This window comes from Levilactobacillus parabrevis, from assembly GCF_044051715.1.
Classification (GTDB): Bacteria; Bacillota; Bacilli; order Lactobacillales; family Lactobacillaceae; genus Levilactobacillus; species Levilactobacillus parabrevis.
In genome coordinates this window covers 1,901,509-1,959,179 of the sequence record NZ_CP168688.1, presented here as the reverse complement: position 1 = coordinate 1,959,179, position 57,671 = coordinate 1,901,509, and the positions used below count along the sequence as shown (strand labels likewise).

Below are 57,671 nucleotides of genomic sequence, written 5' to 3'. Positions count from 1 at the left end.
CACTGTGGTTTATCGTTGATTCGTTAGAACGTTTACTGGTTGCCAGTCACCTACGAAGCTTCGGTGGCGTTTACTTCTGGTTGTCAATCATCTTTGACGTGTTGGCTCTGGTTGTGGGGATCATGTTATTCGTTCACCCCGTTGTAGCGGCCTTGTCACTGAACGGGCTGATCGCCATTTTCTTCGCCATCTTTGGGGTCAATGCCATCTGGATCTCCATCGCGCGTAGCCGTTAAACTATCACGCTTAAATTGAACGTAGAGCAGTCGTCTTGGCCAATTCAGGTTAAGACGGCTGCTTTTTTGGAGACTGCTGATAAAAGCCGAAAGTTTAACGCGACTGTTTTGTGGTTGGGACTGTTAATCACGCAAAGTTAACCGCAGTTTAGGCACTCTTTTTCGGAATTTAAGGGAATTGTTAGGGAAAGACACGCCCGGTGTGTTATACTGCTTAAAGACGTTTTTAAAAGAAGCTGGAGGAGAGCCATGACAAATGAAATCCATTTAGTCATCATAACTGGGATGAGTGGTGCCGGGAAGACCGTCGCCATGCAGAGCTTTGAAGATTTGGGGTATTTCTGTATTGATAATATGCCGCCTTCGTTACTCCCCAAGTTTTGGGATTTGGTCCGTGAATCTGGCAAGCTTTCGAAGATTGCCTTGGTTATCGATTTACGGTCCCGGGCATTTTACGATGAAATCGTCAATATGTTGAACGATGTGGCGGTCCACGGTACGATGAACGCGCAGGTCTTATTCCTGGACGCGTCCGATGAAGAGCTGGTTTCCCGTTACAAGGAGACCCGGCGTTCCCATCCACTGGCTAGAAATGGTCGGGTTATGGAGGGCATTCAGCGTGAACGGCGCCTGCTGTCACCAATTCGACAGGCGGCCCAGCTCGTCATTGACACGACGTCGCTGAGTCCACGTAAGTTACGGGAAGAAATCTTCCATAACTACGAGACTGAATCCGCACAGGTCTTTCACATCGAGGTCATGTCGTTTGGCTTTAAGTATGGGTTGCCCATCGATGCCGATATTGTCATGGACGTCCGGTTCCTACCCAATCCGTACTACATTCCGGCGTTACGGAATTTAACGGGGAAGGACCAGGAAGTTTACGATTACGTCATGGCGCAACCACAAACCGAGGAATTCTACGAACAATTTATCAAGCTCCTCACGACCATCGTGCCGGGCTATAAAAAGGAAGGTAAGGCTAACCTTACCATTGCGATAGGGTGTACGGGCGGTCAACATCGTTCCGTCGCCTTGGCAACGCGTATTGGTCGGGAGCTGGGAAACACGTATCCAGTTCACATGACCCATCGCGACATTGAGAAGCGAAAGGAGTCCGCTAACCGATCATGAGAGATCCATTGCGTACCCGCCGGCCCAAGATTGTGGTCATTGGCGGGGGGACTGGCTTGCCAGTCATCCTAAGCAATCTGCGCGACCGCGATGTTGATATTACCGCGGTGGTTACGGTTGCCGATGACGGCGGTTCTTCAGGCATCATTCGGCATTACGTGAACGTGGTGCCGCCTGGAGATATTCGAAACGTCATGGTGGCGCTTGCCGAGATTCCCAACATTTATAAGGAACTATTTCAATACCGATTTGAAACGACTGATGATTTCTTTGCCGGCCATGCCATTGGAAACCTAATCATTGCCGCCTTGTCGGAAATGCGGGGCGGTATTTTTGATGCTGTCCAAGAGCTTTCCCAACTGATGCGGGTCAACGGCCACATCTATCCGGCCGCAAACGAACCCTTGGAATTGCACGCGCAGTTCGCCGATGGCAGTACGCTGAGTGGGGAGTCTGAGATCACCGCGGCGCACAAGCTGATCAAACGGGTGTGGGTGGAAACCAGTGATCACCACGATCAACCGCAGGCGGTCCAACAGGTGATTGACGCCATTATGGATGCCGATCAGATTGTGTTGGGACCCGGGAGTCTGTTTACCAGTATCCTCCCCAACCTGATGATTGAAGGTGTGGGCAAAGCTGTGAAGGAAAGCTCAGCGGAGGTCGTCTACATCTGCAATATCATGACGCAGAAGGGTGAAACCGAAAACTTTACCGATGCCGATCACGTTCGTGTTTTGAATCAACACTTAAACGAAAACTTTATTGATACTGTGCTGGTCAACACCCGTAAGGTGCCTGACCAGTACATTGACTATCAGCGCTGGGATGAAATGTCTCAGCCGGTGCGTCATGATTTCCAGGGACTTCGTGATCAGGGGTGCCGGGTCATCTCAACGGACTTTCTTGAATTACGCGATAACGGGGCTTTTCACAACGGGCAAGAGGTCGTTCATGAACTCTTGAACCTGATTGGCCAGCCACGTTATCGGATGAAACGGAGGCTTTAACGAAATGTCGTATGCCAGTGAAGTGAAGAAAGAATTAACGACCCTTGAGGTCCACCGTGAGAACGCCAAAGCCGAGCTGGTTGCGTTGATCCGGATGAACGGTGCCTTGGGGTTAGCGAACCACCATTTCGTACTGAACGTTCAGACGGAAAATCCTGCCATCGCCCGGCGGATGTACCAGTTACTTAAGCGGTTCTATGATTTGGAAAGTGAATTGCTCGTGCGGCGCAAGATGAAGCTAAAGAAAAACAATCTGTACATTGTCCGGGTCAAGACGGGGGTAACGGAAGTCTTGTCCGACTTGGGTATCTTTGACGGTATGCAGCTATTGGAGTCGGTTCCGGCCGAAATTTTGGATTCCGACATGTCCGTGCGGTCGTACCTGCGTGGCGCCTTCTTGGCTGGGGGCTCGGTCAACAATCCCGAGACCAGTCGTTATCACTTGGAGATCTACTCTCTATATGAAGAGCATAACCAGATGATTGCCGAGATGATGAATCGCTATAACCTGAACGCGCGGACCATTGTGCGGCGGAGTGGTTACATCACCTATTTGAAGAGTGCTGAGGAAATCGCGGACTTCCTGTCTCTGATTGGGGCCACGACGTCCATGCTAAAATTCGAAGACATTCGAATCATGCGGGATATGCGGAACTCCGTCAACCGACTAGTTAACTGCGAAAATGCTAACTTGGACAAGGTAGCCAACGCCTCAACACGGCAGATCGATAACATCCAGTTCATCGAGTCCACGGTTGGTCTGAGTCAGTTGCCAGTAAAGCTGCGTGAAGTGGCTGAGACGCGGTTGGCACACAAAGAAGTTAGTCTGAAGGAACTGGGCGATCTGGTTCCTGGTGGGCCAATCTCTAAGTCCGGGATCAATCACCGCTTGCGAAAAATCAACGACTACGCTAAGCAGTTACGCGAAGAGGCTTCGGCCTAATCTGGTATTGTGAGTAGTCCAATTAAAAATTCAAATTAAAATGGAAGTAGCTGGGCATGGATGCCGGTTACTTCCATTTTTGTTGTATTGTGGGGGACAATGATTAACTGAAAACAAAAAAATCGCCCACCGACCGGAGTCGTTAGGCGATTATAAAACACGTTTACTTCTTTTGTTCGCTACTGTTCGCCATGATGTGGTCGATTAAACCATAATCAACGGCTTCTTGAGCGCTCAAGTAGTTGTCCCGTTCAGTATCCTTGTTGACCCGTTCAACGGGTTGACCGGAGTTGTCGGCCAAGATCTTGTTGATCAATTCACGCGTCTTCAAGATTTCACGAGCGGCAATCTCAATTTCAGTCTGTTGACCTTGAGCACCACCGGATGGTTGGTGAATCAAGACTTGGGCGTGAGGTAAGGCAAACCGCTTGCCCTTAGTCCCGGATGAAGCCAAGACACTAGCCATGGAAGCTGCCATCCCCAACGTGATCGTTTGCACGTCGGATTGGATGAAGTTCATGGTATCGTAAATGGCTAAGCCGGAAGAAACCACACCACCGGGTGAGTTGATGTAAAGTGAGATGTCCTTGGTGGAGTCTTGGGCGTCCAAGAAGAGCAATTGTGCAATGATGGCGTTTGCCATGTCATCTTCGATTGGGCCGGAAAGCATAATGATCCGGTCTTTTAAAAGTCGTGAATAGATATCATAGGCCCGTTCGCCACGGGATGATTGTTCAATAACTGTAGGTACTAAATTCATGACAAGATAGCCTCCCTTATTAATTTAACGTAGAAATGGCTAGCGTTTTGCTAACATGTTGTTAGTGTACCGCTATGGTCAAAGTAGGTCAAACAATATGACTTCGTTCTTTTAACCTTTGATTTGGCGTCTCTGGATTCACGCCCACAACCATTTGACTAGAACTATCATACCAGAATTTGACTAAACGTCACGTATTCTATCACTCAAAATGACCGGTTACGCCAAGAAAGTGACCACTTACGGTTAACCTATTTATTTTTAGGTAAGCCTATGGTTAACTTATAGAGACGAGAGGGGGTGGCGACTTGAAGATTCATGTGGAGGTTGATCCCGAATTATCCGATTCGGAGGTCACTATTCGGGTACCGGCGCGGACGGCTGCGGTTGATCAGCTAGTCGCGGCGATTCACGCGGCCGATACGACGCAACAGTTGACGTTCAGCTGGCACGGTGAGAACTATCGCGTTAACCTGACGGACATCCTGTTCTTTGAGGCGAGTGACCATCAGGTGGCGGTGCATACCGCAACGGCCATGTATACCACGGGCCAACGACTCTATGAATTGGCGGCGGATTTGCCACCGCAGTTTATGCGCGTTTCCAAGTCGGCCATTCTCAATCGCACGCAGGTTTTCTCACTGACCCGATCAGTTACGGGAAATCTGGTTAAATTTCAAAATTCACACAAGCAACTCTACGTCTCTCGCCGCTACTATCAGGCGTTGAAACGTGCATTAGAGGAAAAGGGGTAATGAATGATGCGTAAACGCGCAAATTGGTTCTGGGGTGTCTTTCTGGTACTTGGGGCAGTCGTTCTCGTGACGAGTCAGCTGGGTATCTTTAGCACGCACGTAGGCGTTTGGACACTGCTGCTCGGGGTGTTCCTGGTCGCCGCGTTCGTTGAGAGCTTGATGCATCTAGCCGTGTGGGGGATGGTATTCTCGTTGGCTTTTCTAGCAATTATTTTTGCTAAGCCGCTGGGGATCGTTGCCTTGGCTCCGTGGACAATTTTAATTGCGGCAGTCTTATTGTCGCTAGGGTTGTCACTGATCATTCGGCCCAAGCGCTGGTACCGCTACAATTGGAAGACGCAGGGAAATTGGTCGCACCACCATCACGGTGATTGGTCCCATCATTATGAAGAAGACGTGAAAACGCTGAACGATCCGGATATCACGGTCAATGTCAGCATGAGTAGTAGCATTCGTTACCTGCAGTCGGTCGATTTTCGACGGGCGGATGTTCAGGTCTCCATGGGGGATGCCAAACTATACTTTGATGACGTGACGCTGAGCGACCAGGGGGCGACGATTAACATCGATGCTCACCTGGGTGGAGTGCAATTGTATTTGCCAACTTCCTGGAACGTTAAGACGGATGTGGATGCAAACCTGGGAGCCATTGAGACGACGGGCGAACCCGCAGGAACAGATGACCCACTGGTCGTCATTACCGGACGTGTCTCGCTGGGTGGCCTGACAATCATCTATATTTAATTTAAGTGACGAACGAAGAGCTTGGAAATGGCCACCAAGCTCTTTTTTTGCGGCATCGCTTCTGAGAAGAGAACTTGGGTGAGCCAGCGGGCACTCTAGTCAGGGGCACCACTGACTGTACTGACTAGTGATGGGGCGACTTAATCCTGGGGTAACAAAAAGTCCCATCCACGAGGGATGGGACTTGCCGCTTTGGTAGTGATGCGCCCGGAGGGAATCGAACCCCCATTTCAAGAACCGGAATCTTACGTGCGATCCATTACACTACGGGCGCATAGTGGTTAACAACACCTTAACTACTATAACTGATTTTGGATAAAAATACAAGTTAGTTTATGGTGAGAGACGGAAATCACTTGGCCTGATGCGGTTCTCGCTCCGTCTAAGACAGTTGGCACGGTGGTTCAAGAAGACACACAGGTGATAGGTCACCTGAAGCGGCTAAAACTGAGAAAAATCTGGCAGTGGTGCAATTTCCCACAAGCTGTGAAATCATGCTATAATATCGGCATTAACTTTACGTGGAGGTCACTTAAAATGACGCGACATAAAACCTTTCGCCTCGTCGTGAATGCACTGTTGATGGCAATCGTTTTGGTACAAAATATCTTCCCATTTCTGGGGTATATTCCACTGGGACCTTTCAGCATGACGCTGATTGGACTGACGGTCATTGTGGCTGGAACCGCGTTGGGCCCTAAGGATGGTCTGCTGATCGGGGGCTTTTGGGGACTCATTACGTTTATTCGGGCCTTCACTTGGCCGTCGAGTCCAGTGGCACCGTTGGTCTTTACGAACCCGTTAGTATCGGTCGTTCCACGGTTGTTGATGGGCCTTGCCGCCGGACTCGTCTATCTCTGGGGTCGACAACGTCAATGGTCGATGCGCCGTTCAATGCGGGTGGCAGCGGCGGTGGCGGCCTTAACAAATACGATTTTAGTGCTCGGTATGGTCTTTTTCTTCTATCAAACACCGGCCGTTGCGACGGCCTTTGGTGCCAAGGGTAATCAGACGCTGGGGTATGTCCTGATGATTTCACTAGTGACCAACGCCGTTCCAGAATTGGTGCTGGATGTGCTGGTCGCACCGCTGATTGCCGTACCGTTACGACGCCGGTGGGATAAAATTAGCGCCCAAATATTGAAATAAGCCAGAGTGAGTGGAATCAAAAGTGGTTGGTGGCGCTAAGCGGAGCCGGCGACTTGTTGATACACACTTTGACCATCTAAACGTGAGAACAGTAGAGCTTGGGATCACATCCCAAGCTTTTTTGTGGCGAAAACTGAGCATAAAAAAAGCCCATCCACGAGGGATGAGCTTGCCGAATTGGTAGTGATGCGCCCGGAGGGAATCGAACCCCCATTTCAAGAACCGGAATCTTACGTGCGATCCATTACACTACGGGCGCATAACACGCATGCTTTTTTGAGCACCTAATTACTATACCCGAAGCTGAATATAAATTCAAGGGCTCGTGTAAATATTTTTATTTTCCGAGAAAATGGGTCGAAAATCTTCGGGAGGATTGCCTTGCAATCTCGTAGTTGAGAGGATATACTTACAAACGTAAGGTTAGCTCTGGTTGGCCTGAATTTTTTTGACCGGGGTGGGCGTTTATCTGCCACCGCTGGTCGGTAATCGTCCCACTAGGAGGTAAGTTGGATGCGTGAAGATTGGCAGTGGGTCGAAGCAATCGTCCCCCAAATGGTGACCAAGCTAACCAATCGGTTCCGTGTCCTGCAAGGTATTGCGAATACTCAACCGGTTGGTCGGCGAACCTTAGCGACTAGCTTGGCCTGCTCCGAGCGGACGATTCGGACGACGACAGATGCCCTCGCTGAACTGGGTTTCATTCAGATGTCAGTGAAGGGTATGCAGATCACGACTGCCGGGCAACAACTCTTACGAGGGTTAGAGCCCGTCATGGATGACTTATCTGGCTGGCGGGAGCGTGAAGTCCAGCTAGCTGAGAAGCTACACATTGCACACTGTACAATCGTTCCGGGAGATAGCACGGCGCCTACCGGGTCCCTGATGGGGATGGGGCAGGCTGCTGGTCAAGTCTTAACGGATCAGTTACCTCTAGGAAAGAGTACCGTTGCGGTGATGGGGGGACACACTATGGCCGCCGTCGCGTCAGCACTGACGCCAGCATTGTCGGTTAATCGGCAGCTGCTGTTTGTGCCGGCGCGTGGTGGGGTCGGTGAATCACCAGCCATTCAAGCCAACGCGGTCAGCGCCCAGATGGCGCAGCAGACTAATGGTGAGTTTCGCTCACTGTTTGTCCCTGAGCAACTGACAACCGCTACTTATAAGCCGTTGTTTGCGGAACCAGCCATTCACGAGGTTTTGCAGTTGATTGCTCAGAGTAACGTTGTGATTCACGGCATTGGCCAGGCATTCGTGATGGCCAAGCGTCGAAAGATTTCACCGCATGTGATTGCCGACTTAACGGCGGCCCATGCGGTAGGGGAAGCCTTTGGCCATTTCTTTGATGCTGAAGGTCACGTGGTAAGTAAATTTCCTCGCATCGGCGTCGATATCGCCGATTTAGCCGCTAAAGAATTAGTAATCGCTGTTGCCGGCGGTGCCGAAAAGGGTGCTGCTATTGCGGCCTACATGCATTTAGCGCCAGCTTCGACTTGGTTAATAACTGATGAAGGAGCTGCTGACTTTGTTTTAAAAAAGTGATACACTTAACACGTACTGCTTTTTAAAAAAATTATTCTTTATTTGCTTCCTGAAGGAGGAAATCACAGTATGACTGTAAAGATTGGTATTAATGGTTTCGGACGTATCGGCCGTTTGGCTTTCAAGCGGATTCACGAACTCCACTCAAGTGACATCGAAGTTGTTGCCATCAACGATTTGACGACACCTTCAATGTTAGCTTACTTGTTGAAGTATGACTCAACTCATGGTCGTTTCCCTGGCGAAGTTTCAGCTACGGACAAAGGTATCGTGGTTGACGGCAAGGAATACCCTGTATACGCTGAACCAAAGGCTCAAGACATTCCTTGGGTTAAGAACGACGGTGTTGACTTCGTCCTCGAATGTACCGGTTTCTACACTTCCGAAGAAAAGTCACAAGCTCACCTCGATGCTGGTGTTAAGCGGGTATTGATCTCCGCTCCAGCCGGTGCTGTTACGACTGTTGTTCCAGGTGTTAACTTGGACGTATTGAGCAAAGACGATGTTATCGTTTCTGCTGGTTCTTGCACGACCAACTGCTTGGCCCCAATGGCATACTTCTTAAACGAAGAATTTGGCATCAAGGCTGGGACTATGACGACTATCCATGCCTTCACTTCTACTCAAATGATCTTGGATGGCCCTCGTGGCAAGAAGATGCGTAACAACCGTACCGCAAGCATCAACACCATTCCTCACTCTACTGGTGCTGCTAAGGCTATCGGTTTAGTTATCCCTGACTTAAAGGGTAAGTTACAAGGCCATGCACAACGTGTTGGTGTTGTTGACGGCTCATTGACTGAATTAGTAGCTGTTCTGGACAAGAAGGTTACTGCTGACGAAATCAACGATGCTATCAAGAAGCACACTGAAGGTAACGACGCCTTTGGTTACAACGGTGACGAAATTGTTTCAACTGACATCATCGATGACCCTCATGGTTCCGTATTTGACCCAACTCAAACGGAAGTTACGACTGCCGGTGACACGCAATTAGTTAAGACTGTTGCTTGGTACGACAACGAATGGGGCTTCACTTGCAACATGGTTCGTACTTTATTGCACTTCGCTACGCTTTAATCAGCTAGCGGCGCAAGTCGTTTAAAATTTTAAATATTCAATGAGACGCGGCGGAGGAGGGAATTCTCCGACGCGTTTTTCATTGGGCCTAAAAAATCGCACAAGTCCTTTGAAATCTGAAGGTAAGTGCTGTATATTGTGAAAGTAATCTTTTATTTTGATAAGCAATCAAGGAGGGTTTTCTAAATTGGCTAAATTAACAGTTTCTGATTTAGACTTAGAGGGCAAAAAAGTCCTGATGCGGGTCGACTTTAACGTCCCAATCAAAGACGGTGTGATCGGTAACGATAACCGTATCGTTGCTGCATTACCAACTATCAAGTACGTCATCGAACACGGTGGCAAGGCGATTCTCTTATCCCACTTAGGTCGGATCAAGAAGGAAGAAGACAAGCCAGCACTGTCCATGCGTCCAGTCGCAGAACGGTTGTCAAACTTGTTGAACAAGCCAGTTACCTTTGTTCCAACGACTGAAGGCAAGCAGCTTGAAGACGCTATTGACGGCTTGAACAACGGCGATGTTTTAGTTATGGAAAACACCCGTTACGAAGACGTTAAGAATGGCGAAAATGTTAAGCGTGAATCCGGTAACGACCCTGAATTGGGCAAGTACTGGGCTTCATTGGGTGACGTCTTCGTTAACGATGCGTTCGGTACGGCTCACCGTTCCCACGCTTCCAACGTTGGTATCGCTTCTAACATGGCCCAAACTGCTGCTGGTTTCTTAATGGAAAAGGAAATCACCTTTATCGGTGGCGCCGTGGACAACCCTGAACACCCATTCGTTGCAATCTTGGGTGGTGCCAAGGTTTCCGACAAGATCGGTGTTATCGACAACTTGTTAGCTAAGGCTGACAAGATCCTTATCGGTGGTGGGATGACCTACACCTTCTACGCTGCAAAGGGTATGAAGATTGGGAACTCATTGGTTGAAAAGGACAAGATCGATTTAGCTAAGGAAATCTTAGACAAGGCCGGCGACAAGTTGGTTCTGCCTTCTGATTCCGTGGTTGCTGAAAAGTTCGATAATGATGCCGCTCACAAGACGGTTGATGGCGATATTCCTGATGGCTACATGGCCTTGGATATCGGACCTAAGTCCGTTGCTGAATTCGAAGATGTTTTGAAGTCAGCTAAGACGGTTGTTTGGAATGGCCCAATGGGTGTCTTCGAAATGAGTAATTATGCAGAAGGTACCTTGGAAATCGGTAAGTTCTTAGGAACTTTGACTGAAGCCAAGACCATTGTTGGTGGTGGGGACTCCACTGCTGCCGTTCAACAACTCGGTGTTGCTGACAAGTTATCCCACATTTCTACCGGTGGTGGTGCTTCTCTGGAATACCTTGAAGGTAAGACGTTACCAGGAATTGCCGCAATTTCTGATAAGTAAATTCATAAAGAGCTGTGGTGCCGGTCATCACGGCTTTTTATTGTGACGGTCGTCAATCACGAAGACGCTTCACTGGCTAATCAGTGGCGAATTCGGTAAGATGATGGGCGTAGTCAATTTATTTTTGGAGAGGGTGGATTAGGTTGCGGATACCCCTGATTGCAGGTAACTGGAAAATGAATAAGTCGGTCACTGAAGCGCGCCACTTTATTGAAGCGGTTCAGGGTAAATTACCGACAGCTGATACCGTGGAAACGGCGATTGCGGCACCGGCATTGTTCTTACAGACGATGCTAGATGCCAATCAGGACGATGTGCTGAAGATCGCTGCGGAAACGTGTTACTACGAAGACGAGGGGGCCTATACGGGTGAAACCAGTCCCAAGGCCCTTCATGAGATGGGGATTCCTTATACCATCGTGGGTCATTCCGAACGGCGGCGCTACTTTAACGAAACGGATGATGTCATCAACCGTAAAGTTCTCGCCGTGTTGCGCAACGGGATGACACCAATCGTGTGTTGTGACGAAACCATGGGTCGCCGGGAAACCGGGGAAAAGATCCACTGGGTCGTTAACCAAGTCTCCGCCGCCCTGAAAGGGGTCAGCGCTGAAGATGCTGCTAAGATCGTGATTGCTTATGAACCTAGTTGGGCGATTGGCAGTGGCAATTCGGCATCATCCGACCAGGCCGAAGATGGTTGTTACCTGATTCGCCAAACGTTAGCCGATATTTATTCCGATGAAGTCGCTAACGGGGTTCGCGTTTTATATGGCGGTAGTGTTAGACCTGATAACATTGCAGGTTTAATGACGCGAGGCAACGTAGATGGCGTGTTAGCCGGGGGTTCTAGCCTCGAAGAACAGTCATTTATCCAACTTGCAAACTACCAAAATTTGTAAAACGGTAAAATTGTGATTGAAAGTTCAAAGTTAAACTTATAGAATAAAGCATGGGATGGTTGTCTTGTTCCCGTGAAGCCAAACTTTCATAAGGAGAGAATACAAAAAATGTCTATTATTTCTGATATTTACGCACGCGAAGTCTTAGATTCTCGTGGTAACCCAACTGTTGAAGTTGAACTCTACACCGAAGCCGGTGCTATGGGCCGGGGGATCGTTCCTTCTGGTGCCTCAACTGGTGAACACGAAGCCGTTGAACTTCGTGATGGCGACAAGAGTCGTTTCATGGGTAAGGGTGTTACTAAGGCCGTTGACAACGTTAACAACCTTATTGCCAAGGAAATCGTTGGTTACGATGTAACTGACCAACGTGCTATCGACCAAGCCATGATCGACCTTGATGGTACGCCAAACAAGGGTAAGCTGGGTGCTAACGCTATCTTAGGTGTCTCCTTAGCTGCTGCACGGGCTGCCGCTGATGAATTAGGCCAACCATTATACAACTACCTTGGTGGTTTCAATGGTCACGTATTGCCTACGCCAATGATGAACGTTATCAACGGTGGGAAGCACGCCAACAACAAGGTTGACTTCCAAGAATTCATGATCATGCCTGTTGGTGCCAAGAGTGTTACTGAAGCAATCCGGATGGGTTCCGAAACGTTCCACAACTTGAAGAACCTGTTGAACCAAAAGGGTTACTCCACTGCCGTTGGTGACGAAGGTGGGTTTGCTCCTGACTTGAAGAACAACGAAGAACCATTCGAAATCTTAGTCGAAGCTATCAAGAACGCCGGCTACGTACCTGGTAAGGACGTTGCTATCGCCTTTGACTGTGCCTCATCAGAATTCTACAATGCCGACACCAAGAAGTACGAACTTAAGGGTGACGGTAAGGAATACACTGCTGAAGAATTCGTTACCTTACTTGAAGGTATCGTTGACAAGTACCCAGTTGTTTCCATCGAAGATCCTTTGGACGAAAACGAATGGGAAGACTGGCAAATGGCTACGAAGCGCTTAGGCAAGAAGGTCCAAATCGTTGGTGACGACTTATTCGTTACGAACACGGACTACTTGGCTAAGGGTATCAAGATGGGTGTTGGTAACTCTATCCTGATCAAGCTGAACCAAATCGGTACTTTGACTGAAACTGTTGAAGCCGTTGAAATGGCTAAGCAAGCTGGTTACACGGCCGTTATCTCTCACCGTTCTGGTGAAACTGAAGACACGACTATTGCTGACTTAGTTGTTGCTTTGAACGCCGGCCAAATCAAGACTGGTTCAATGAGCCGTGGCGAACGTATCGCTAAGTACAACCAATTAATGCGGATCGAAGACCAATTAGGTAAGACTTCCGAATACAAGGGGATTCACTCCTTCTACAACTTGGACGAAGACGCACGTTTGGCCATCGTTAACAAGTAATTCAAAAGTTTAATCTGAAAGTGGTATTTACTCATTTGTGGGTAAATACCACTTTTTTTGATTTCCCAAGTTTATTTCGTAATTTTTTACGTAGTTAAGGAGTATAAGGGGGAATTCAAATGATGAAGATGAACTGGCAACATGGTGTGATGGTGGGCTTATTCGTTGGCGGGCTGTTGGTCGGTAGCGGGCAGGTTGTGGGACTGGCAGATGAAGGTCAAAAGTTTGAAGTGACGCTTGAATATTACGTAACGGCCATTAACGATGGTGATCAAGTAGCCAGTAAATGGTTGTATGCGACTGAAAAGAAATGGGTCACGCCGAAAGAGGAGTTCGCTTATCACCCGGATCTCAAATTCTTGAACGCACCGGCCAAATCGGCGCCACTTACGGCACTTAACTATCCCTTGAAATGGACTTATAACAGTTCTGGCAAGCCGGTAAAGGTAACGGTTAAGTATACAGATCTTAACAATAAAGTTATTGGACAACCGCATACGTCTTCAGCCAAGTTTACGAAGGGCGGTAAAATGATTATTGAGGCACCGACTGGGTATCGCTTGGTTACCCCTGAGGATAAAAATCGTTTGGCCACTGGGGATGGAACCTGGAACATTAAGGTGGTGCCGCTAGAATCGACAGCTAAGCCAACGCCAGACGGCGCAACTAAGCCTGACGGCAATCCCAATGAAGGTAGGCCACAACCGTTACCGGATAAGAAACCAGCGCCCGAACCAGATACTACTGACAAGCCCAATTCTGGTCAGCCGGGGATGGGGGTTAAGCCAACGTTGCCAACGGGAACCAATCCAGGACTGCCAACACATTCTGGCCAACCAGAGTTGCCGACGTCACCTGTATTTCCGCTTAAGCCCTCGCAGCCGCACGGAACCTTACCCGTTACGCATCCAGAATTGGTCGTTCCAGTCGATGAGTATCCAGTTACCGTCCCCAAACCAAACGTCATTTATACGCCTGAAGGTCCTATCAATGCGACAAATCTAGACCACACCTCAGAACTCGCTGAGCATCCAGTCACGGCCGTTGATGGCAGTGCAGCAGTAACTGATGCGGCGGGTCCGTCCAAGCCGACTAAGCGGCCGGCAACGGCCTCTCAGCCGAAGCCACACCGGACCGCTACCCCCTTGCAGCATATCTCGTCGTCAGGCCGAAGATTACCGCAAACTGATGAACAAACCTCAAAGGGGAGTCTGATGGGAATGGTAGCGCTAGCAGGATTGAGCATTGTTCGCTTCCGACGATTTCTCCACTGATATCCGCTAAAACTGTGATAGACTAGTTCTTGGACTAAAACACAACGGAGGAATCAATCATGCAGGAGAAACGTCAAATACAACCCGATCTAACACGATTAAAGGCCATTTTCTTTGGGGCCATTGTCGGGCTATTTGCCGGTGCGGTCGTCAGCGTTTTTCGCTTATTGATCGAACACATGTTGATTCTGGTACAAGGAATTTATGGCTGGTTGGGTCAGCATCCGTGGTGGCTAATTCCCTGGGCCATCTTGCTGGTAGCCATCGCATTTCTAATCGGACATTGGGTCAAACAGACGCCGATGATCAAGGGTTCTGGGATTCCACAAGTTGAAGGGCAGTTAGCGGGGGAACTCGACTATGCTTGGTGGCCGGTGCTGTGGAAGAAGTTCGTCAGCGGGGTCCTGGGGATTGGCTCCGGGCTTTTTCTGGGGCGAGAAGGACCGTCGATTCAGCTTGGCGGGACCGTTGCTCAGGGACTGGCCTACCGCTTAGGATTTACCGGAACGCAGCGGCGGCTGGTGATTGCCGGCGGTGCCGCTGCCGGGCTGTCCGCGGCATTTAATGCGCCCATCGCGTCGACATTGTTTATTCTAGAAGAGGTCTATCACAGTTTTTCCACGTTGGTCTGGTTGACGGCACTGACCAGTGCTGTCGTTGCCAACTTTGTATCCAATGGTGTCTTTGGTTTGACGCCCGTTCTCCATATCAATTACCAGCAGGCGTTGCCGTTGAAATATTACTGGCTACTGCTGGTTTTGGGGATTGGTCTGGGTTTGCTAGGGTTCGGTTACCAATGGGTGACGCTTCGTGTTGGTAAGTGGTATGCGAAATTGACTTGGTTACCGCGGCACTTAGATGGTGTCGTCCCGTTTCTCTTGGTGATTCCAATCGGATTGATGTGGCCACTAGCTTTAGGTGGTGGTAATCAGATGATCGTGACCTTTGCCAAGCAAACGCCACTTCTGATTCCTTTGATTGGGTACTTCATTCTACGATTCTGCTTCTCCACGGTGAGTTATGGTGCGGGGTTACCGGGTGGTATCTTCTTACCGATTCTCACCTTAGGGGCATTGTTGGGAGCAATTGGCGCCCGGTCTTTCGTCCTGTTGGGATGGTTGCCTTCGATTTTTGTGGCAAACTTCATTATCTATGCCATGGCGGGATACTTTGCCGGAATTTCCAAGGCGCCTTTCACGGCGATCTTACTGATTACCGAAATGGTGGGGACGTTGCATCACTTGATGCCGTTAGCAGTAGTCGCCATTGTGGCGTACATTACCGTGGACGTCTTAGGTGGCGCGCCAATCTACGAAGCAATGCTCCGGCAGCTGGTTAAGCCTGCCGAGGCCAACGCTGATGGCGTGGCAGATCGTGTGGAGTATCCGATTGGCGAGAATTCTGGGTTTGACAGCCAACAGGTGCGTGATTTAACCTGGCCCGATGGCTCGCTATTAGTGGCGGTGCGCCGAGGAGAACGGGAAGTCATTCCAAACGGGGATACCATCCTTAAATCCGGAGACACCTTAATTATTTTCACGTACCGGCACAACCGGGCTTATGTCCGGCAACAGTTGGCAAAACTGAATAATTCTCCCCACCGACTGCTGGATTAAGTGAGCGCGGGACTGGTAAAACCGGCCCGACTATGATAAATTAGGAAGAGTATAGTTAGACCTATTAGACCTATTCGATAGGTAGGAGGCAAATTTGTGTATAATTTTTTAATGACTTGTATTTTGATTGTCAGTGTTTTGATCATTATTGCGGTAATGATGCAACCTGCTAAGACTAATGATGCTTTGTCCGCTTTATCCGGTGGTGCCGATGACTTATTCTCTAAGTCTAAGCCCCGTGGGTTTGAAGCGTTCATGCAAAAAGTTACGGTCGTCTTAGGAGCTCTTTTCTTTGGACTGGCATTGGGGTTAGTTTACCTTTCTTCACACTAGACATTAAGCCTCCTGTTTATTCGCTACAGGGGGCTTTTTTCCACCTAGCAGCAGGCAGAGAACCTGCCTAGGAATGCCCACAACGGCGTTCCTGAATCGTCGCAATCGACGATGTTCACGAAGACTATCTCAGCAATAGCGGAAAGTGGTGGTTTTACATGATTCGAAAACCAACCCCGCTCTTCTTTGAGCAGGGGCCTCACGCAGTTATTTTACTGCACGCCTATTCGGGTAGTTCTAACGATATGCGCTTGCTGGCTCGTCGGCTAGAAAGTGAAAATTACACCGTGCTTGCACCAATCTTCACCGGGCACGCGACTGGTGATCCCGCCGATATTTTACGCGAGGGGTCACCACAGAAATGGTGGCAGGACACGCGTGATGCAATTGCATCACTCCGGCGGCGTGGGTATCAGCAGATTGCCATCTTCGGTCTGTCGCTCGGCGGATTGTTTGCGACGCGTGCGTTGCAGGCAGACCCGCAACTTGTGGGGGGCGGAACGATTGCCTCTCCCGTTGTCTTTCGGGGGCAGACGCACGTTCCTGAGGCCTTCATCCAAATGGCCCGGGCCACGTATCAGCAACAACACCTGGATGCCCCAGAGATCGCCAACCGGATGGCTTGGATTCAGGAACACTTACCGGCGCAGTTGACGGCAATTCAGGCGTTTACAGACACCACGGCCACGCATTTAGACCAGGTTAAACAACCCGTCTTTATTGCGCAGGGCACGGCCGATCAAATGATTGATCCGCGTTCGGGGCAGTGGCTGGCGGAAGCGTATCCTAGCAAACAAATTGATTTTCATGAGTATGCCGGTGCGGACCACGTTTTGACGGTCAACACGGCGCATCACGCCCTTGAGGCAGATATATTGACGTATTTACACACAATCTTTTAAAAATAACGAGGAATCGATAGTGCAAGATAATTTAAAGAGTGATTTAACAGCGTTCTTCCGGGCACACTCGGACCAGAACTACACAGTAGAAGATATTTCAGATGCACTCCATTACCACGGTTCAGCTGCTTTCAAACTGATCGTGCAGGAGTTAGCGCAACTGGAACGGGACGGCTTAGTTCAAGTGACTGAACACGGCCATTTTCAGCTCGATCCAAGCCAGCGGACATTGACCGGGATTTTCCACGGCAATGACAAGGGCTTTGGGTTCGTGGCTTACGACGAGAATAAGATCGAACCAGACGCCTACATTGCGCCTAACAATACGTTACGCGCTTTGAATGGTGATACGGTTAAGATTGAAATCGTTCGAGCCGGCGATCCCCGTAGCGGTAAGGGTCCCGAAGGTAAAGTCACGGAAATTGTGGAACACCACTACGAACAAGTTGTCGGTGAGTTTATGAAGACCGACGATGATGCAGGCTACTTGGGCCAAGTTCGTTTGACGGACAAGAAGGTTATGAAGTACAAGTTCTACGTGACGGACGTGGGCTTGAACCCAACGCCCGGTGAAGTGGTTACGGCAGAAATTACCGAATACCCGAGCGATGCGCATCCAGATGCCATGGTTGGGATTGCCAAGCAAGTTATCGGTAGCGTGGACGATCCTGGTATCGACATCTTACAGATTGTCTACCAACACAACATCCCATCAGAATTCCCCGAAGAGGTCATGCAGGCCGCTGACGAGATTCCAGATCACGTGCTCCCTGAAGAAATGAAGGGCCGTGAAGACATTACGAACCAAGACTTAGTCACCATTGATGGTGAGTCTTCTAAAGACTTGGATGATGCCGTGACGGTCTGGAAGCTCGATAACGGGAACTACCACTTAGGGGTTCATATCGCCGATGTTTCCCATTACGTTAAAGAAGATTCCATTCTGGACAAGGAAGCCTACAAGCGGGGGACCAGTGTCTACCTGACTGACCGGGTTATTCCAATGTTGCCACGGCGTCTCTCCAACGGTATTTGCTCGCTTAACGAGGGCGAATTACGGTTGTGCATGAGCTGTGACATGGAAATCAACCCTGAAGGTCACGTGGTTAAGCACCGGATTCACCCATCTGTAATGCGTTCTAAGGCGCGGATGACCTATACGGCCGTTAACAACATCTTGGAATCACACGATGCCGTTACCATGGATCGTTACAAGGAACTCGTCCCAATGTTTGAAGACATGGGCGAACTTCACAAGATCTTGGTTAAGCAACGGAAGCGTCGTGGGGCCATTGACTTTGACGACCGCGAAGCAGAAATCATCGTGGATGACAAGGGTCACGCCATCGATGTTAAGTTGCGGACGCGTGGGATGGCTGAACGGATGATTGAATCCTTCATGTTGGCTGCCAACGAAACGGTTGCGGAACACTACTTCCGTGCCAAAGTACCATTCCTATACCGGGTTCACGAAACGCCAGATGGCGATCGGGTCCGGAACTTCTTCGAATTCTTGACGGCCTTTGGAATCAACGTTAAGGGTGATCCTAACCACTTACGTCCTAAGATGCTGCAAGGTATTCTGAAGCAAGTTGCTGGGAAGCCTGAAGAAGCCATGGTTTCGGTCATGATGTTACGGAGTCTGAAGCAGGCCCGTTACGCTGACCAATCCTTAGGTCACTTTGGGTTGGGTGCAGAGTTCTACACCCACTTTACGTCGCCAATCCGGCGTTACCCTGATACCATGGTTCATCGGATGATTCATTACTACGAAGACCACGGGATCAATGATGCCAGCAAGGAAAAGTTTGCACCGATTTTGGAAGAAATCGGGGTACACACTTCCGAAGCCGAACGGCGCTCAATTGACGCTGAACGCGATACGAATGACATGAAGATGGCTGAATACATGGCTGATCACGTCGGTGAAGAATTTGACGCCGTCGTAAGTTCCGTCATGAAGTTTGGGATGTTCGTCGAACTGCCAAACACCATTGAAGGTTTGATTCATATCAGTCGGATGCAGGATGACTACTACGAATACGTCGAAAAGTACCTGGCCTTAGTTGGTCGGAACACGCGGCGGACGTACAAGATTGGCCAAGAGATTCGGGTCAAAGTCATCCACGTTGATAAGGAACAAAGCGAAATTGACTTTGAGTTACTGAACCCAGAGTCCGCGCCGGTTAGTGACTTATTGCCAAAGAGAGAACACCGTTCACGCGGTGGTCGCAACGGCAATGGCAATTTCCATAACCGGAACAATAATCATAATAACAACGGAAACCAACACGGTGGTAACCACAACGGTAATCACCGTAATGGGAACCAACGATCAACCAACCAACACGGGAATAACGGGAGTAACCACCGGAGCAACGGTAATGGTGGGCAACACCGTAATAACTCGCAGGGTGATCGGCACTAAGCGAGGTGACAGCACTTGGCTAAACAAAAGTCTAAAAAGAATCCGGACGACTTGCTTGCCCAAAATCGGAAAGCCCGGCATGATTATTTTGTGACGGAAACCGTTGAAGCAGGACTTGTCCTTACCGGGACCGAAATCAAATCGATTCGGGAACGGCGTATCAATTTGCAGGATGGCTTTGCGCAGATTCGCAATAGTGAAGCGTGGTTGATGAACGTCCACATCAATGAATACGTGGCCGGTAACCGATTCAATCACGATCCATTGCGGAATCGTAAGTTGTTGTTGCATAAGAAGCAGATTCATCGCCTCGGGTTGGCTGCTCAGGATAAAGGGGTTACCCTGATTCCGCTTAAAGTCTACCTGAAACATGGGTTTGCGAAAGTTCTCATCGGGGTCGCCCATGGGAAACGGGAATTCGATAAACGAGAAACGATTAAGCGGCGTGAACAGGACCGGCAGATTGCCCGGGTCATGAAGCGTTACTAATAGTTGTGAGCCACCTGAACTTGAAAAAGTTTAGGTGGCTTTTTTGTGAATAATTAATGGCTTATCGTTAAATCGAAACATTATGTAAATTAAGTCTTGGAGGCAAATACTTGCTAGCCACACCCGATGCTCAGAGTGGACCAGCTCGCAGAGTAACAGTGACTTTGTCTATTTAAACAACAAACGCAAACGCTAGTAAAAATAGTAAGCTACGGATACATTCGGACATAAAACGTTAACTGTTACAAAAATATGTTTCATTAGATAGTTAACGATGGTATGATAAAAAGCAAGAAAGCACCCGTGTACTTGAGTAGGGGGAGCACATCAAGGGGGAGTTTAAAATGAATTTGAAAGTTAATCTGCTATTGCTAAGTTTGGCCTTGGGTATCGCCGCGGCGCCAGTCACGGCCCTGGCAGATGGGTCGACAGTAGTGGCTACTCAGGCAACGGCTAAGACGGCCGACGCGACGACTAAGGCGGATAACTTGGCAGCCGGTCGTTACGGGTCAGTTGACTGGTATTTGACTGCGAGTGGTGAACTGCACTTGGGCGCTGGAATATTGGGTGAAGACACTAGTTTACCGGTCCAAGTTGGTCAATTGGCCGCGCAAATTGCAACGGCCGAGGACGGTGTTACGACACCCACAAGTGCTCAGGCACAGGCGGCAGCCGACCAAGTCACCAAGGTCGTTTTGGATGGTACGGTGAAGACACCTGCAGATGCCAGTTACCTCTTTGCCCAGTTACGTGACGTGACGGCCTATGAACATTTGGATCGATTGGATACGATTCAGGCGACCACGATGAACGGGATGTTTCAGGCTAGTAATGTAGATTCTGTGACGACCGACATTGATGTTTCCCACTTCGATACAGCAAACGTGACCGCAATGCAGTTCATGTTTTATGGCCAGAAATCCGTCGAGAATCTGGATGTGTCGAATTTTAACATGGATAAAGTTACAACGACAACGGATATGTTTTACCAGACGAGAAGCTTGCAAGAGGTTAACTTCGCTAAAGGAAGCTTTAATAGTTTGACTAGTGCGATGTATATGTTTCTCAGTAGTGGGGCGCAAGTGGTTAAATTGCCACAGTTCGCACCGGCCGCTAAATTTACTGGAGGCAGTATGTTCTACGGGACGACAATCATCACAACGCTGACGTTAGGTCCAGGTGCGCACTTCAAGGGGACCACTAGCCTGAACACGCCGCGGCAGAACATGCCAGACGACTTTACCGGCGTCTGGGAAGCCGTTGGCGATGGCACAGTCGGCAATCCGCTGGGAGCCAAGTACGCGACTGGAGATGATATCACAAACCTCTACAACGGGACGGACAACCCTAAGAGCGTGGAAACCTACGTTTGGGAGCCGGTCAACCGGGTCATCGAACCAACGACACCACCGGTCACGCCGCCAGTTACGCCGAGCGAAAATGTTCAACCCGTCACCGTTCAATATTTGGACGAGAATGGGCAGCGACTAGCGGATGACGTGACGTTGACTGGCCAATTGGGAGCAACCTACACAGCTGATCAACGGGCCTTTAGTGGCTACAAGTTGGTCAAGACGGTCGGTCAAGCCAATGGGACCTTTAGTCAGCAGGCCCAAACGGTGACCTTCCACTATGCACCGAACGTGGTCTCCGGTGGGGACGCTGCGGCAATTGCTCCTATGGCCAGCGTGGTCTACGCGACGAAGAAGGTTGGGCTGTATAAGACCAAAAACTTTTCGAAGCAGTCGCTCAAACATTGGTATGCTAAGACCAAGCGGACGAACCGACCGATGTTTGTGGTAACCGGATTTGCAACCTCTAAGAAGGGAAATTTGCGGTACAAGGTCAAGGACGTCAATCACAATTCCAAGACAGCGGGGAAGACCGGCTACGTGACGGCCAAGCACGCCTATGTCTCGCCCGTTTACTATGCCTCGAAGGCCAAGGCAATTAAGGTGATCAACGCGAAAGGGATTAATGCTTATCAGCAGAAATCCTTAAAGACTAAAAAGAATCACTACAAGTCTGGTCAAAAACTCAAAATTCGAAAGATTGTGAAATTTAATAAAACGACGCGGTTCCAGTTAACCAACGGCAAGTATGTTACTGCCAACAAAAAATTGGTTATCGCTGAGTAAGGGAAAACGGCTGCAGGACTTGGTTCTGCAGCTTTTTAATGGCTTTCTTCGAGATTTGCGTCCCCCGGTGGTCGTTGCTTGTCCGGTGGAGATCAACCGTGCTATCCTGTGATTAGATAATTTAGCAAGACCGCCACCATCAGGTAAAAGTTAAGGGGGAACAATGATGCGGAACCTAACGATGTTGTTAGTGACGGGATTACTATTGGGAATGGGCGCGTCAGTCGTGACCGCCGCAGTTCCCAATCAGACAGCGTTTGCCGAGTCTAACACGGGTCACGCGCCCACTGCAAACAAGGATAATGATGAAAAGGTCGCCAGCGCCGCGATTGTGACGCAAGGAAAATTTGGTACGGTCAATTTCTGCTTGACTGACCAAGGTGATTTACATTTAGGCGCTGGGCAGTTTCCGGAACACGAGGCAACGCCCGGGGATTCAGGGCGGGGACAACTCTTACAAGCCGTCGCCCGCGCCTATTACAGCGACCCCAATTTATCATTGAATGAGCTCAGTAAAGTGACAGAAAAGATTACGCGCGTTATTTTTGACGGTGATATTGTGGCAGCAGTGGATGCGAGTCACACGTTTGCTCGTTTAAAAAGAGTCAAGGAATACGTGGGGTTAACGCGTCTCAATACCAGTCGTACGACTAATATGAGCTATATGTTTACGGAAAACTTTTATGTGACCACAATGGATGTTTCTCAGCTCGATACGCGTCAGGCAACGAACATGGTCGGTATGTTTGCCTCCAATTCCCGGCTACAGGAGCTGGATGTGTCGAACTTCATTACGGACAAGGTGACGGCGGCTAACGTGATGCTGGCGAGTACCCATGCGTTAAAGGTCATTAATCTGGAAAAGGCAACGTTCGCGGCGACGACCAGTGCGGCGCAGATGATTTCGGATTCAGGTGTTGAGGTTCTGAACCTGCCTGTGTTTGATCCACTGAGTAACGCTGGGTCCGTCTTGTATGGTTCGAAAAGTCTGCGGCAGTTAACCTTGGGACCTCGTGCGCAACAAGGAAAGTTCTATAACGTGACCGATCCACCCAAGAACGAGACCTATACCGGCAAATGGCAAATTGTTGGTGAGGGAACCGTGGTGAATCCACTCGGCGAAAAGTTCGATACGGGTTCTCAAATTGGCAGGCGGGATTCCACACTGGTGTTAACGGAACCAGACACGTACGTCTGGGAGCCAGTCGATCGGGTGCTGCCACCGGTCACGCCGCCACCCGTGACACCGCCGCCAATAACGCCGCCGGTTGAAACATCTCAGCCGGTGACCGTTCAGTATTTGGATGAGCGCGGACAACGCCTAGCTGATGACGTGACCTTAACGGGAGAACTCGGCGCGACCTATCAGGCAACAACGCGAAGCTTCTCGGGATACAAGTTGAAGCGGACTGTTGGTCAGCCAACGGGGACGTTTAAAGCAACGGCGCAGCGTGTCGTTTTCTACTATGTGCCTGACCTCGTCACTGGCGGGGATGGGGATGGCATTGCGCCACTGGCCACTGTGGTATACGCAACTAAGAAAGTTGGCCTGTATCGCACCAAGAACTTCAGCACGCCGACCCGGCACCACTGGTATCCTAAACAGAAACGGCATGCTCGCCCGATGTTTGTGGTCACCGGATACGCGACTAGCAAGACTGGTCAACTCCGCTACAAGGTCCGCGATGTTAATCACCAGTCCAAGACGGCTGGTAAGATGGGATACCTTACGGCTAATCGCCACTATACGGTTCCCGTTTACTATGCGACGAAGCAGGTTAAGGTACGGGTGATCAATCCGAAAGGTGTGAACGGCTATCGGCAAAAATCCCTGAAGGGTAAGCAGCAACACTATCGTCAAGGCCAACGGTTGCGGGTCAAAAAAATCGTCAAGTATCGTAAGACGACCCGATTTGTACTGACGAACGGCCAATATGTAACCGCTAACAAGAAGTTAGTTATTTCACAATAGATTAAGTTTACGTGGAGGCCGCCGGTGAGTGGCCTCTTTTAAACGCCATGAGTTGTGAATCATTGGGGGATGGTGTAGGGCCTGTGGACATGGTGGTTGATGCTAGCTAGTTGAATGAATTTCACAAGTGAAAAATAGTGAGACCTAATCGTTTGAATAACTTAATGGCCGTGTTATCATATGATTGGTGAAATGATTGAATGAATAAACGTTTTACAGTTTTGAGTCGACAGTGCACCACTTTCTAGCCAACGGGGAGGAGGAACTATCGTGAAAAAGTCAGTCAGTATTCTATTAGTAGCCCTTGCTTTAGGCGTTGGCCAGCCGCTCAGTCTCTTAGCAACAGGAACTGGAGCTCCCGTGGCTCAGGCCGCAACGGTAAAGGCAGACAGCCTGGCTAGTGGTCAGTATGGTGAAGTGGCCTGGGCGTTGACTGCCGATGGAACCCTTCATTTAGGCGCTGGCCAGCTGGGAGAGCCGGATAATCTGATCACCAATACCGGGCAAATGGCAACGCAAATCGTGCTTGCGCAGGGTGGCACACCAACGATGGCCACGACGCAAGCAGCTGCTGACCTGGTGACCACCGTCGTTTTGGATGGTAAGGTGAGCGCGCCCAAGGACGCCACCGGGTTATTTCGGCAGCTTAGAAATGTTACCGCTTACAAGAACTTAAATCAACTCGATACCAGTCAGACCACGAACCTCTCGGGGATGTTTGCGGTAAGTGGCTTTGATGGCCAGGTGACGTCGCTTGACGTGAGTGGGTTTGACACCTCTCAGGTGACCAGTCTGGATTGGCTATTCTACGGGCAACCGCAGCTAAGCCAGGTTGACGTTAGCCACTTCGATACGGGGCAAGTGCGGACGATGACGTCAATGTTCAATGGGGACCAAGCGCTTAAGACTGTTGATTTTGCGGCGGGCACTTTCGCTAATCTTGTGAGCGCGATGTTTGTCTTCGGTTCGTCTGGCGTACAGACCATAAAGCTACCGAAATTTGCGCCGCCAATTAGCTCTAGTTCGAGCTATATGTTCTCCAACGCCAGCTATTTATCTGAGCTAACGTTAGGACCGGCCACGTTTTTTAGAGGGAGTCCTTATTTGAGAGATGCTAAGGCCGACGAGCGGTACACGGGGCTGTGGCAGGCGGTTGCGGATGGTACGACCCAGAATCCTTTGGGTGAAAAATTTGCCAAGGGAGATGACGTCACCGCACAATATATGGCAGGTGCCGACCGACCAACGACGGTCGAAACCTACGTCTGGGAGCCGGTTGATCGGGTTATCTTGCCGCCAGTGACGCCGGATGATACGGCTGAGCCAGTTATCGTGCGTTATTTAGACGAGCGAGGCAAGCCACTCACCGCGGAGCAGACCTTGACTGGCAAGTTAGGGGCAGCGTACACGGCCGAGCAGCTGGTCTTTGACGGCTATAAGTTAGCTAAGGCCGAGGGGCAGGTTAGTGGGACGTTCTCCAAGTTCGCACAGACGGTGACCTTCCACTATGAGCCAGATCTGGTGACTGGTGGAGGTGGCGCAACGGTCGTTCCCGTGAGAGGTGTCGTTTATGCCACCAAGAAGATTGGCCTGTATCGGACCAAGAACTTTAGCGACAGCTCTCGGCAAATGTATTACACCAAGAAATCACGGACCCAGCGCCCTATGTTCGTGGTGACAGGCTATGCAACCTCCAAGGCCGGCAACAAGCGCTACAAGGTCCGGGATGTGAACCATCACAGTAAGACGGCGGGGAAGACCGGCTACATCACAGCTAAGAAGACCTATGTGAGTTCGGTCTACTATGCTAAGAAACAAACGCAGATCAGGGTGATTAACGCGAAGGGGATTAACGGCTACAGCAAGGCTGCCTTAACTGGCAAAGCGGTGCATTACCGAAAGGGCCAGGTCTTGAAGGTGAAAAAAATTGTGAAATACCGGCAGACGACCCGCTTCGTGTTGACCAATGGTAAATACGTGACCGCCAATAAAAAATTGGTCATTGCAGAATAGAAGAAGCGCCTAATGTTGATAGTCAGCAAGCTAGTTTGCGGCGTGCAACGTACTAGTTACATTGGCGTGAAAAAGAGTCTGGAAAATTTTCCAGACTCTTTTTAGCAATTAGTCTTGTGAATGGTCTTCCAAGTTAGACTTCTTCGATTCGTCGATGAAGGGCGTTACACCACCAGTTGGCAAGGCGTGCGGGGCCCAGATTGGTTTAGCCGGGATTGCGGACCCTTGGGACTTCTTACCCCAGCGGTCGAGGATCGATGCCAGGCAGATGACCAGCGCTTCGTGATCTTCTTGATCCACCGTTAGTTCGATTGTTCCGCCACCGGATTGGCTGACTCGGTCGATGCTGGCGACACTCTCACGACCGTGGGTGATGCTGAAGTGGCCACTGTTGATGTTGCCCATGATGACCCAGTTCAGGCCACGGACGAAGAGTACCTCGCGTATGACGCCCAAGGTTTTACTGACCCGGCCAACCATCTGTCGGTGATAGAGCAACCGGAATTTAGGCAGCAAGCCTAAGGTTTCTTGTTTGACCTCGGCTTCCAGTGCCCCACTAATCGTGTACACGGACAGTACATCCGCGCGCAGTCCCCACTTCCCAACAAGGAGGTAGCGTGACTCATTATCCGCGTCACGAATGACCGTGGTAGCTTTAGCCGACAGAGCGGCTTGATTAAGATAAAGTTTACGCATAGGAACCTCCTTTGGCAAAAGTATAGCGACTTTAGCGGGCGAATGGAAATAATTGAAGAGCGATAGTTGTATCTGAAATGGGCACTGATTTAAGATATGGGGTTACGAAATCCCAAACTGAATAAAATCGAGACACAAATTGGCAAGGCGCTGTCCAATGCCAGCCAAGTTCTCCAATTTTAGTTATTCTCATTCTAACATGTTTTGCCGGTCACGTTCGACAATATCATTTACTGCGCGGTTATGATAGAATAAAAGCGTGAGGTGTTGGGAATGAAACCGTTTATTCATAATGATTGGTGGCCGGTTCTGGAGCCCGAGTTTGAACAGGAATATTATCAACAATTACGCCAGTTCTTAGTCTCGGAGTACCAGCATTACGAGATCTATCCGGACATGTACCATATATTTACCGCGTTCGAGTGGACGCCGTTTAGCAAGGTCAAAGTGGTTATCTTGGGGCAAGACCCTTACCATAACCCTGGGCAGGCTCACGGTTGTAGCTTCTCGGTCTTACCGGGGACGCCGTTACCACCATCGTTACAGAATATTTATAAGGAACTGCAGGATGATTTGGGTATTCAGCCGGTAAATCACGGGTACCTGGAGAAGTGGGCCAAACAAGGTGTGCTCCTCTTGAACTCCGTGTTGACCGTGCGGTATGGCAAGGCCTTCTCGCATCAGGGGCACGGCTGGGAACGGCTGACTGATGCGGCGATTTCTAAGCTGTCCGCACGGCCGGAACCGGTCGTCTTCATCCTGTGGGGTGGGGCGGCACGCTCCAAGATCAAGTTGATCGATACCAAGACCAACATTGTCTTGCAAGCACCGCATCCCAGTCCCTTGTCGGCTTACCGTGGATTCTTCGGGTCCAAGCCATTTTCCAAGACCAACATCGCATTAACATCATTGGGTGAGACGCCCATCGATTGGCAGTTACCGGAACATGTGACCGCTGACGACGGGCCCAACACCACAACCAACCAACAAGCATAGGCACAGAATTGATTCGTGGGATATTTTATGGAGGTCATCATCTATGGAACTTTTTGATAGTCTTAAACAAAAGATCAACGGACAAAACAAAACCATTGTATTTCCAGAAGGCGCAGACGTTCGGGTATTAGGCGCAGCAAGTCGTTTGGCCGCTGATGGTCTGATTAAAGCCGTTGTCTTAGGTAATCAGAGTGAAATTCAAAATACGGCGATTAACAATGCCATTGACTTAGAACCTTTGACAATTTTAGACCCAGCAGCGATTCCGGCAGACCAACACAAGGCCATGCTCGACGCCTTAGTCGACCGGCGTAAGGGCAAGAACACGCCGGAACAAGCCGCTAAGATGTTGGAAGATCCAAACTACATCGGGACCATGATGGTTTACATGGGCCAAGCAGATGGGATGGTTTCTGGTGCTATTCACGCCACCGGTGATACCGTTCGGCCTGCCTTACAAATTATTAAGACGAAGCCAGGTGTTAAGCGGATCAGTGGGGCCTTCATCATGCAAAAGGGTGAAGAACGTTACGTCTTCGCTGACTGTGCTATCAACATCGAGCTTGATGCACCGGGAATGGCCGAAGTGGCTATCGAAAGTGCCCATACCGCCAAAGTCTTCGACATCGATCCTAAGGTTGCCTTGTTAAGCTTCTCCACCAAGGGCTCTGCCAAGGGTGACATGGTTACCAAGGTACAAGAGGCCACGAAGATTGCTCACGAAACGGCACCGGATTTGGCCGTCGACGGGGAATTGCAATTCGATGCATCCTTCGTACCAAGTGTGGCTGCACAAAAGGCACCAGACTCCAAGGTTGCGGGTCACGCCAACGTCTTTGTCTTCCCAGAATTACAATCCGGGAACATTGGCTACAAGATTGCGCAACGTTTCGGTGGTTTTGAAGCCATTGGACCAATCCTGCAAGGCTTGAACAAGCCAGTTTCTGACTTATCACGGGGTTGTAATGAAGAGGATGTCTACAAGGTAGCCATCATCACGGCCGCACAATCACTGGACTAAACATCAATTAAATCGACAATAAGGTACCCGGATTGCTATTTTTAAGCAGTCCGGGTATTATTTGTAGGGTGAGTCGTTCCGGAGTATTTGGGGGCGACTATGGTTCAAGACAGATCAAATTTAATTTAAAGTAAAAGGGGAAAGAGACAATGTATGAAGTAACGGTCACAAGTCCCGAGGCCACGATGGCGCTTGGGCAACAACTGGCACCGGACTTACAACCGCGCGATGTCATTTTACTCGATGGGGACCTCGGCGCGGGCAAGACGACCTTTACCAAGGGACTGGCGGCTGGCTTGGGCATCACGCGTAACGTGAAGAGTCCAACGTTTACCATCATTCGTGAGTATCAGGGTGGGCGGATTCCGCTCTACCACATGGACGTTTATCGCTTGGAAGAGGGCGGTGGCGATGAACTGGGACTTGACGAGTATTTCAATGGTGACGGGGTCAACGTGGTCGAGTGGTCGAAATTTATTGCGGATGAACTCCCCGAAGATTACCTACGCATCGTGTTTAAGCGTGATGATGAAGCTGGCGAAAATCAGCGGACATTACGGTTCGAACCCCGTGGGGCCCATTTTGAAAAATTAGTGAAACAACTGGAGGACGGCAACAATGAGTGATGAAGTGGCCATTCGCTTGCCGAATGCAACTGACGCAAAGGCTTTGCTGGCATTGCTGGGACGTTTGCAACGAGAGAGTGACACCTTTAGTTTGGCCGATGCTGATGATCCCATCAGTGCGGCGCAGGAAGCTGACCAGTTGGAACAGATCAAGGAGAGTCCGGTTCACTTGCTACTAGTGGCGAGTCTAGGCGACCAGTTGCTGGGTGTGCTATCAATTTCACCCACGCCGCAAGGTAATGTGGGTGAGTTGGGTATCGCCGTTGAGAAAAAGTATTGGCACCTGGGCATCGGCACGGCACTGGTCGATGAGGCTCTCTACTGGGCGGATACGGCGAGTGACTTGCAGGCAATTGGGCTGATCGTGCAGACACGAAACGTCCCTGCAGTGAAGCTCTACGAAAAGATGGGCTTTACCCGCACGCAGACGCCACCGGAGACGGTGACCGACGATGACGGCGAGCACGTTCAAGCCGTTGAGATGGTGTACCAGTTAAATTAATCAGTAATTTGAAAAGGCACCGATCAGGATTTCCTGGTCGGCGTCTTTTCGTGTTGGTTAGATGTTTTCTTTACAAACTGCCAAAGCCAATTGTTACAAGGCTTTGGGCGCGATATCGAGTTGGTATAAAATCTATTTTGTCAAAAAAGTTGAGACAATAATCCCATTCTTTACATTAGTAATAGTATAGGGCAAATTCGGTAGCGTTAGGCATTTACCGTCACGAAGTTCTTTAACGGCTGGGTGCCGAAGTGATTGGCCTCATACAACAGAATGTTGGCGCAGGCCAGGCTATCGTCCAGCGCGTTGTGGTGGTGATGGAGGTCGATGCCCAGTTCATCGCAGACCGTGTTGAGTTTGTGATTGGGAAATTCTGGGAAGAACTTCCGACTGGTCTTGACCGTGTCCAATGTCAGGTAACGCGGAGTCTGTAAGTTGTAGTGTTCCAGGGTGCTGCGCAACACACCGTTGTCAAACGGGGCGTTGTGGGCGATTACCAACCGATCGCGTTGGAAGAAGGGGGCCACGTGTTCCCAGACTTCTGGAAAAGCGGGGGCGTTGGCAACGTCACGTTCGTGAATCCCGTGAATCTGAACATTCCGCCAGAAAAAGTCGGTATCGGGTTTGATCAGTGAGTAGAATTCATCGACGACCTGGCTGTTACGTACGATGGTTAGCGCGAGTGAACAGGCGCTATAGCGTTTACCGCTGGCCGTTTCAAAGTCCATTGCAACGAAATTCAAAAGTGCATCATCCCTTCAGAGTGAATTTAGACGGTCAAACCGTCGACGTCGAGTTCCACCGGACAATGGTCGGAACCAATGACTTGGTCTAGTATTTTAGCGTCTTTTAAGTGGTCTTGCAAGCGTTCGCTGGTGACAAAATAATCGATCCGCCACCCGGCGTTGTTGTCACGGGCGTGGAACCGGTAACTCCACCAGGAGTAGCGTTCAGTGGCGTCCGGATTGAAGTAACGGAAGGTATCGGTGTAACCGGCGGCGAGGAGGGCCGTGAATTTCTCCCGTTCGTCATCGGTAAAGCCGGCGTTCTTGTGATTCGTTTTAGGATTCTTCAGGTCGATTTCCGTGTGGGCCACGTTCAGGTCACCACAGAAGATGACGGGTTTCTTGGCGTTCAATTGGTTAACGAATTCGAGAAAAGCCTTTTCCCAGCCCATTCGAAAGTCGAGTCGTTTGAGGCCACTTCCAGAATTCGGTGTGTAGCAGGTCAGCACGTAAAAGTCGGGGTATTCTAGGGTAATCGTTCGGCCCTCGTGATCGAAGTCTGGTGATTCGATACCGTAGATGACATTTAACGGCTTGTGTTTGGTAAATAAGGCCGTTCCGGAATAGCCTTTACGTTCAGCATAGTTCCAGTATTGGTAGTAACCGGGCAGGTCGAGGTCAATCTGGCCCTCCTGTAACTTGGTTTCTTGGATACCAAAGAAGTCGGCGTCCATTTCCTTAAATGTATCGACAAATCCTTTTTTAACAATAGCCCGTAGGCCGTTGACGTTCCATGAAATAAATTTCATCTCTGCACCTCCAACTGCTACCTTCCAGTATACCAGATGCCATCCCCATATCGTGTCGTTTCGCCCGCGCAGAAACGATTAATTGCAGTGAAGTTGCCTTCGTCTGCGGCGGTCAGGGGCTCTACCTGCTGTGGGAACCGGCTACAGCCAAAGTGCGGGCTTCCACCTCGCCTTGAAGCCTCGCAAACCCAGCGAGTCTCCAAGGTCATCCCATGCCGTAAGCGCGGGAAGGGGCTAGCACCCGTGTTGACGCCATCGACACGGCCGGCTACATCCCAGTCTGCCTCCGACTGTACATGGTTGTTCAATGTTAAATGTCGCTGGCAGATTACTTCTCAGTTGGTCTTATTGTGACTTGACGTGGATCTCACCATAGGGGGATTGTGGCCGACGTGACTTTCAGTAAGCCAACCCAAAAATTCTCATCTTTCATGCCATTTTCCGTGAATCAGTGCACGCGGCGTGCGGTGATAGGGGGTTCCATGGTAAAATAGCCCTATGACTGTTGTTCGTTTGGCCAGTGACAGGTCAAACCGATCACAAACTTTTGAGAAACGAAGGGAATTTGATGATGATGGAAGAGATTACAGCGGCATTTCCAGCGATTGAGATTTTGCGGAACGAGCCCTTGGCTCACTATACGTACACGAAGACAGGGGGACCAGCGGATTACCTGGCCTTCCCAACCAACGTGCAAGAAACCAAATCGCTTTTGGCCTACGCCAACCAAGAGAACTTACCGGTGACGGTCGTAGGAAATGCCAGCAACCTCATCGTGCGCGACGGGGGTATCCGTGGCTTGGTTATGATTTTAACGAAGATGGCAAACATCACCGTTACTGACAACACGGTCACCGCTGAAGCTGGCGCGGCTATGATCAAGACGACCCAAGTTGCGCAAGCTCACGCGTTGACGGGAACTGAATTTGCCGCCGGGATTCCCGGTAGTGTGGGTGGTGCCGTCTTCATGAACGCCGGCGCTTACGGTGGTGAAATCAGTGAAGTGGTGACATCCGCCGAGGTTTTGACGCCTGAAGGTGAGATTCGGACGTTGAACGCCCAAGAACTCGATTTTGGCTACCGGCACAGTTCCGTTCAAGATTACCATGATATTATTTTAACGGCGACATTTACGTTGAAGCCTGGGGATGGCGCGGCCATTCAAGCGACGATGGATGATTTAAACGCGCGCCGGGCAGCTAAACAGCCATTGGATCTCCCTTCATGTGGGAGTGTGTTCAAGCGGCCTACGGGACACTACACGGGCCAATTGATTCAGGAAGCTGGCTTACAGGGCCTCAAGTGGGGCGGCGCTCAGGTCTCAACGAAGCATGCGGGTTTCATCGTGAACATTGATCATGCTACGGCGACCGACTACCTAGAATTGATTCACCACATTCAAGAAGTTATCTGGAAAGAAGACCAAGTCCACCTTGAAACTGAAGTGCGGATCATTGGTGAAGAACCGAAATAAGTCTAAAAAAAGAAGGGGGAACCTTATGTGCCTATAGTTGAAGCAGTGATTTTGTTAATCGTCCTCGTCCTATTTTCGAATATTATCAGTCACTACCTCACGTTTATTCCAGTCAGTTTGATTCAGATTGCCCTTGGCCTCATGGTCGCGTTAGTCTGGCAATTTGAAGTGCCACTCGAGACTGATTGGTTTTTACTTCTGTTTATTGCGCCGTTGCTATATAACGATGGTCGCCGCTTCCCCAAGCGAGAGCTGTGGCGGTTGCGGGGGCCGATTTTCGGAAATGCCATTTGGCTGGTCTTTCTGACCACGCTGTTAGGTGGGTTCCTGATCTATGAACTGATTCCTAAGATGCCGTTGACCGTAGCGTTTGCGCTGGCAGCCATCTTGTCGCCAACCGACCCCGTGGCTGTGCAGTCGATTTCGAAGCAGGTCAAGCTGCCAGCTAGTCTGATGCACTTGGTCAGTGGGGAAAGCCTGATCAACGATGCCAGTGGTCTGATTGCCTTTAAATATGCGATTGCGGCTACGGTGACCGGGGCCTTCTCAGTCGGTACGGCTGTGGGCGACTTCGTCTACATCAGTATCGTCGGTTTCTTATCCGGGTTGATCTTCATGACGGCTATCCAGTTATTGATGGATATCTTGCGGCGCCAAGGCATCGATGACGTAATTTTTAACACGGTATTGCAGATTGCCACGCCGTTTGTGATTTACCTCGTGACCGAAGAGATCACCCACGCATCCGGCGTTATCGCCGTGGTGACGGCTGGGGTGCTCTTCCACGCTCGGGAGAGTCGAATCGTGGAAGATTCGCCAGAACTAAAGCTCGTGACCGAAAAGGTTTGGGATATTATTATCTATTCATTAAATGGGATCGTGTTCGTGATCCTGGGAATCGAGCTTCCTGTGGCGACTTCGCAGGTCATCAGGGGTGGCCAATTTAATACCTGGCAAGCCCTGTTCTTTGCCTTCATGGCTTGGGTGATTCTGGTCGCGATTCGGACGTTGTGGACGTACGGATATATCCTGTTCCAACGGCTGACGCACAAACACAGTGACGAGCGGCCTGGGTTTCGGACGGCCATTCTATCTGGTCTTTCCGGGGTCCGAGGCGCCGTTACCATGGCCGGTGTCCTGTCTGTACCGGCAGTAATCGCCAGTGGGGCCGGCTTTCCGGCGCGCGCATTGATGCTCTTCGTGGCATCTGGGGTGATCATTATCAGTCTGATTGCGGCGACAATCATGTTGCCGTTGATCTCGACGGATAAGCAGCCGCTACAGACGCGGGCAAGTGCCAGTGATGATATTGCTAATGACATTAATTTAGACGACGAGGATGAAGAGGAGTTCCCAGAAGATCCGGTTCGGCAAATTAGTGAGGAAGAGGCGCGTGCGTACATCATGCGTTTAGCCATTTCCAAGATTGAGGAGCTGCGGCGGCCCAATAATCAGCGGGCGGCCTACGACTTGATTCTCGACTACCAGTTCATTATTCGGCGCTTAGAAATGAGTTATCGGGCCGACACGGTGATGCAAAAAGTGTTGGACGACGAAATTAAATTACGGCAGGTGGCCATTGACGGTGAACGGGCCACGTTAAAGGAACTGCGTCAGGGTGAGAAAATCACGCAGACCAGCTACGTGGGCGCGTTGCGGCGGATTGAAAACCTGGAAGGTCGGTTGACACAGGTCTCCGGGCATACGATGCCCGGAGTCATCAACTACTGGCGGCGTTTCTTCAAACATCTCTGGCGGGATGCGGCCTACTGGGTCCACTCCGAAGATACTGACCGGTTACACGCAGAGAATAATCTGATCGAGCGTGAGACGGCTAAGGCGGCCATCAAGGCGCTGTCCGAATATCTATCACGGACGGACATTGATGAGACCCAGTTCGATAACCAAGCCGTTTACCATCTAATCGTCCAGTACCGTAACCGTATTGAACGGGCCAAAGCGGCCACGTTACCACATCGCAACGATGATTATCAACATCAGATCAATAAGTTGCGGGTGCGGGCGTTAGGGGCCGAGCGGACGGGTATTCAGTCGCTGTTAGAGGCTGGAAACATCACTTGGACCAAGGCCACGCATTTGCGGCAGTACGTCAATTACGCGGAAAATGTGTTGGTGATGTCCTTGAGTGATGAGGAAGGCGAGTAGGCTAATTCTGAGAATTGATAATTGTCGCCTGCGGCTGTTAGTAATTCCGCCTGCTGTGGGGACCGGTCCAAGCCTGTAAAGCGGTCTTGAACCTCGACTTGAAGCCGTCAGGGTCGGACGTCTCCAAGCTCGTCCCATGACCTAACCTGACGGAAAACGTCAGCCAAGGTCATCGACACGGCCGGCTACATTCCCAACCTCCTCCGGCTAGTTTGAGTTTCAATTTCAAAATTAGTCGTTCGACTATGTCTTCTATAATTTTTGTTCAAAAGTAAGGCTGCGTTTCCCAGGTTTCTTTGACACGGTGGAACGCAGCCTTTTGTGTATCTTTGGGAGGCGCGTAGTGAGAAGCTGACTTTGGATGGTCTGGTTTGGAGCGTTGGATTTACGCTCGTCAGGATATCCGGAAATATGCGGCCTCCGAAACGAGTTCCACTAGCCAGATTTCTGCCCGGCGTAGTTGTTACTGGCTATGTGGATTTGAAGCATTAGACTTGTTTTCGCCAACATATCCGGAAACTTTCGGCTTCTGAAACGAGCTACGCAAGCCAGATTCTTCCGCTTAGACAAATAAGAGACTCCTGTCCGGCGTAGCCGAACAGAAGCCTCTTATTTCCCTAATGCTCAGAATCTAAACGGCTTGCTCCGCTCTCTGAACCTTTAATCGGGTAATTCACTTTGTGCCGTGTTGTGCATAACGAGGTACAGAATCCAATAACAGAATAGCTGAATGAATGTCAGTAGTCCGACGAAGATCCACATGTTGCTGGTCCACATGTCCATGATGGGACGGATGAACTGCTCCGGATTGATGAAGAGGTAAATGGTGTGGATCCGTAAGAACCGGCCAATATAGAGGCCCACCGACGTTAGGAAGGTCAGGATGACTACGATGACGACGCGGGCGATGCCGTTGCCCTTGGCAATCCGTTGACTGATGACCTGGCTGACGTAGTTAAGGCTCCAGAAGCCCAGTAGTGTACAGCTCATGGCGCTAATAATCATGTAAGTGAAGTAGATCCACAAGTGTGGTGTGACCCGCAATAGGCCACTTAAGGCGTATGGCTGCAGGAGCGACAGGTGGAACAGGTCGGTCAGCAGGTACGGTGCGTTGGGATAGAAGAGGAGCCACAGGAGCAAGAGTGGCCAGAATAGCCAGGCGCTCTTGGGCCGAGTCTTCCCCAGGTGAAAGCTCAGCTCAATCGGGATGTATCCCAGGAAGGTGTTCAGCACCAGAAAAGAGAAGGGATCCTTGGCGCGGAAATATAGGAAAATCAGCCATGCCACGAAGAATATTCGAATTTCCCACCGGGCCCGCCGATTCATTGCCATCACCAATCCTTTCACGAAATATCTACCCTTATTCTACAGCCTTTGCGCTAAAAACGAACAGAATATGACTTCTAGTTTACCAGAATATTAGCGAAATATTTTCGTGAAATTGTCGATTTAAGTAGAGCTTAACGTTTCTGTAAATTTTGCGACCAATGACCGGCTAATTCCGGCGTTTCTGAGGATTCGGGGCGAAATGTAAGCGGGGCCGTGCTATAATGAAATCTGAATTCAATTTGGAGGGAAAGTCATGAACCTGGATTGGGGCAATCTCCTTACAATAGGGAATCTAGTCAACCTACTCGACATTCTTGTCGTTTGGTTTGTCATTTATGAATTGATCGTGATGTTACGGGGAACCAAAGCTATTCAGCTCTTCCGGGGCGTCATTTTGATTTTACTGGTGAAGTTCGTCAGTGCTTACCTCGGCCTCAACACAGTTTCGTGGTTGGTCGATCAGGTTATCAACTGGGGGGTTATCGCCATTATTATCATCTTCCAGCCCGAGATTCGACGCGGACTGGAACATTTGGGCCGGGGCTCCTTGTTCGTGCGAATCCGTCATGAAAATGAGGCGGCTAACCACATGATCGAAGGCCTGGATAAGGCTATTCAGTACATGTCCAAGCGACGAATTGGGGCGTTAATGACCATTCAGCGTGATACTGGGCTCGAGGATTATATCGAGACGGGAATCGATTTGGATGCGGAGTTGACCGGTGAATTGCTGATCAACATCTTTATCCCCAACACGCCTTTGCATGATGGCGCCGTGATTATTCGGGATAACCGAATTGCCGTGGCTGCGGCCTACCTTCCACTGTCTGAGAGCAACCTGATTCCTAAGGAGTTGGGAACGCGTCACCGGGCAGCCGTCGGGATCTCCGAAGTGACGGACGCCTTGACCATCGTAATTTCAGAAGAAACGGGTGAAGTCTCCATCACCAAGAACAACGAGCTCTTACGAGGGTTAACGCAGGCTGATTACCTGAAGTTCTTACGTGATGAGTTAGTCAATGAAGAAGCGGCCAACAACGGTAACGTCCTAGTTAAGGCGTTAGACTGGTTTGATGAACGCTTTAGAGGGGGGCGGCGCTGATGAAAAACGAGCGTTACACAACGTGGCTATACCGCATTCTCGCCCTCATTTTAGCCATCCTGTTATTCTTCTACGTGAACAGCACCAAGTCGTCTAACAATTCGCAGTCAACGAGTTCTAATACGAATACATCATTGACGGCGACCAAGACGATGACGGTGTCGGTCCCTTTACAACTCAACGTCAACAGCAATAAGTACTTCGTTACGGGGTATCCGCAGAAGGTCAAAGTGACCTTACGCGGGCCGCTGGCGTTAGTGACAACGACGGCCAACACGCAGAATTTCAAGGTCTATGCGGCCCTGAGCGATCTGGGTGTCGGTAAACATCGGGTCACGCTGCACCAAGAGGGACTGAACCACGAGATTGAGTCGAGCATTTCACCGGCCAAGATTACGGTGGATATTGAACCCCGCAAGACAGTGTCCTTCCCCGTGAAGGTTCGCTACAATAGTCAAAACATTGCGGCGGGTTATTCTGCCGGCAAGGCAACTTCCGATGTTACCAGCGTCAAGGCGACTGGAGCGGCTAATGAGATTTCACGGATCAAGCAGGTGACGGCCCAGTTAACGGTGCCGCAGAACTCGAAGAAGACCGTGAATAGTCAGGCCGTGATTGAAGCCCTAGACAGTAGCGGTAAGACCGTCAACGTCATTTTGACGCCATCGACGACCACCGTGAACCTGCCGATCACTTCGGATGGTGAGAGTAAGAAGGTCGGCTTAGACCTGAACGCGAAGAATGGTTCGTCCGGAACGACGTATAAACTAACCAGTAACGTGACCAAAGTTACTGCGTATGGGAGTGCCTCGCAATTAAAAGATTTAGATAACGTGGCAGTCGATGTCGATGTCAGTGACGTCAAGAATAATTCAACCAAGACGGTCACACTCGACACGAGTGATAATAATGTAACGGCGTTCGATCCTTCCACCATTAAGGTGACGATCAAGGCCACAGCAAATTAAAAAATTGTTTGAGAAATGAGGAATATGACGATGAAGTATTTTGGAACTGATGGCGTCCGGGGCGTCGCAAACCAAGAATTGACCCCAGAACTGGCCTTTAAGGTTGGCCGGTATGGTGGTTACGTTTTGACCCAACACGCAAATAGTGAGAACAAGCATCCCCAAGTTCTCGTTGCCCGTGACACGCGGATCTCTGGCCAATTGCTGGAAAACGCGTTGGTTTCTGGACTCCTGTCAGTCGGTATTGAAGTCCTACGGTTGGGGGTTATCTCAACGCCAGCCGTTGCTTACTTGGTGCGCACGCAGGGTGCCGCTGCTGGGGTGATGATCACGGCTTCCCACAACCCCGTTGAATACAACGGAATCAAGTACTTTGGGAACGACGGTTACAAGCTGTCCGATGAAATGGAAGAAGAAATCGAAGCCCTGTTGGATGCGCCTAGTGACGACCAACCACGGCCAGCAACGGACGGTTTAGGCACGGTCGAGGACTACTCCGAGGGTAGCCAAAAGTACATTCAATTCCTGGAACAAACAATCGCTGACGACCTGGAAGGCCTGCACATTGCCGTGGACTCCGCCAATGGAGCCACGAGTGGCTTGGTTTCTCGGTTATACGCCGATTTGAACCTGGACTTTGACACGATCGCCACGACGCCCAACGGCCTGAACATCAACGACCAAGTTGGTTCGACTCATCCAGAACAATTGCAGAAGTTCGTTGTTGAAAAGGGCGCCCAAATTGGGTTGGCCTTTGATGGCGACGGTGACCGCTGCATTGCGGTCGATGAAAAAGGGAACATCGTTGATGGCGATAAGATCATGTATATCTGTGGGAAGTATATGGCTGAACACGGCCGCCTGAAGAAGGATACGATTGTCACCACGGTGATGAGTAACCTGGGGATGTACAAGGCGATGGAAGCCCACAATCTGAAGTCCGTCAAGACGAAGGTTGGGGACCGATACGTGGTTGAGGAAATGCGTAAGTCCGGGTACAATCTGGGTGGTGAACAGTCTGGTCACGTGGTGTTCTTGGACTTCAACACGACTGGAGATGGCCTGTTAACCAGCTTACAATTGCTTCACATTTTAAAGGTGACTGGCAAGAAGCTGTCTGAATTAGCGGCTGATGTCACGACTTACCCACAAAAGTTAGTCAACATTAAGGTAGCGGATAAGCAAGCCGCTCAAGAAAATCCTAAGGTTCAAGACGTTATTGCCACCGTTGAAAAGGAAATGAACGGTGACGGTCGGGTCTTGGTACGGCCTTCCGGGACTGAACCTTTACTGCGGGTCATGGCAGAAGCACCAACTGAAGAAGCAGTGGCGGGATACGTTGACCGCATCGCCGATGTCGTCCGCGCCGAAGTCGGCGTGGAATAGGTCTGAAGGTATCACCTTTGGACACGAATGACGCCTTACCGGGTGGCGCAAATGAACTGGAACGCGGAGGGCGGACGCCTGAAGCCAAGGAGCGGTCTTTAGGCTTGCTTTGAACCTCAGTTGGAAGAACGTTTTGTGGCTTCCCGATGTCCGCCCAGGCATTCTGGTTTATTTCCAGCGCCTGGCAAGGCGACCTAAGAACACAGCTTAAAAATTGAAATTGTAAAACCAGTTGAAAAAGGGCACCTTGCCACGTTGGCAGGGCGCCCTTTTCAGAAAATTAGATTATAAATATTATGATAGACCAGTTTCGAGTTTTTTAATTGACAACCCCTAGGAAACACTGTAAAGTATAGTCATTCAGAAATGTTTTTCAAGACGTTTCAGTCTATACCAATTTTAAAGAAAACAGATACATTTCTCAATTAAATTAACCGACCCTCTCAATGTTTTGGGACTGGCGTCGAGAAAAGGAAGACGACTTATGTGTGGAATTGTTGGTGTTACTGGTAATGACAATGCCGTTAAAATCTTACTGAACGGACTAGAGAAGCTGGAATACCGGGGTTACGATTCAGCCGGTATCTACGTAAATGATCAGAAGGGTAAGGATTACTTGGTTAAGACCAAGGGCCGGATCTCCGAATTGCGTTCTAAGGTGACCCCTGACGTTCACGGGTCAACCGGGATTGGTCATACGCGCTGGGCTACTCATGGCGTGGTAAGCGTGGACAATGCTCACCCACATTTCTCTAACGACGACCGGTTCTACCTGGTTCACAACGGTGTGATTGATAACTTCCAAGAACTTAAGGCTAAGTACTTGAGTGATGTTCCTTTCAAGAGTCAAACGGATACCGAAGTTGTTGTTCAATTGATCGACAAGTTTGCCGTTGAAGACAACTTGGACGCTAAGGCCGCCTTTCTGAAGACGTTGAGCCTGTTAAAGGGTTCCTCATACGCCTTCTTAATGATGGATCGCGAACAACCAGATACGTTATTCGTTGCCAAGAACAAGAGTCCACTGTTGATTGGTGTTGGCGATGGCTTTAACGTGGTCTGCTCCGATGCTTTGGCTATGTTAACGGAAACCCATGATTTCTTGGAATTGATGGATGGTGAAGTGGTTACCATCACACCAGGTAAGGTCGCTATCCAAGACGCTGAAGGTAATCCTGTAGAACGGAAGCCATTCCACGTTGACATGAACGCCGACGCTGCTGACAAGGGGACCTACCCATTCTACATGTTGAAGGAAGTCGACGAACAACCTAACGTTATGCGTAAGTTAGCACAGACTTACCTGTCAGAACACGGTGTACCTCAGATCGATGACAAGTTGATCAAGGCCATGGAAGCAGCCGACCGCCTGTACATTGTGGGTGCGGGGACCAGTTACCATGCCGGATTAGTTGGAAAGCGGCTCTTTGAAAAGTTGGCGCACATTCCAACGGAAGTTCACGTTTCTTCTGAATTTGCCTACGAACAACCAATGCTTTCCGAGAAGCCATTCTTTATCTTCCTGACCCAGTCTGGTGAAACGGCCGACAGTCGTGAAGTTCTGGTTAACGTGAACGACGCTGGCTATCCAAGTTTGACGATTACCAACGTTCAGAACTCCACGTTATCCCGTGAAGCAACCTACACGTTGTTACTCCATGCCGGTCCAGAAATTGCCGTGGCTTCAACCAAGGCCTACACCGCTCAAATCGCGTTGGAAGCTATCTTGGCTAAGGCCCTCGGTGAAGTCACTGGCCAAATCGTGGCCCAAGACTTCAACATTCGCCAACAACTTGGTTTGGTCGCTACTGGGATGCAAGCCATCGTCGACGAAAAGGACAAGTTGGAAAAGATTGCTAACGATTACCTGATGCAGTCTAACCGGGCCTTCTACATTGGCCGGGGAATCGACCACGCGGTTTCTCTGGAAGCAGCTTTGAAGCTGAAGGAAATCTCTTACGTCCAAGCTGAAGGGTTCGCTTCTGGTGAACTGAAGCACGGAACGATTGCCTTGATTGAAAAGGACACGCCAGTTATCGGCTTCATCACGCAAGCCAAGACGGCCGGCCTGACGCGGAGCAACCTGCAAGAAACCATGGCACGGGGGGCAAAGACCTTGACCATTGTTCGTGAAAGCCTCGCGATTGATGGCGACGACCTGATCTTACCAGACGTTGACGAAATGTTAATGCCATTACTGAGTGTGGTACCAGCCCAACTGTTGGCTTACTACACCAGCTTGAACAAGGGCCTCGACGTGGACAAGCCACGGAACTTGGCAAAGAGTGTTACTGTCGAATAGAGTCACCGTTAAATTTTAACTGTTTCAAGGGGAATCCTGCTGTTGTGGGATTTCCCTTTTTTGTAGCGAGCCGTTTTGGCGCACCGGCTCGCGGGGGTAAAGCATTTCACTTGCGCAATATAGGCTTTCGTTGTATAGTACATTCATGAAAACTTTGAGAAAACGAGGTGAAAGTCATGAAGTATACGAAACGAGTCGATGCTCATAAAAACCAGAAGCAACGGGATGCGACGTTTGATAAATTCAAGAAACAACAAAATGCGTTAAGCGCCAACCGGCGGGGTGTTCGTCGGAAATAGGGTGGTCACTGTTAAGAGCAGTGAGCATCCTTTTTTGTTGGATAGGTGGACGAATGATGGGTTTAGCTGTCTGGACCGGTAGTGATTCAGCAAGTCGCTATATTGTAGGGTGTTTCATAGATTTAGCCGTAATTTTCAAAAAAAGTTGGAAAAGATGAGCATTTTACTTGAAAAATTGGTATAGAGCATTTATAATTGGGCTATACCATTAGGAGAGGGAGACTGAATGAAATGAAGCAATTAACAAACATGAACGTCCAAATCGTCAGTGACAAGCAGGCCGGGGGTCAGGCTGGATTCAACGTATTCCAACAAGCCATCGCCAACGGTGCCAAAGTATTAGGTTTGGCAACTGGGAGTACGCCCGTCACAATCTACGAACAACTTGTGGCGAGTGATCTGGACTTCAGTCAGTTAACGTCCGTTAATCTTGACGAATACGTGGGGCTGAATGCAGATCATCCGCAAAGCTACCATTACTTCATGCAACATCATTTGTTTAACCAAAAGCCGTTTGCCAACTCTTACGTGCCAGATGGATCTAACCTGGACGCAGCGGCAGCAACTCACCAATACGATCAAATCATTGCAGAAAATCCAATTGACTTACAATTGCTTGGACTGGGTCAAAACGGTCACATCGGGTTCAACGAACCGGGGACTGATCCCGAATCAACGACGCATAAGGTAGCGTTGACGCCGTCGACCATCGCCGCCAACGCTCGCTTCTTCGATGACGCTGACGAGGTTCCCCGTTACGCCTATTCCATGGGGATCGGGTCGATCTTACAAGCGAAGCAAATCTTGATTGTGGCTTACGGCGAAGCCAAGGCTGCCGCAGTTGCCGCCATGATCCAAGGCCCAGTGACGCCCGACGTTCCAGCCAGTTACTTGCAGACGCATCCAAACGTCCACGTGATCTTGGATGAAGCAGCTGCGAGTCAACTGGACTAACCAACTTGGGATTACACCTAAATCTTATCAATTTTTCTTTAAGCACCTCCGCAAGTTATGTTATTCTTAACTTGGAAGCGATTTTAAGGGGGAAATTGGTAAGATGAAGCGAACTAAGAAATGGCTATTGGCCGCACTCGTGGTGGGTGTAGGCCTGAGTAGCATTGGGGGCACGGGTCATGCGGCGACCACTGATCCTCAAGGGTTTATTAACCAGCTGAAGAGTCCGGTAGTGTCTGTAGCTAACCAATACAAACTCTATCCGTCCGTTATGATGGCTCAGGCGGCCTTAGAAAGCGCCTGGGGAACCAGTGACCTAACAACCCAGGCCAATAACTACTTTGGTGTGAAGGGCAGTTACAATGGTCAGTCTGTCAGTATGAAGACGGCGGAGTATGACGCTAACGGTAAACTGTACTATACGACAGCTAACTTTCGAAAATATCCGAGCGCTAAGGCCTCGATGACTGATAATGCGCAACTCTTACGCAACGGGACGAGTTATAACCCAACGATCTATAGTGGTGCTTGGCGGGAAAATGCGTCAACGTATTCAGCTGCGGCTAATGCACTGACTGGTGTTTACGCGACGTCACCCAATTATGGGACGAGCTTGATCAAGGTTATCGACCAGTACGGCTTGAATACGCTGTTGGACGGGAATACGGGTAGTTCTGGTGATTCTGGGTCCAACACGACGAAGCCCACAGTAACGTATGCCAAGGCAAAGTACTACGGCGCTGCCGGGAATCAGACGGCACGATTGAGTAACAAGCATACGCACTATGTGTTGTACAATCACGTGAAGGGGACGCGCGCTAATATTGCCAAGACATCGTGGGGTAAGTTAAGTGATTACACGGGCCAACAGACCTATTTGGACATGCGTGCGGTGAAGACCGATCCGAAGTCGGGCAAGAAGACGACGTGGTACCGGGTTCGCTTCTCCAGCAAGAGTACTGCCAAGAAGTATTGGCTTTATACAGAGGGCTTAACATTGCCGACCGTGAAATACACCAAAGGTTTGGCAACGGTCAAGGTAAATAGTGGGATGAGTGGTAGTTACTATAACCACGTGTTCAATTCGCCCTACCTCGCTAAGGCGATGGGGCCCCTCAAAAAGTTAACGGCGAAGTCATACACGGCGGATAACCAAGCGGTGCGGACGCAGGACGGTTACAAGACGACCTGGTACCGCATCAAGGTTGGTTCTAAGAAATACTGGATCGCCTCGACGGAAGCTGCGGCAAGTCCTCAGTATGATTACGTTGTTTATACCAAGACGAGTGGAACCAAGAAACTCAGCAATAAGTACAGCAAATATAACCTTTACAATCACATTAAGAAGACCCATTTTGACCAAAAGACATCGAAGTGGCCGAGTGGCAGTAAGAAGGGTGCCAAGGTCACATTCGATTCGAAGGGGGTCAAGACAGCCTACAAGACGACCTGGTATCGGATTCAGTTCAGCGGCAATAAGACCAAGTACTGGGTCGATGCGCGAGCCTTACAATAACAAGTATGAGAGAGTCGTGGTTCATGCGCGGCTCTTTTCGTTTGGACGGCAACAGTCAGCGTGGGCTATAAGAAAAGTGTAAGGCCAACGAGAAATTACCCACAGGCGCTCGTTTTTTGGTATAATACACAAGACTGAGCTCGCCGGTTAATAGCGAGCCTTACTAGAAAACGTTAATAACTGAGTTAGGAAGTTTAATTCATGGATAATTCTTACAAAATTAAGGTCCAAAATGTCACGAAGGAATATGACCTCTACAAGAGTCAGGCTGAAAAATTGCGGTCATTCTTTTCCCTGAGAGGGGCAAAGGTGCCACACTTCTGGTCACTGATGGGCATTTCACTGGAGGTCAAATCAGGTGAAACTCTGGGATTAATTGGGGTCAACGGGTCTGGGAAGTCCACGTTATCCAATATTATTTCCGGAATCATTCCACAAACGACTGGGGTTGTGGATGTCCGTGGTGATACCTCGATCATTGCGATTGGTGCCGGCCTGCGGGGAAACCTGACGGGATTGGAAAACATTCGGTTGAAGGCGCTGATGCAGGGGTTAACGAATCCCGAAATCGATGCCTTGATGGATGATATCGTTGGTTTTGCCGATATTGGTGATTTCTTATACCAACCCGTTAAGAGCTATTCTTCCGGGATGAAATCACGGCTGGGCTTCTCCATCGCCGTGCATGTTAACCCAGATATCCTGATCATTGATGAAGCGTTGTCCGTTGGGGATGATACTTTCTATCAAAAGTGTGTGGACAAGATTGCTGAGTTCAAAGATGAAGGCAAGACCATCGTCTTTGTCAGTCACTCTTTGAAGCAGGTCGAGATTCTCTGTGACCGGGTCGCTTGGATTCACTACGGTACATTGAAGGAGATCGGCGCCACGGCGGATGTGGTTAAGCACTACCGCGCATTCACTAAGTGGTTCAAGGGTCAAACGAAGAAAGAAAAGAAGCACTTCCAACGTCAAATGAAGGAAAACCAAAAGTCATTTGATATTGATGCTTATCAGCAGCAGGTCACAGACGAGCTACAGGCGGCAGACCCCAACGCCACCAACGTTGCGGCTAAGGTCAAAAAGGACTTTTACGGTTCTGTGATCAGTGAAAAGATGGGCTGGGGCACACGAATTCTGGCCTTTGCGGTAGCAATCGTCTTTGTTTTGACGTGTCTCGTCAACATTTCCGGCCATTCGGTGGGGGATGTTGTCCAGCATCCAGGCAACCTGATTCACCCAGAAACGGTCCTTCACGATACGGATGCCGGTAATCCCAGATAAAAATTAGAAAACTATGATAAAACGGATAGATTTTTTTCATTTTTCATGGTATCTTTAACTTACCATTTATTTACCCCTTTATTTAATTTCCCAATGAATTGAATAGAGGTTTATCTCTCATTTGGTGAAGACTAAATGGCGGAGCACGGTCGATAGCGACGGTGCTCTTTTTGTATAAGAGCGAGAGCCAAGGCGCTTAGGTCCTGAGCATTAGGGGAATAAGAGGCTTCTGTTCGGCTATGCCGGGCAGGAGTCTCTTATTTTTCTAAGCGGAGGGGACTGCCTTGGCGAACGCGTTTCAGAAGCCGCAAGTTTCCGAATATCAGGGCGAGAGCAAATCTAACGCACTAAGCCAACACAACAATTAGAAGCGTCGGGAGGCCTTAGCTTTCTAAGCGGAAGAACCTGCCTTGCGGAACGCGTTTCAGAGGCTGCAAGTTTCCTGATATGGGGGCGAAAGCAAGTCCAAATCTCTAAGTCAACATAAAAACTAGAAATCACCCCAATCAAAGGGTCCTTACCTCGCTATCCCAATTGTCAAAAAAATCCCGCAATAATCCCCCCAACCGGCCCCAGTACGAATTTGGGCTACTTTTATCAGAATTACCCCCTGTTTAATTCCGAAAAACTTGGTATGATTTAAATGTAATCGGTTACATACGAGAAACTAGAAAAATGAGAGGCGGGATTAAATGGCTATTGCGCAAATTAACGTTGCCGTCGTCGGATGTGGTGTAATCAGTGATATTTACTTGCAGTCGCTTCAGGACAAGTTTGCTGTGACCAATGTCGTTGCTTGCTCCGACCTGAATCCGGAGAAGATGCAGGCCAAAGCGGAGAAGTACCACATCAAGGCGATGAATTACGCAGATATCTTGGCGGACCCGACGATTCAACTGATTGTGAATCTAACGACGCCTAAGGCCCACTACAGTATTATCAAACAAGCCCTGGAACACGGTAAACACGTCTTTTCGGAGAAAATGATTGCCGTCGAGTTGGCGGATGGTCAGGAACTCTGTGAATTAGCACGGTCAAAGAATTTACGGCTTGGTGTGGCGCCAGATACCTTCCTGGGTGGCGGAATTCAAACGGCTAGGTACATGGTGGACCACGGATTGATCGGCGATCCCTTGTCAGTCGTGGTCTCGTTGAATCGGAACTTCCGCGTCTACGCTGATATTTTTCCCCACATGAATCAGCGAGGCGGTACGTTACCGTTTGATACGGGTTGTTATTACCTCACCGCGCTGGCCAGTATTCTGGGCCCAGCCAAGAGCGTGAGTGCCTTTGGTCGACGGTATCAGCCGGAACGCGTCGGTCAACGGACCGATAAGCCGTGGTTTGGTGAAAAATCAACGGTTGAGGCCGATAACATCCTGACGGCGACCGTGGCCTATCAGGATGGGGTGCTGGCAACGGTTCACTTTAACTCTGAAAACATTTTAAATGAACAGCCGCAGATGACGTTGTTCGGGTCCGATGGCATCCTGAAGATGGGGGATCCCAATAACTTTGATTCTCCCAACTATCTGACTAAACAGTTGAACGAACCGGTTAAGTTCCCGTTTACCCACGGCTTTTTGGAAAACTCACGGGGATTAGGAGTTGCCGACATGGCTTGGGCCATTCAACAGAATCGGCCGCACCGTGCCAGCATGGAGATGGCTTATCACGTTTTTGAACTCATTCACGGCATGTATCAGAGCGCCGAGACGGAGACGGTTTACCACATGCAGTCCACGTTTGACCGGCCACAGCCCTTGCCAACGGGGTACCTGGATAATGGCTTCTGGGGACCGACCGAGGAAAGTGCCTTAGCATTCTAGAAAGGAAGTTAGCATCATGGAAATTAGTCGTATCGCACACGCTTCATTCAAAGTCACAGATATGGCCGCCGCAGTTGATTTTTACTGTAACGGGCTGGGATTCACCGACAAGTTTGAGCTACCAGACGAGCAGGGGCGGCCATGGATTAAATACTTGGAAATTCAACCGGGCCAATTTCTTGAGTTGTTCTACGATAACGATCAGCTTCCCAAGGCCACGCACGGATATGACCTGTGTGGGTATCTTCATCTAAGCCTGGAGGTCCCTGATATTGAGGCAACCAAGCGTGAGCTGCTAGCAAAGGGGTTACCAGTCAATAGTGAAATCAAATTCGGGCCGGATAAGTCTTATCAACTTTGGTCAGCCGATCCCGATGGCAATCAGATTGAGTTCATGCAGTACTCACCAGATTCCTTCCAGTTAGTGGGGCGAAATTAATGAAAATGCCGACGATGGCCGAAGTTCAAGCCTAAGAAGCAGACTTACAATTTACGAGCTTTAGTAACGAGACAGCCCTGCAACTCGGCCAGCAATTAGTGGCCTTGGCTCAGAAACGTCAGGCAGCCGTGACCATTGACATCACGCGTAACCGCCAGCAGCTGTTCCACGCGGCCATGCCGGGGACGGCAATCGATAACGATAAGTGGTTGCAGCGCAAAATCAATACGGTTTATGAGTACGGGACCAGTAGCTTGCACAAACAGTTGGAAATGACTGCGCGGGGTCAAACACTAGAAGAAGCCGCCGCGCTCGATGCGCGACACTACGCGGCCGCGGGTGGGGGCTTCCCCGTTGTCATCAAAGGGACTGGTCTCGTGGGCAGTATCGCCGTCTCGGGCCTGGCCTCAGAGGAAGATCACCAGCTGATCGTCGATGAGTTACGCGTGTTCTTGCGGAAAAAAAGTTAGAGGGGAACCGGCATGAAAAGACTGCCACTGATCAATACACAATTTACCCTGTTTGGCGGGCACATGGAGACGGTACCGCCGGGCTGGCACTGGAAGCCGGAAGCCCACTTGGCGTTTGAGCTGATGTACATCGTTTCCGGAACGCAGCGGACCACTTCCGAGATTGGCGAGCTGATCACCCATGCTGGCGAGTTCATCATCATTCCACCGGGCATTCGGCACAACAACTATGTGGTGGGGGACCAGCCGCTGGACTATTTTGCCATTCATTTTAATCTGGATGACCCGTCGTTTAAATACATGCTGACGCGGGAGTATGCCAATCAAATCGTGCGGTCGGATTGGGCAGTTTACGATGACTTGAAGGCTTGTACGACGCAGCTGATGACGTTATTTTCAAACAAATACGGCCTGACGGACAAATTGAATATTGAGATGAGCACGATCAACTTGATCATGATTCTCTTGGAAGCCGTCCAAACCCAGGCTCAGTTCAGTTTTGACGAGACGAACCCTGACCAATTTCTGTTGTGCACCAAGTTGGCTAGTGACCTGAAACAGCAGGTAGATAACCAGATTTATTATGGCGAGCATCCGACTCATATTTCCATTGCTGCGGTCGCGAGACGGTACAACATTAGCCAAAGTTATGCCTTGGAGTTGTTCAAGAAATATTACGGGGAGTCGCCGCAAAGTTATCTGATCACCCTGAAGCTAGAGGTGGGGAAGAAACTCCTGTGCCAACCCAAGATGCAGGTCAAACAGGTCGCGGAGCGGTTGGCCTACGCCGATGCCAGCCACTTTGGTCGAGAATTCAAAAAACATTTTGGATTGTCGCCACGAGAATATGCGCAAGAGCACCGCTAAAGTGGCCAAAAATGCGTTAAACGGAAAACGCTTTCCAAAAGTTAAAAATAATTGTTAAATAATTTCCACCTTCTGTAAACATCGTGTAAATCCCGCCATATCAAGCTTATGACGATGATGGGGCGTAGCAGTGAGCCAGGATAATCATCAAATCCAACAATTATTTCACGAAAAGCATTGACAGCGCTTACAAAGAACGGTATATTATAACTCGTAAGGTATTAATAATTACCTTCTAATCAATTCTCTTTCTCTCTTATGCCGACCACTACCATTCCCTGGTAGTGGTTTTGTTTTTGTCTAAAACCCTGTATAATTGAGGCCGGTAGCGTTGCTGCGATGTGCGTTAAATTGCCGGTGGCAACCAAGAGTGTTCACAATGAAAGGTGAGAATTGATGAAAAGTCATGAAACGTTTACCTTAATCGAAGAAATTACCCGTTTGGACGGGAGTAAATACATGGAGATCAGTGACATGGTTCAGAACGGCCGTGCCGAGTTGGCCGTGGAACGGGGATTGATCAAACAAGTTCGCATCCTTCAGCTCAACATCGCGCATACACCGCACGTTCAGGCCTATGAGGATTACGTAAACGAGAATTATGAGATGCCCGCCGAAGATTTCAAGACCTTTCAGGAGTGGGAGAAGCCAGCTGAGATGCAAAAGGAAGTCGATGCCATCCTCCACGAAAACCATATTGGCTAACGAATAAACAGCGCTTGCCGCTTGCGCCAGCCAGGGGTTCTGCCGCTGTGGGGACCGTCTGCAGCCAAAGGACGGGCTTTCGGCTCGGTTTGAAGCCTCACCAAGTTCAGGTGAGTTTCCAAACTCGTCCCACGGTGTAAGGCCGGGAAGAATCAAGCGCCCGGTCTTACACCGTTACCACAGCTGGCGCCACCCCTGGCTGGCTCCAGCTAAGCGAAGGTTTTTCATGCATTAGCCAAGTGATGGCTAGTCAGATGAGCAATAATTTAATGGCCTTCAATAATCCATAAGTCATCTAGTTTGACCGGAAAGTTAAGTTGCCGGTCAAACTATTTTTTTACGATACATCACATTTTAATTATCAGTTGATAAGGATACGCTTACGTCGTCGATTATTTTATCAACGCTTGCATCCGTCAAGTTAATTACGCGTGACACCGGCGATTTGATCTCCGGGGAGTCGAATCTTGCCGATCGTTGGGTTTCAGAGCTAGATAGAGAAATTATAGAATCTTTATAGTCACTAATCACCCGATAAGCCTATTCTGACGGCGTTTGCGGAGCCTTTATTGTGGAGCTCACAGGCGAATCATGCTACTATGTAATCGGATTCATTAATTAAATGATTTTACATATTTTGGGAGGGACACATTGTGAAAAAGTCTTTGACAGTGGTTAGTGCATTACTGATGTTAACGAGTGTCGGTGCAGGCATCCCAGCAGTTCAATTGGGGAGTGCGCCCACAGCTCAAGCGGCTGCGTTGAACGCGACGAAGTTGGCTAATGGGAAGTATAGTGTGAAGTATGCGATTTATAAGACGGGAACGACTAAGCCTTCTGATGCGGCTAGTTACTTTAATGCCAAGGCAGCTGTTTCCGTAAAGAGTAAGAAAGCTGCGGTAACGTTGACCGTTACTAAGGCTGGGAACCAGTTTATCAAGCAGATGACGTTGGATGGTAAGACAGGGACCGTAACGAAGAAAGCCAACGGCAATACCTACACCTTCCGCAACGTTAACCTCAAGAAGAGTCACACGTTGGGCTTTGCGTTGACTGTGCCTATGAACGGTAAGGAAGTTACGATGAACGAAGCGGCGACCCTGAAATTTAAGACCAGCACGCTAGCCGCAACGACCAAGGTCAAGTTGAGTACCAAAAAGGTCAAGGCCAAGGCTAAGAAGGTTGCTGGGACCACGACCAAGGGGGCCAAGGTTACCGTTAAGCATAACAAGACCACGTTAGGCAAGACGACCACCAAGAAGGCTACTTACAAGGTCAAGTTAAAGAAGGCCGTTAAGAAGAACTGGAAACTGAAAGTGACGGCTACTAAAGCCGGCTACAAGACAGTGACGAAGACCATTACCGTCGCTAAGTAAGCAGATACCGAGATCACCGTCGATGGGGCGGTGGTCTTTTGTTTATCATTCGATAATTCAACAGTTAAGGGATTTAGGGCAATAAGTTTGGTAGCAGCGAACCGGTTTGGTAGAATGAAAGCGGGTACAACTCTCGTGGATTCAGTCACGGGAAGAATTGAATTGGGGTGAGTGTGCAATGCGAAAGTTGCGACAGAGTTTACATATTATAGGGTTAATTGTGGTGGGGTTATTCGCCATGGTTGCCTTCGGTGGGCAGCAGGCCCAGGCGGCCACGTTAGATGACGGTATCTACGTGGTGCCAACTAAGATCATTAAGGCAAATAGTACGGCGACCTCGACGGCCAATCAGTTCTTCGGGAACGATGCGGCCGTGCGCATCAAGGGTGATCAGACGACGGTGCTGATGACTAGTAACGGAGCGCAGTATATCAAGTCCATGACGATTGCTGGGCAGAAAGCGACGTTGGTCAAGACGGTCAACGGTCAAGCAATCTATCAGGTTAATTTGACGAAGCAGGCTAGTCCGTTGCCGGCAACGTTTAGTCTGACGACACCGGTCGGCAGTATGAAGGAGTCCGCACGACTGGTCCTGACCTGGGCCAAGGCTGAAAAGGATAATACGAGTACCACCACGGCCGACTTGCTTAAGCAAGCCACGGCATTAACGGCGACCGCTACTAGTTCAAGCAGTACTGTTAGCGTCCCGAAGTCGACGACTGCAGCCAAAACGGCACCATCTTCGGCCAAGACGACCGCAACGACACCGACGACACAGTATTGGAAGTATCAGGTGTTGAAGGCCGATACCATGTCACCTTCGGACGCCAATCAATACTACACGCACACGGCCAATGTAACGCCGACTCAGCATGGCTACCGGGTGACACTGACCGTCAGCTATGCAAAGTCCCTGAAGTTGGGACCCAAGGCGGTCGTTCCTAAGACGGTGGATGGTGTGGCGGTACCCGCCAGCCGGGTTACGTACGGTCAGAGTGGTCAGAACTACACGATGACGTATTGGTTCGATATCCAGCATACCAGTGAGTTGACGGCCAAGCTGATTCCAGGAAAAATTCACGTGACGGTACCAGCGATGAACATCAGCGAAACCTTCCCGATTCGTTTCCGGTTTGCGACAAGCGGGTCAGCGGATCAAGCAACGGCCGCTGCAGTGGCTGCCTTGCCAACGACCCAGAATAAGCAAACGAGTGGTCAGAATGACGATTCGACCGTAACACCAACGACCCACCATGTTGCCAAGGCAACGTTGCCGGCTACTGGTGAGGAGCCCAGTTCATGGGCAATTTTGGGCTTGATTGGGTTGAGCGTCAGTGGCGGTCTGCTGGTTTGGGAGGCGAAGCGGCATGCGCAGGATTAGACAATTAGTATTAACTATCGCCGCGGTGCTGGGAGGGTTGGCTCTGCTGGCACCGCTTGCGGTGCACGCCCAGACGATCGACTACAGCGCACTCAAATACGGCACGAAGGAAAATTCGATGGCCAGTGGTTATTTCGTTCATCCCGCGACGATAGCTGTGAAGAATCACGCCTACGTGGTGACGATGGACCTGAAGACGGCGAAGAAGCTGACGAGTTGGCCGGTCCGCGTGCTCTCAGTTGATGGTCACACTCCGGAGAATGTCCGGAAGGTCAAGGATGGCGCTGGCAATTCTCACGTTTACTACAGTTTTACAACGACTAATTTGAAACGCAACATCAACGCCAAACTAGCAATCAACGTGCCAGACGTCTACAAGGCGAAGCACAATATTACGTTTCGTTTTAAAACCAACAGTTTACCAGCACTAGGGAGCGGGGCGACAACCCAGACGACACGAACCCAGCGGGCAACTCAGGAGAAACCCGCGGTCAGTGCCTCATCGGTGAAGCCAGCTGCCACAACTGCCAGTCAGAAGGCGGCTAGTTCCAGTCAGGCAAGTCGCAACGCCAAGGCTAAGTCGGCCGCAGCTGCGACGAGCAGCACGTCCAGCCAGCCGGCGAGTCAATCGTCTAAGACGAGTCGTGATTCGCAGCAAGCCAGCGCCAGTGATCAGGTTCCCCAACAAAAGACCCACTGGGGTGGCTTGATCGGCGGTGTCGCAGCCATCGTGCTGTTAGTTGGTGGCGGCAGTTGGTGGTATTTCGGTAAGCACTAGGAGGTCTGGCAGATGCAAAATCCAAGGAAAATTGGGCTATGGTCACTGACGGTCCTACTCGTGTTGGGCATCATTGGCGGTGGCTTTGCGTGGCAGCATCAGCAGCAGAAGCAGCGGCAACCACGCATTGTCGCCACGACTTACGCGGTGGTTCAGATTGCTGATAAGCTCGATCTGCCATTGGTGGGGATTCCCACGACGGCGAACCAAATTCCCAAACGTTATCAACACGTGACCAAGGTGGGAAGCCCGATGAATCCCAGCGTGGAAAAGATTACGGCACTGAAGCCCACGGCAGTCTATTCGGTAACCACGCTAAGCGATCAGTTTGGCAAGGCTTTTAAGGCGCAGCACGTGGCGCCCCATTTTCTTGACCTCACGAGTGTGGCCCACCTTGAGACGACGCTGACCCAACTTGGCAAACGTTATCAGCGGCAGGGCGCGGCATCCAAGCAGCTCGCTAAGATTCAGGTGGCCAAACGAACGGCCAAGCAGCGGGCCCAGAACCAACCGGCGCCGCGCGTACTGGTCATCATGGGCTTACCTGGCGCAAATTACATGGTTGCCACCAATCGCGCCTACGTGGGTGATTTGACACGTTTAGCGGGTGGTAAGAATGTCTTTACCAGTAACGATCAGGAGTACATTCAGCCCAACGATGAGGCCATTCAGAAGGCTAATCCGCAGGTGATTCTTCGTTTGGAACACGCGATGCCTAAAATGGTGACGAGTCAGTTCAATCAGGAATTTAAGGACAACAAGATGTGGGCGACAACGTCTGCTGTGAAGCACCACCGGGTTTACGACCTTCAGGAACCGACCTTTGACGCGACGGCTAATATGCAGGCAGCAGCCGCGCTCAAGCAAGTCAGTCACTGGCTCTATCCCACAAAGGGGGCTGGGGCATGACTAAACACGCAGGCTGGTGGTATGGCGGTGTATTAGGACTCCTCGTCGGTACGATCGCGGTGGCTCTCATGGCTGGAACGACTTGGATCGGACCGGGACGACTGTGGACGATTGCGAGTCAACCAGCCAGTCGCGACTTTGTGACGGTCTTTAACCTCCGGCTACCCCGAATCGTGAGCAGCTTGATTTGCGGGGGGAGTCTGGCGGTTGCCGGCGCGCTCTTCCAGGCGGTCTTTCGAAATCCCATTGCCGATCCCAGCATCTTAGGGATCAGCTCGGCGGCGGACTTTTTCAAGCTTGGTGGGGCGCTACTGTTGCCCTGGCTGCCCGGTCGTAATTGGGTACTAGCCCTGATCGGGGGCTTAGTGGCCCTGGTAATTCTGACCAGTGGTAAAGCCTTGCGAGACCCGTACCGCTTGATTATTGTGGGGGTGGCCCTCGATGCTACGTTTGTTGGCCTAGCCCGACTCGTTAGCAGTGGTCAGGCTGCTCAGGTCATGCAGAGTACCTTTAACGCCGTGACTTGGCGTGATACTGTAGCTTTACTGATTCTGGGCCTTTTAGGACTCATAGTGGCCTTGCTGTTAGCCCCCTGGGCCAATTACTTAAAATTAGCAGATGCGGCGTTACAGACGATTGGTGTGCCTGTCAGGGTGATCCGGTGGAGCTTACTCCTACTGGGGATGTACCTGGCTGTCAGCGTGACGGCCATTGTGGGAACGATTCCCTTTGTCGGCATTGTGATCCCCAACTTAGCCCGTCGTTTCGTGGGACACGACTATCAGACGCTGATACCGTTCTCCATGTTGGCGGGCGCCTGGTTGATGCTGGCGGCGGATACGCTGGGCCGAACGATTATCGTACCCAGTGAGATCTCCGCAGCGACCATGATGGCTGTGATCGGTGGGCCATTTGTGATTATTCTCTTACAACGGGGGCGAGGTTTCCATGGAATTACAACACGTTAGTTACCAGTACCCCGGGCAGGAGAATGGGGTCATCGACCTATCGGGAACGTTTCCGGCGGGAAAAATCACTACGATTATTGGACCAAATGGTGCCGGCAAATCGACACTCCTCAAGGTTTTGTCACGACAAGTCACACCGCGTACAGGAACCGTGACGCTGGCGGAGCGATCGCTGACGGCGTACACGGCCAAGGCGTTGGCACAGAAGATTGCGGTCGTTAGTCAACGCCATGAGCTGTATGACGACATGACGGTTGCCGCCGTGGTCAAGATGGGGCGGTTACCCTATCACGGTCTGCTGGCAACGGTGCCGGACGAAGAGGTGGCCGATTTTCTCGCACAGACGGCCCTTACGTCACTAGCGGCTGCTCATCTGGATGATCTGTCGGGTGGGCAGCAACAACGCGTCTGGCTGGCGATGGCGCTGGCCCAGGAACCACAAGTCCTGTTGCTGGATGAACCCACAACCTATCTGGATGTCCATTACCAGCAAACGTTGATGGCGCAGCTCCGGCAACTCGCCGCAGCGGGGCTGACGGTGATTCAGGTCCTACATGACATCAATCAGGCGTTCACGGTCAGCGACTGGCTGTGGCTTTTGCAGGATGGCCGACTGGTGGCTGCAGGAACGCCTCATGATTTGCGACGAGCCCCGTTGTTGGCTGAGACTTTCCAGACGCCGATTGAGATTGTGAATGTGCCGCGGCTGGGACCGTATATTGTGCAGGTGCCAGAATAAGGGAATCTATAGGTTTCAAATAAAGGGGATCGACGATTTTTTAAGTTTTCGTCGGTCCCTGTTATATTGTTAACTTATTAAAATATGATTCCATTCTTGCTGGATATCCTCATCAATCTTGTCTACTTCCTGCAAGTGCTTAACTTGGAAACGCAGTGCTTGAATGGATCTAAATCCTAAATCGACTAGGTTTGCATAGTTTAGTCTGAGTAGAAGTTCGGGAATATTTTGGCATCCTTCAGATCTAAGAGCTGCATCACCAAAATCAACAGATGCAAACACAGCAGTATTTGTTAGTAAAAGTTTGTTCAAGTCAGGATTATTTGCAATTGGAATACTATCTTTAGCTGGCAGGCCAAGATAAAAGCGTTGTTTGGTAAACCAGTATAGTCGAATAAGCGTCTCACCAATCAAGACAGGAATAGATTGGGCTGTGAAAGCTCTTAAATCCGTGCCCTGCTTATATAACCATTCTGAAGTTTGTGCAACAGTGAAATTATTATTTTTGATTGGTATGCTTCCGAAATTTAGTTTTTGTGTAACAGAATAGAAAGGAATCGGGAGTCCTGCGCCTCGGCCTTTAGCGCCACTGGAACCAGATACATCTGATAAAAGATGACCAAACCAGTTTTCAGTCGCTTTAATAATCTTAAAAGGAAGTGGGCCTTGGCTTACAGTCGTGTTTTCCACATTTTTGGTTACGACACGAATAATTTTACCATCGCCATCAATAAAACTAGCCTTGTTAGTAAGCTGGTCAATAATACCAACGATTAGTCCAAGAATACCGGGATCGTGTGCCAATGATCGGAGATGA

At 50.0% G+C, this 57,671-nt stretch carries 51 protein-coding genes, 2 tRNA genes and 1 pseudogene (2 of these 54 only partly in view); 46 read left to right on the top strand and 8 right to left on the bottom strand.

All coding sequences use genetic code 11. From position 1 onward, the window contains the following. The 4 genes from ACEPSU_RS09290 to whiA form a co-directional block, all read left to right on the top strand. Nucleotides 1–236 carry the final stretch of an HdeD family acid-resistance protein gene (locus ACEPSU_RS09290; protein ID WP_395321243.1) on the top strand. 307 nt of this gene lie to the left of the window's left edge, so the window shows 236 of its 543 coding nt (coding positions 308–543); its start codon lies off the left edge, out of view; the stop codon is at nt 234–236. 249 nt (nt 237–485) lie between these two features. Next, complete coding sequence (rapZ, locus tag ACEPSU_RS09285; protein ID WP_020088215.1) at nt 486–1,370, top strand: RNase adapter RapZ; 885 nt, start codon at nt 486–488, stop codon at nt 1,368–1,370. Then, the gene (yvcK, locus tag ACEPSU_RS09280; protein WP_395321241.1) at nt 1,367–2,380 is read left to right on the top strand and encodes a uridine diphosphate-N-acetylglucosamine-binding protein YvcK; all 1,014 of its coding nucleotides are present in this window, start codon (nt 1,367–1,369) and stop codon (nt 2,378–2,380) included. The genes rapZ and yvcK overlap by 4 nt, the downstream gene beginning before the upstream one ends. Before the next feature lie 4 nt (nt 2,381–2,384). Further along, nucleotides 2,385–3,323 carry a DNA-binding protein WhiA gene (whiA, locus tag ACEPSU_RS09275; protein WP_020088217.1) on the top strand — a complete coding sequence of 313 codons (939 nt, stop codon included), beginning with the start codon at nt 2,385–2,387 and terminating at the stop codon, nt 3,321–3,323. Nucleotides 3,324–3,486: 163 nt separating this feature from the next. On the opposite strand, the gene clpP is transcribed toward whiA, so the two are convergent. Beyond that, a complete protein-coding gene (gene clpP, locus ACEPSU_RS09270) occupies nt 3,487–4,083 on the bottom strand; it encodes an ATP-dependent Clp endopeptidase proteolytic subunit ClpP (protein ID WP_395321239.1) in 597 nt (198 codons plus the stop codon). Between the two features lie 308 nt (nt 4,084–4,391). Between clpP and ACEPSU_RS09265 the strand changes: the two genes are divergently transcribed. Beyond that, nucleotides 4,392–4,838 carry a LytTR family DNA-binding domain-containing protein gene (locus tag ACEPSU_RS09265; RefSeq protein WP_020088219.1) on the top strand — a complete coding sequence of 149 codons (447 nt, stop codon included), beginning with the start codon at nt 4,392–4,394 and terminating at the stop codon, nt 4,836–4,838. A 6-nt stretch (nt 4,839–4,844) separates the two neighbouring features. After that, nucleotides 4,845–5,582 carry a LiaF transmembrane domain-containing protein gene (locus ACEPSU_RS09260; protein ID WP_395323361.1) on the top strand — a complete coding sequence of 246 codons (738 nt, stop codon included), beginning with the start codon at nt 4,845–4,847 and terminating at the stop codon, nt 5,580–5,582. A 202-nt stretch (nt 5,583–5,784) separates the two neighbouring features. Here ACEPSU_RS09260 and ACEPSU_RS09255 read toward each other — a convergent pair. Continuing rightward, nucleotides 5,785–5,856, bottom strand: a tRNA-Arg gene (locus ACEPSU_RS09255). A 263-nt stretch (nt 5,857–6,119) separates the two neighbouring features. Here ACEPSU_RS09255 and ACEPSU_RS09250 point away from each other — a divergent pair. Continuing rightward, on the top strand, nt 6,120–6,731 hold the full coding sequence (locus ACEPSU_RS09250; protein ID WP_395321235.1) for an ECF transporter S component: 612 nt from the start codon (nt 6,120–6,122) through the stop codon (nt 6,729–6,731). Nucleotides 6,732–6,918: 187 nt separating this feature from the next. Here ACEPSU_RS09250 and ACEPSU_RS09245 read toward each other — a convergent pair. Continuing rightward, nucleotides 6,919–6,990 (bottom strand) — tRNA-Arg (locus tag ACEPSU_RS09245). 254 nt (nt 6,991–7,244) lie between these two features. Here ACEPSU_RS09245 and ACEPSU_RS09240 point away from each other — a divergent pair. From ACEPSU_RS09240 to ACEPSU_RS09175, 14 genes are all read left to right on the top strand, one after another. Next, on the top strand, nt 7,245–8,273 hold the full coding sequence (locus tag ACEPSU_RS09240) for a sugar-binding transcriptional regulator (protein WP_395321233.1): 1,029 nt from the start codon (nt 7,245–7,247) through the stop codon (nt 8,271–8,273). A gap of 69 nt (nt 8,274–8,342) precedes the next feature. After that, nucleotides 8,343–9,353, top strand: coding sequence for a type I glyceraldehyde-3-phosphate dehydrogenase (gene gap / locus ACEPSU_RS09235; protein WP_020088223.1), 1,011 nt, complete (start codon nt 8,343–8,345; stop codon nt 9,351–9,353). 187 nt (nt 9,354–9,540) lie between these two features. Further along, complete coding sequence (locus tag ACEPSU_RS09230) at nt 9,541–10,743, top strand: phosphoglycerate kinase (protein ID WP_395321230.1); 1,203 nt, start codon at nt 9,541–9,543, stop codon at nt 10,741–10,743. A gap of 143 nt (nt 10,744–10,886) precedes the next feature. Continuing rightward, the gene (tpiA, locus tag ACEPSU_RS09225; RefSeq protein WP_395321228.1) at nt 10,887–11,645 is read left to right on the top strand and encodes a triose-phosphate isomerase; all 759 of its coding nucleotides are present in this window, start codon (nt 10,887–10,889) and stop codon (nt 11,643–11,645) included. A 108-nt stretch (nt 11,646–11,753) separates the two neighbouring features. After that, entirely contained in the window at nt 11,754–13,073 is a 1,320-nt protein-coding gene (gene eno, locus ACEPSU_RS09220) for a phosphopyruvate hydratase (protein ID WP_020088226.1), read from the top strand. A 119-nt stretch (nt 13,074–13,192) separates the two neighbouring features. Then, nucleotides 13,193–14,347: an LPXTG cell wall anchor domain-containing protein gene (locus ACEPSU_RS09215; RefSeq protein WP_395321226.1), complete on the top strand. Its 1,155-nt coding sequence runs from the start codon at nt 13,193–13,195 to the stop codon at nt 14,345–14,347. Between the two features lie 59 nt (nt 14,348–14,406). Then, nucleotides 14,407–15,963 (top strand): ClC family H(+)/Cl(-) exchange transporter, encoded by a 1,557-nt coding sequence (locus ACEPSU_RS09210; protein WP_395321224.1) that lies wholly within the window; start codon nt 14,407–14,409, stop codon nt 15,961–15,963. Between the two features lie 96 nt (nt 15,964–16,059). Beyond that, nucleotides 16,060–16,296, top strand: coding sequence for a preprotein translocase subunit SecG (secG, locus tag ACEPSU_RS09205; protein ID WP_020088229.1), 237 nt, complete (start codon nt 16,060–16,062; stop codon nt 16,294–16,296). Between the two features lie 158 nt (nt 16,297–16,454). Continuing rightward, nucleotides 16,455–17,198: a carboxylesterase gene (locus ACEPSU_RS09200; protein WP_020088230.1), complete on the top strand. Its 744-nt coding sequence runs from the start codon at nt 16,455–16,457 to the stop codon at nt 17,196–17,198. Between the two features lie 19 nt (nt 17,199–17,217). After that, the gene (gene rnr / locus ACEPSU_RS09195; protein WP_020088231.1) at nt 17,218–19,626 is read left to right on the top strand and encodes a ribonuclease R; all 2,409 of its coding nucleotides are present in this window, start codon (nt 17,218–17,220) and stop codon (nt 19,624–19,626) included. A 15-nt stretch (nt 19,627–19,641) separates the two neighbouring features. After that, nucleotides 19,642–20,115, top strand: coding sequence for an SsrA-binding protein SmpB (smpB, locus tag ACEPSU_RS09190; protein ID WP_020088232.1), 474 nt, complete (start codon nt 19,642–19,644; stop codon nt 20,113–20,115). Between the two features lie 344 nt (nt 20,116–20,459). Then, nucleotides 20,460–22,253, top strand: coding sequence for a MucBP domain-containing protein (locus ACEPSU_RS09185; protein WP_395321220.1), 1,794 nt, complete (start codon nt 20,460–20,462; stop codon nt 22,251–22,253). A gap of 166 nt (nt 22,254–22,419) precedes the next feature. Beyond that, complete coding sequence (locus ACEPSU_RS09180) at nt 22,420–24,225, top strand: DUF5776 domain-containing protein (RefSeq protein WP_395361512.1); 1,806 nt, start codon at nt 22,420–22,422, stop codon at nt 24,223–24,225. 270 nt (nt 24,226–24,495) lie between these two features. Then, nucleotides 24,496–26,238, top strand: a complete 1,743-nt coding sequence (locus ACEPSU_RS09175; RefSeq protein ID WP_395321216.1) for a DUF5776 domain-containing protein — start codon at nt 24,496–24,498, stop codon at nt 26,236–26,238. Nucleotides 26,239–26,346: 108 nt separating this feature from the next. Here the strand turns inward: ACEPSU_RS09175 and ACEPSU_RS09170 are convergent, their stop codons facing one another. Continuing rightward, on the bottom strand, nt 26,347–26,934 hold the full coding sequence (locus ACEPSU_RS09170; protein WP_395321214.1) for an LURP-one-related/scramblase family protein: 588 nt from the start codon (nt 26,932–26,934) through the stop codon (nt 26,347–26,349). Nucleotides 26,935–27,207: 273 nt separating this feature from the next. Between ACEPSU_RS09170 and ACEPSU_RS09165 the strand changes: the two genes are divergently transcribed. From ACEPSU_RS09165 to ACEPSU_RS09150, 4 genes are all read left to right on the top strand, one after another. Next, nucleotides 27,208–27,930 carry a uracil-DNA glycosylase gene (locus ACEPSU_RS09165; protein WP_125701595.1) on the top strand — a complete coding sequence of 241 codons (723 nt, stop codon included), beginning with the start codon at nt 27,208–27,210 and terminating at the stop codon, nt 27,928–27,930. A 43-nt stretch (nt 27,931–27,973) separates the two neighbouring features. Continuing rightward, a complete protein-coding gene (pta, locus tag ACEPSU_RS09160) occupies nt 27,974–28,951 on the top strand; it encodes a phosphate acetyltransferase (RefSeq protein WP_020088238.1) in 978 nt (325 codons plus the stop codon). Between the two features lie 149 nt (nt 28,952–29,100). Continuing rightward, complete coding sequence (gene tsaE / locus ACEPSU_RS09155) at nt 29,101–29,577, top strand: tRNA (adenosine(37)-N6)-threonylcarbamoyltransferase complex ATPase subunit type 1 TsaE (protein WP_395321212.1); 477 nt, start codon at nt 29,101–29,103, stop codon at nt 29,575–29,577. Next, complete coding sequence (locus ACEPSU_RS09150; protein ID WP_020088240.1) at nt 29,570–30,079, top strand: GNAT family N-acetyltransferase; 510 nt, start codon at nt 29,570–29,572, stop codon at nt 30,077–30,079. Before tsaE ends, ACEPSU_RS09150 begins: the two co-directional genes overlap by 8 nt. A gap of 206 nt (nt 30,080–30,285) precedes the next feature. Here ACEPSU_RS09150 and ACEPSU_RS09145 read toward each other — a convergent pair whose 3' ends face one another. Further along, nucleotides 30,286–30,822 carry a 3'-5' exonuclease gene (locus ACEPSU_RS09145; RefSeq protein ID WP_395321210.1) on the bottom strand — a complete coding sequence of 179 codons (537 nt, stop codon included), beginning with the start codon at nt 30,820–30,822 and terminating at the stop codon, nt 30,286–30,288. Between the two features lie 26 nt (nt 30,823–30,848). Beyond that, nucleotides 30,849–31,613, bottom strand: a complete 765-nt coding sequence (locus tag ACEPSU_RS09140) for an exodeoxyribonuclease III (RefSeq protein ID WP_395321208.1) — start codon at nt 31,611–31,613, stop codon at nt 30,849–30,851. A gap of 568 nt (nt 31,614–32,181) precedes the next feature. Between ACEPSU_RS09140 and murB the strand changes: the two genes are divergently transcribed. Both murB and ACEPSU_RS09130 read left to right on the top strand, forming a co-directional pair. Then, nucleotides 32,182–33,087 (top strand): UDP-N-acetylmuramate dehydrogenase, encoded by a 906-nt coding sequence (gene murB, locus ACEPSU_RS09135; RefSeq protein WP_395321206.1) that lies wholly within the window; start codon nt 32,182–32,184, stop codon nt 33,085–33,087. Between the two features lie 27 nt (nt 33,088–33,114). Further along, nucleotides 33,115–35,253, top strand: coding sequence for a cation:proton antiporter (locus tag ACEPSU_RS09130; protein WP_395321204.1), 2,139 nt, complete (start codon nt 33,115–33,117; stop codon nt 35,251–35,253). A gap of 660 nt (nt 35,254–35,913) precedes the next feature. Here the strand turns inward: ACEPSU_RS09130 and ACEPSU_RS09125 are convergent. Beyond that, the gene (locus ACEPSU_RS09125; protein ID WP_020088245.1) at nt 35,914–36,585 is read right to left on the bottom strand and encodes a DUF1361 domain-containing protein; all 672 of its coding nucleotides are present in this window, start codon (nt 36,583–36,585) and stop codon (nt 35,914–35,916) included. 250 nt (nt 36,586–36,835) lie between these two features. Between ACEPSU_RS09125 and cdaA the strand changes: the two genes are divergently transcribed. The 19 genes and pseudogenes from cdaA to ACEPSU_RS09030 all read left to right on the top strand — a co-directional run bounded on the left by cdaA (nt 36,836) and on the right by ACEPSU_RS09030 (nt 56,854). Beyond that, nucleotides 36,836–37,684, top strand: coding sequence for a diadenylate cyclase CdaA (gene cdaA, locus ACEPSU_RS09120; RefSeq protein WP_020088246.1), 849 nt, complete (start codon nt 36,836–36,838; stop codon nt 37,682–37,684). Then, nucleotides 37,684–38,652 (top strand): YbbR-like domain-containing protein, encoded by a 969-nt coding sequence (locus tag ACEPSU_RS09115; RefSeq protein WP_020088247.1) that lies wholly within the window; start codon nt 37,684–37,686, stop codon nt 38,650–38,652. Before cdaA ends, ACEPSU_RS09115 begins: the two co-directional genes overlap by 1 nt. A gap of 30 nt (nt 38,653–38,682) precedes the next feature. Further along, nucleotides 38,683–40,038 (top strand): phosphoglucosamine mutase, encoded by a 1,356-nt coding sequence (gene glmM / locus ACEPSU_RS09110; protein WP_020088248.1) that lies wholly within the window; start codon nt 38,683–38,685, stop codon nt 40,036–40,038. Nucleotides 40,039–40,522: 484 nt separating this feature from the next. Next, a complete protein-coding gene (gene glmS / locus ACEPSU_RS09105) occupies nt 40,523–42,340 on the top strand; it encodes a glutamine--fructose-6-phosphate transaminase (isomerizing) (protein WP_020088249.1) in 1,818 nt (605 codons plus the stop codon). A 176-nt stretch (nt 42,341–42,516) separates the two neighbouring features. Then, nucleotides 42,517–42,639, top strand: a complete 123-nt coding sequence (locus ACEPSU_RS09100; RefSeq protein ID WP_020088250.1) for a hypothetical protein — start codon at nt 42,517–42,519, stop codon at nt 42,637–42,639. A gap of 249 nt (nt 42,640–42,888) precedes the next feature. Further along, entirely contained in the window at nt 42,889–43,593 is a 705-nt protein-coding gene (locus tag ACEPSU_RS09095) for a glucosamine-6-phosphate deaminase (protein WP_027825869.1), read from the top strand. A 103-nt stretch (nt 43,594–43,696) separates the two neighbouring features. After that, on the top strand, nt 43,697–45,109 hold the full coding sequence (locus tag ACEPSU_RS09090) for a glycoside hydrolase family 73 protein (protein ID WP_395321200.1): 1,413 nt from the start codon (nt 43,697–43,699) through the stop codon (nt 45,107–45,109). A 201-nt stretch (nt 45,110–45,310) separates the two neighbouring features. Further along, a complete protein-coding gene (locus tag ACEPSU_RS09085; RefSeq protein WP_020088253.1) occupies nt 45,311–46,393 on the top strand; it encodes an ABC transporter ATP-binding protein in 1,083 nt (360 codons plus the stop codon). Nucleotides 46,394–47,085: 692 nt separating this feature from the next. Beyond that, complete coding sequence (locus tag ACEPSU_RS09080) at nt 47,086–48,222, top strand: Gfo/Idh/MocA family protein (RefSeq protein WP_395321198.1); 1,137 nt, start codon at nt 47,086–47,088, stop codon at nt 48,220–48,222. A 16-nt stretch (nt 48,223–48,238) separates the two neighbouring features. Next, nucleotides 48,239–48,661, top strand: a complete 423-nt coding sequence (locus tag ACEPSU_RS09075; RefSeq protein WP_395321196.1) for a VOC family protein — start codon at nt 48,239–48,241, stop codon at nt 48,659–48,661. Nucleotides 48,662–48,708: 47 nt separating this feature from the next. Continuing rightward, nucleotides 48,709–49,131 (top strand): annotated as a pseudogene (locus ACEPSU_RS09070) (heme-degrading domain-containing protein); the annotation flags it as partial. Between the two features lie 12 nt (nt 49,132–49,143). Further along, the gene (locus tag ACEPSU_RS09065) at nt 49,144–49,998 is read left to right on the top strand and encodes an AraC family transcriptional regulator (protein ID WP_395321194.1); all 855 of its coding nucleotides are present in this window, start codon (nt 49,144–49,146) and stop codon (nt 49,996–49,998) included. A gap of 396 nt (nt 49,999–50,394) precedes the next feature. Beyond that, complete coding sequence (locus ACEPSU_RS09060; RefSeq protein ID WP_020088258.1) at nt 50,395–50,703, top strand: hypothetical protein; 309 nt, start codon at nt 50,395–50,397, stop codon at nt 50,701–50,703. 653 nt (nt 50,704–51,356) lie between these two features. Beyond that, nucleotides 51,357–52,079, top strand: a complete 723-nt coding sequence (locus ACEPSU_RS09055) for an NEAT domain-containing protein (protein ID WP_395321192.1) — start codon at nt 51,357–51,359, stop codon at nt 52,077–52,079. Between the two features lie 178 nt (nt 52,080–52,257). Beyond that, nucleotides 52,258–53,460, top strand: a complete 1,203-nt coding sequence (locus ACEPSU_RS09050) for an NEAT domain-containing protein (RefSeq protein WP_395323359.1) — start codon at nt 52,258–52,260, stop codon at nt 53,458–53,460. Next, entirely contained in the window at nt 53,447–54,238 is a 792-nt protein-coding gene (locus ACEPSU_RS09045) for an NEAT domain-containing protein (RefSeq protein WP_395321189.1), read from the top strand. The genes ACEPSU_RS09050 and ACEPSU_RS09045 overlap by 14 nt, the downstream gene beginning before the upstream one ends. 12 nt (nt 54,239–54,250) lie before the next feature. Then, on the top strand, nt 54,251–55,147 hold the full coding sequence (gene isdE, locus ACEPSU_RS09040; RefSeq protein ID WP_395321187.1) for a heme ABC transporter substrate-binding protein IsdE: 897 nt from the start codon (nt 54,251–54,253) through the stop codon (nt 55,145–55,147). Continuing rightward, on the top strand, nt 55,144–56,115 hold the full coding sequence (locus ACEPSU_RS09035) for an iron ABC transporter permease (protein ID WP_395321185.1): 972 nt from the start codon (nt 55,144–55,146) through the stop codon (nt 56,113–56,115). Before isdE ends, ACEPSU_RS09035 begins: the two co-directional genes overlap by 4 nt. Further along, nucleotides 56,096–56,854 carry an ABC transporter ATP-binding protein gene (locus ACEPSU_RS09030; RefSeq protein WP_395321183.1) on the top strand — a complete coding sequence of 253 codons (759 nt, stop codon included), beginning with the start codon at nt 56,096–56,098 and terminating at the stop codon, nt 56,852–56,854. The genes ACEPSU_RS09035 and ACEPSU_RS09030 overlap by 20 nt, the downstream gene beginning before the upstream one ends. Before the next feature lie 69 nt (nt 56,855–56,923). Here ACEPSU_RS09030 and ACEPSU_RS09025 read toward each other — a convergent pair whose 3' ends face one another. Continuing rightward, nucleotides 56,924–57,671, bottom strand: partial view of a hypothetical protein gene (locus ACEPSU_RS09025; protein ID WP_395321181.1) — the final stretch only. Its footprint extends 857 nt past the window's final position; only the last 748 of its 1,605 coding nucleotides appear in the window; the start codon falls outside the window, past its right edge; its stop codon occupies nt 56,924–56,926.

Excerpts from the sequence above, each read along its gene's own strand:
- rapZ (WP_020088215.1), top strand. The coding sequence starts at position 486 with ATGACAAATGAAATCCATTTAGTCATCATAACTGGGATGAGTGGTGCC.
- yvcK (WP_395321241.1), top strand. The coding sequence starts at position 1,367 with ATGAGAGATCCATTGCGTACCCGCCGGCCCAAGATTGTGGTCATTGGC.
- whiA (WP_020088217.1), top strand. The coding sequence starts at position 2,385 with ATGTCGTATGCCAGTGAAGTGAAGAAAGAATTAACGACCCTTGAGGTC.
- clpP (WP_395321239.1), bottom strand. The coding sequence starts at position 4,083 with ATGAATTTAGTACCTACAGTTATTGAACAATCATCCCGTGGCGAACGG.
- ACEPSU_RS09260 (WP_395323361.1), top strand. The coding sequence starts at position 4,845 with ATGCGTAAACGCGCAAATTGGTTCTGGGGTGTCTTTCTGGTACTTGGG.
- ACEPSU_RS09250 (WP_395321235.1), top strand. The coding sequence starts at position 6,120 with ATGACGCGACATAAAACCTTTCGCCTCGTCGTGAATGCACTGTTGATG.
- ACEPSU_RS09240 (WP_395321233.1), top strand. The coding sequence starts at position 7,245 with ATGCGTGAAGATTGGCAGTGGGTCGAAGCAATCGTCCCCCAAATGGTG.
- gap (WP_020088223.1), top strand. The coding sequence starts at position 8,343 with ATGACTGTAAAGATTGGTATTAATGGTTTCGGACGTATCGGCCGTTTG.
- eno (WP_020088226.1), top strand. The coding sequence starts at position 11,754 with ATGTCTATTATTTCTGATATTTACGCACGCGAAGTCTTAGATTCTCGT.
- ACEPSU_RS09215 (WP_395321226.1), top strand. The coding sequence starts at position 13,193 with ATGATGAAGATGAACTGGCAACATGGTGTGATGGTGGGCTTATTCGTT.
- ACEPSU_RS09210 (WP_395321224.1), top strand. The coding sequence starts at position 14,407 with ATGCAGGAGAAACGTCAAATACAACCCGATCTAACACGATTAAAGGCC.
- ACEPSU_RS09200 (WP_020088230.1), top strand. The coding sequence starts at position 16,455 with ATGATTCGAAAACCAACCCCGCTCTTCTTTGAGCAGGGGCCTCACGCA.
- ACEPSU_RS09185 (WP_395321220.1), top strand. The coding sequence starts at position 20,460 with ATGAATTTGAAAGTTAATCTGCTATTGCTAAGTTTGGCCTTGGGTATC.
- ACEPSU_RS09180 (WP_395361512.1), top strand. The coding sequence starts at position 22,420 with ATGCGGAACCTAACGATGTTGTTAGTGACGGGATTACTATTGGGAATG.
- ACEPSU_RS09170 (WP_395321214.1), bottom strand. The coding sequence starts at position 26,934 with ATGCGTAAACTTTATCTTAATCAAGCCGCTCTGTCGGCTAAAGCTACC.
- ACEPSU_RS09165 (WP_125701595.1), top strand. The coding sequence starts at position 27,208 with ATGAAACCGTTTATTCATAATGATTGGTGGCCGGTTCTGGAGCCCGAG.
- pta (WP_020088238.1), top strand. The coding sequence starts at position 27,974 with ATGGAACTTTTTGATAGTCTTAAACAAAAGATCAACGGACAAAACAAA.
- tsaE (WP_395321212.1), top strand. The coding sequence starts at position 29,101 with ATGTATGAAGTAACGGTCACAAGTCCCGAGGCCACGATGGCGCTTGGG.
- ACEPSU_RS09150 (WP_020088240.1), top strand. The coding sequence starts at position 29,570 with ATGAGTGATGAAGTGGCCATTCGCTTGCCGAATGCAACTGACGCAAAG.
- ACEPSU_RS09140 (WP_395321208.1), bottom strand. The coding sequence starts at position 31,613 with ATGAAATTTATTTCATGGAACGTCAACGGCCTACGGGCTATTGTTAAA.
- murB (WP_395321206.1), top strand. The coding sequence starts at position 32,182 with ATGATGATGGAAGAGATTACAGCGGCATTTCCAGCGATTGAGATTTTG.
- ACEPSU_RS09125 (WP_020088245.1), bottom strand. The coding sequence starts at position 36,585 with ATGGCAATGAATCGGCGGGCCCGGTGGGAAATTCGAATATTCTTCGTG.
- cdaA (WP_020088246.1), top strand. The coding sequence starts at position 36,836 with ATGAACCTGGATTGGGGCAATCTCCTTACAATAGGGAATCTAGTCAAC.
- ACEPSU_RS09115 (WP_020088247.1), top strand. The coding sequence starts at position 37,684 with ATGAAAAACGAGCGTTACACAACGTGGCTATACCGCATTCTCGCCCTC.
- glmM (WP_020088248.1), top strand. The coding sequence starts at position 38,683 with ATGAAGTATTTTGGAACTGATGGCGTCCGGGGCGTCGCAAACCAAGAA.
- glmS (WP_020088249.1), top strand. The coding sequence starts at position 40,523 with ATGTGTGGAATTGTTGGTGTTACTGGTAATGACAATGCCGTTAAAATC.
- ACEPSU_RS09100 (WP_020088250.1), top strand. The coding sequence starts at position 42,517 with ATGAAGTATACGAAACGAGTCGATGCTCATAAAAACCAGAAGCAACGG.
- ACEPSU_RS09095 (WP_027825869.1), top strand. The coding sequence starts at position 42,889 with ATGAACGTCCAAATCGTCAGTGACAAGCAGGCCGGGGGTCAGGCTGGA.
- ACEPSU_RS09090 (WP_395321200.1), top strand. The coding sequence starts at position 43,697 with ATGAAGCGAACTAAGAAATGGCTATTGGCCGCACTCGTGGTGGGTGTA.
- ACEPSU_RS09085 (WP_020088253.1), top strand. The coding sequence starts at position 45,311 with ATGGATAATTCTTACAAAATTAAGGTCCAAAATGTCACGAAGGAATAT.
- ACEPSU_RS09080 (WP_395321198.1), top strand. The coding sequence starts at position 47,086 with ATGGCTATTGCGCAAATTAACGTTGCCGTCGTCGGATGTGGTGTAATC.
- ACEPSU_RS09075 (WP_395321196.1), top strand. The coding sequence starts at position 48,239 with ATGGAAATTAGTCGTATCGCACACGCTTCATTCAAAGTCACAGATATG.
- ACEPSU_RS09065 (WP_395321194.1), top strand. The coding sequence starts at position 49,144 with ATGAAAAGACTGCCACTGATCAATACACAATTTACCCTGTTTGGCGGG.
- ACEPSU_RS09060 (WP_020088258.1), top strand. The coding sequence starts at position 50,395 with ATGAAAAGTCATGAAACGTTTACCTTAATCGAAGAAATTACCCGTTTG.
- ACEPSU_RS09050 (WP_395323359.1), top strand. The coding sequence starts at position 52,258 with ATGCGAAAGTTGCGACAGAGTTTACATATTATAGGGTTAATTGTGGTG.
- ACEPSU_RS09045 (WP_395321189.1), top strand. The coding sequence starts at position 53,447 with ATGCGCAGGATTAGACAATTAGTATTAACTATCGCCGCGGTGCTGGGA.
- isdE (WP_395321187.1), top strand. The coding sequence starts at position 54,251 with ATGCAAAATCCAAGGAAAATTGGGCTATGGTCACTGACGGTCCTACTC.
- ACEPSU_RS09035 (WP_395321185.1), top strand. The coding sequence starts at position 55,144 with ATGACTAAACACGCAGGCTGGTGGTATGGCGGTGTATTAGGACTCCTC.
- ACEPSU_RS09030 (WP_395321183.1), top strand. The coding sequence starts at position 56,096 with ATGGAATTACAACACGTTAGTTACCAGTACCCCGGGCAGGAGAATGGG.